This window comes from Arthrobacter cavernae (assembly GCF_017368795.1).
Classification (GTDB): Bacteria; Actinomycetota; Actinomycetes; order Actinomycetales; family Micrococcaceae; genus Arthrobacter; species Arthrobacter cavernae.
This window is the reverse complement of sequence record NZ_JAFNLL010000049.1, coordinates 1-41,400: the sequence shown is the minus strand read 5'-3', so window position 1 is coordinate 41,400 and position 41,400 is coordinate 1. Positions and strand designations below refer to the sequence as shown.

At 67.0% G+C, this 41,400-nt stretch carries 38 protein-coding genes and 2 pseudogenes; 17 read left to right on the top strand and 23 right to left on the bottom strand.

Going from position 1 to position 41,400, the window contains the following annotated elements; translation table 11 throughout:
• The 3 genes and pseudogenes from J1902_RS19475 to J1902_RS16660 all read right to left on the bottom strand — a co-directional run.
• Positions 1–104, bottom strand: a pseudogene (locus J1902_RS19475) (3-hydroxyacyl-CoA dehydrogenase); the annotation flags it as partial.
• Between the two features lie 167 nt (positions 105–271).
• A complete protein-coding gene (locus J1902_RS19730; RefSeq protein ID WP_207617435.1) occupies positions 272–406 on the bottom strand; it encodes a transposase in 135 nt (44 codons plus the stop codon).
• Positions 407–531: 125 nt separating this feature from the next.
• Positions 532–1,137, bottom strand: coding sequence for an NADPH-dependent FMN reductase (locus J1902_RS16660; protein WP_207617434.1), 606 nt, complete (start codon positions 1,135–1,137; stop codon positions 532–534).
• Between the two features lie 182 nt (positions 1,138–1,319).
• On the opposite strand from J1902_RS16660, the gene J1902_RS16655 reads away from it, so the two are divergent.
• Genes J1902_RS16655 through J1902_RS16645 form a run of 3 tightly spaced genes read left to right on the top strand, consistent with a single transcriptional unit; the run spans position 1,320 to position 4,206 of the window.
• A complete protein-coding gene (locus tag J1902_RS16655) occupies positions 1,320–2,492 on the top strand; it encodes a Re/Si-specific NAD(P)(+) transhydrogenase subunit alpha (RefSeq protein ID WP_207617433.1) in 1,173 nt (390 codons plus the stop codon).
• Complete coding sequence (locus J1902_RS16650) at positions 2,492–2,836, top strand: NAD(P) transhydrogenase subunit alpha part 2 (RefSeq protein ID WP_242702129.1); 345 nt, start codon at positions 2,492–2,494, stop codon at positions 2,834–2,836. Before J1902_RS16655 ends, J1902_RS16650 begins: the two co-directional genes overlap by 1 nt.
• A complete protein-coding gene (locus J1902_RS16645) occupies positions 2,833–4,206 on the top strand; it encodes an NAD(P)(+) transhydrogenase (Re/Si-specific) subunit beta (RefSeq protein WP_207617432.1) in 1,374 nt (457 codons plus the stop codon). The genes J1902_RS16650 and J1902_RS16645 overlap by 4 nt, the downstream gene beginning before the upstream one ends.
• 35 nt (positions 4,207–4,241) lie before the next feature.
• Here the strand turns inward: J1902_RS16645 and J1902_RS16640 are convergent, their stop codons facing one another.
• From J1902_RS16640 to J1902_RS16595, 10 genes and pseudogenes are all read right to left on the bottom strand, one after another.
• Positions 4,242–4,499 (bottom strand): DUF1876 domain-containing protein, encoded by a 258-nt coding sequence (locus tag J1902_RS16640; protein WP_207617431.1) that lies wholly within the window; start codon positions 4,497–4,499, stop codon positions 4,242–4,244.
• A gap of 149 nt (positions 4,500–4,648) precedes the next feature.
• The gene (locus J1902_RS16635) at positions 4,649–5,383 is read right to left on the bottom strand and encodes a maleate cis-trans isomerase family protein (RefSeq protein ID WP_207617430.1); all 735 of its coding nucleotides are present in this window, start codon (positions 5,381–5,383) and stop codon (positions 4,649–4,651) included.
• Between the two features lie 8 nt (positions 5,384–5,391).
• Positions 5,392–6,831 carry an amidohydrolase family protein gene (locus tag J1902_RS16630; protein WP_207617429.1) on the bottom strand — a complete coding sequence of 480 codons (1,440 nt, stop codon included), beginning with the start codon at positions 6,829–6,831 and terminating at the stop codon, positions 5,392–5,394.
• A gap of 27 nt (positions 6,832–6,858) precedes the next feature.
• On the bottom strand, positions 6,859–7,650 hold the full coding sequence (locus tag J1902_RS16625) for an aspartate/glutamate racemase family protein (RefSeq protein ID WP_207617428.1): 792 nt from the start codon (positions 7,648–7,650) through the stop codon (positions 6,859–6,861).
• The gene (locus J1902_RS16620; protein WP_207617427.1) at positions 7,647–8,330 is read right to left on the bottom strand and encodes a GntR family transcriptional regulator; all 684 of its coding nucleotides are present in this window, start codon (positions 8,328–8,330) and stop codon (positions 7,647–7,649) included. Before J1902_RS16620 ends, J1902_RS16625 begins: the two co-directional genes overlap by 4 nt.
• 102 nt (positions 8,331–8,432) lie before the next feature.
• On the bottom strand, positions 8,433–9,773 hold the full coding sequence (locus tag J1902_RS16615) for an MFS transporter (protein ID WP_207617426.1): 1,341 nt from the start codon (positions 9,771–9,773) through the stop codon (positions 8,433–8,435).
• Between the two features lie 345 nt (positions 9,774–10,118).
• Positions 10,119–10,980 (bottom strand): annotated as a pseudogene (locus J1902_RS16610) (amino acid-binding protein).
• Between the two features lie 134 nt (positions 10,981–11,114).
• Positions 11,115–11,558 (bottom strand): large conductance mechanosensitive channel protein MscL, encoded by a 444-nt coding sequence (mscL, locus tag J1902_RS16605; protein ID WP_207617425.1) that lies wholly within the window; start codon positions 11,556–11,558, stop codon positions 11,115–11,117.
• A 153-nt stretch (positions 11,559–11,711) separates the two neighbouring features.
• Positions 11,712–12,719, bottom strand: a complete 1,008-nt coding sequence (speB, locus tag J1902_RS16600) for an agmatinase (protein ID WP_207617424.1) — start codon at positions 12,717–12,719, stop codon at positions 11,712–11,714.
• Positions 12,716–14,098 carry an MFS transporter gene (locus tag J1902_RS16595; RefSeq protein ID WP_207617423.1) on the bottom strand — a complete coding sequence of 461 codons (1,383 nt, stop codon included), beginning with the start codon at positions 14,096–14,098 and terminating at the stop codon, positions 12,716–12,718. Before J1902_RS16595 ends, speB begins: the two co-directional genes overlap by 4 nt.
• A gap of 173 nt (positions 14,099–14,271) precedes the next feature.
• Here J1902_RS16595 and J1902_RS16590 point away from each other — a divergent pair, with 173 nt between their 5' ends.
• Complete coding sequence (locus J1902_RS16590) at positions 14,272–15,783, top strand: PucR family transcriptional regulator (protein ID WP_207617422.1); 1,512 nt, start codon at positions 14,272–14,274, stop codon at positions 15,781–15,783.
• A gap of 188 nt (positions 15,784–15,971) precedes the next feature.
• Here J1902_RS16590 and J1902_RS16585 read toward each other — a convergent pair whose 3' ends face one another.
• Positions 15,972–17,870: an FAD-binding monooxygenase gene (locus tag J1902_RS16585; protein WP_207617421.1), complete on the bottom strand. Its 1,899-nt coding sequence runs from the start codon at positions 17,868–17,870 to the stop codon at positions 15,972–15,974.
• Positions 17,871–18,174: 304 nt separating this feature from the next.
• Between J1902_RS16585 and J1902_RS16580 the strand changes: the two genes are divergently transcribed.
• Positions 18,175–18,681, top strand: a complete 507-nt coding sequence (locus tag J1902_RS16580; RefSeq protein ID WP_242702128.1) for a hypothetical protein — start codon at positions 18,175–18,177, stop codon at positions 18,679–18,681.
• A complete protein-coding gene (locus J1902_RS16575) occupies positions 18,678–19,574 on the top strand; it encodes an amidohydrolase family protein (protein ID WP_207617420.1) in 897 nt (298 codons plus the stop codon). Before J1902_RS16580 ends, J1902_RS16575 begins: the two co-directional genes overlap by 4 nt.
• A 32-nt stretch (positions 19,575–19,606) precedes the next feature.
• On the opposite strand, the gene J1902_RS16570 is transcribed toward J1902_RS16575, so the two are convergent.
• Positions 19,607–20,191, bottom strand: coding sequence for a histidine phosphatase family protein (locus J1902_RS16570; RefSeq protein ID WP_207617419.1), 585 nt, complete (start codon positions 20,189–20,191; stop codon positions 19,607–19,609).
• 81 nt (positions 20,192–20,272) lie between these two features.
• Positions 20,273–20,977 (bottom strand): alpha/beta fold hydrolase, encoded by a 705-nt coding sequence (locus J1902_RS16565; RefSeq protein WP_207617418.1) that lies wholly within the window; start codon positions 20,975–20,977, stop codon positions 20,273–20,275.
• A gap of 158 nt (positions 20,978–21,135) precedes the next feature.
• Here J1902_RS16565 and J1902_RS16560 point away from each other — a divergent pair, with 158 nt between their 5' ends.
• From J1902_RS16560 to J1902_RS16535, 6 genes are all read left to right on the top strand, one after another.
• Entirely contained in the window at positions 21,136–22,635 is a 1,500-nt protein-coding gene (locus J1902_RS16560) for a fumarylacetoacetate hydrolase family protein (RefSeq protein ID WP_207617417.1), read from the top strand.
• Entirely contained in the window at positions 22,628–23,326 is a 699-nt protein-coding gene (locus tag J1902_RS16555; RefSeq protein WP_207617416.1) for a GntR family transcriptional regulator, read from the top strand. Before J1902_RS16560 ends, J1902_RS16555 begins: the two co-directional genes overlap by 8 nt.
• 11 nt (positions 23,327–23,337) lie before the next feature.
• Entirely contained in the window at positions 23,338–24,852 is a 1,515-nt protein-coding gene (hpaE, locus tag J1902_RS16550) for a 5-carboxymethyl-2-hydroxymuconate semialdehyde dehydrogenase (protein ID WP_207617415.1), read from the top strand.
• Positions 24,853–24,954: 102 nt separating this feature from the next.
• A complete protein-coding gene (gene hpaD, locus J1902_RS16545; protein WP_207617414.1) occupies positions 24,955–26,046 on the top strand; it encodes a 3,4-dihydroxyphenylacetate 2,3-dioxygenase in 1,092 nt (363 codons plus the stop codon).
• A 3-nt stretch (positions 26,047–26,049) separates the two neighbouring features.
• Entirely contained in the window at positions 26,050–26,835 is a 786-nt protein-coding gene (hpaH, locus tag J1902_RS16540) for a 2-oxo-hept-4-ene-1,7-dioate hydratase (RefSeq protein WP_207617413.1), read from the top strand.
• Positions 26,820–27,638: an aldolase/citrate lyase family protein gene (locus J1902_RS16535; protein WP_207617412.1), complete on the top strand. Its 819-nt coding sequence runs from the start codon at positions 26,820–26,822 to the stop codon at positions 27,636–27,638. Before hpaH ends, J1902_RS16535 begins: the two co-directional genes overlap by 16 nt.
• Before the next feature lie 9 nt (positions 27,639–27,647).
• On the opposite strand, the gene J1902_RS16530 is transcribed toward J1902_RS16535, so the two are convergent.
• Positions 27,648–28,001, bottom strand: coding sequence for a YybH family protein (locus J1902_RS16530; protein ID WP_207617411.1), 354 nt, complete (start codon positions 27,999–28,001; stop codon positions 27,648–27,650).
• 103 nt (positions 28,002–28,104) lie between these two features.
• Here J1902_RS16530 and J1902_RS16525 point away from each other — a divergent pair, with 103 nt between their 5' ends.
• A complete protein-coding gene (locus tag J1902_RS16525) occupies positions 28,105–28,464 on the top strand; it encodes a hypothetical protein (protein WP_207617410.1) in 360 nt (119 codons plus the stop codon).
• Positions 28,465–28,520: 56 nt separating this feature from the next.
• Here J1902_RS16525 and J1902_RS16520 read toward each other — a convergent pair whose 3' ends face one another.
• Positions 28,521–28,955, bottom strand: coding sequence for an acyl-CoA thioesterase (locus J1902_RS16520; RefSeq protein ID WP_207617409.1), 435 nt, complete (start codon positions 28,953–28,955; stop codon positions 28,521–28,523).
• 114 nt (positions 28,956–29,069) lie between these two features.
• Here J1902_RS16520 and J1902_RS16515 point away from each other — a divergent pair, with 114 nt between their 5' ends.
• Positions 29,070–29,681, top strand: coding sequence for a hypothetical protein (locus J1902_RS16515; RefSeq protein WP_207617408.1), 612 nt, complete (start codon positions 29,070–29,072; stop codon positions 29,679–29,681).
• 26 nt (positions 29,682–29,707) lie between these two features.
• Here the strand turns inward: J1902_RS16515 and J1902_RS16510 are convergent, their stop codons facing one another.
• From J1902_RS16510 to purB, 4 genes are all read right to left on the bottom strand, one after another.
• The gene (locus J1902_RS16510; RefSeq protein ID WP_207617407.1) at positions 29,708–30,211 is read right to left on the bottom strand and encodes a GNAT family N-acetyltransferase; all 504 of its coding nucleotides are present in this window, start codon (positions 30,209–30,211) and stop codon (positions 29,708–29,710) included.
• 97 nt (positions 30,212–30,308) lie between these two features.
• A complete protein-coding gene (locus J1902_RS16505) occupies positions 30,309–35,198 on the bottom strand; it encodes an NAD-glutamate dehydrogenase (RefSeq protein WP_207617406.1) in 4,890 nt (1,629 codons plus the stop codon).
• A gap of 115 nt (positions 35,199–35,313) precedes the next feature.
• Positions 35,314–35,970: a histidine phosphatase family protein gene (locus J1902_RS16500; RefSeq protein ID WP_207617405.1), complete on the bottom strand. Its 657-nt coding sequence runs from the start codon at positions 35,968–35,970 to the stop codon at positions 35,314–35,316.
• A 217-nt stretch (positions 35,971–36,187) separates the two neighbouring features.
• A complete protein-coding gene (gene purB, locus J1902_RS16495) occupies positions 36,188–37,594 on the bottom strand; it encodes an adenylosuccinate lyase (protein ID WP_207617404.1) in 1,407 nt (468 codons plus the stop codon).
• A gap of 267 nt (positions 37,595–37,861) precedes the next feature.
• Here purB and J1902_RS16490 point away from each other — a divergent pair, with 267 nt between their 5' ends.
• On the top strand, positions 37,862–38,173 hold the full coding sequence (locus tag J1902_RS16490) for a hypothetical protein (RefSeq protein ID WP_207617403.1): 312 nt from the start codon (positions 37,862–37,864) through the stop codon (positions 38,171–38,173).
• Between the two features lie 44 nt (positions 38,174–38,217).
• Positions 38,218–39,597: a hypothetical protein gene (locus tag J1902_RS16485; RefSeq protein ID WP_242702127.1), complete on the top strand. Its 1,380-nt coding sequence runs from the start codon at positions 38,218–38,220 to the stop codon at positions 39,595–39,597.
• Positions 39,598–39,625: 28 nt separating this feature from the next.
• On the opposite strand, the gene J1902_RS16480 is transcribed toward J1902_RS16485, so the two are convergent.
• Positions 39,626–40,054, bottom strand: a complete 429-nt coding sequence (locus J1902_RS16480) for a phage holin family protein (protein ID WP_207617401.1) — start codon at positions 40,052–40,054, stop codon at positions 39,626–39,628.
• Between the two features lie 73 nt (positions 40,055–40,127).
• Here J1902_RS16480 and J1902_RS16475 point away from each other — a divergent pair, with 73 nt between their 5' ends.
• A complete protein-coding gene (locus J1902_RS16475) occupies positions 40,128–41,246 on the top strand; it encodes a histidinol-phosphate transaminase (RefSeq protein WP_207617400.1) in 1,119 nt (372 codons plus the stop codon).
• The last annotated feature ends 154 nt before the right edge of the window (positions 41,247–41,400 follow it).

Sequence of the window (41,400 nt, the reverse complement as noted above, 5' to 3'; positions counted from 1 at the left end):
GGCACCTGCTGGCCCAGGGAATCCTGGGCTTCCTGCGGCAGGCCGGCCATCATGGGCGTCTCGAAAATGCCCGGCGCAATGGTGGCCACCCGGATCAGCAGTCTTTGTTGCATCTACACAGGCGCCCTCCCCGCCGTTCGTGCATGCGATCCCGCAGGTACGTGTAAACCGCTCTCGCGCTGCGTTCTGACCGCCATTCTCGGGGTTCTGGCGCGAATTCGTGAATCGGGGGTCGGGCGCGGTTGCGGTCATGAGAGCAGGACTTCCTGCCTCAGGAGCTGAAGCCGGCCCGGCCGAATATCTGGCGTTTGATCATCCTGATCCAGTTGATGTGCCCTTCAACGACGCCGGTGCTGCAGGTCAGGGTCAGCTCGGCGATGACCGCGCCGATAGTCAGCAGCGGCACGCCGGGACAGCCGTGGGAGCGGGCGCAGGACCCCGAACTGGCAGCAGATGACCTCAAGAACCGAATCAAGGGGCATCTGCTGCCGGTTCGCGCGGAGGTAGAGCAGAGGGCTGCTGCTCAGCGCGTCAGTGTGGCCCGGCGTCGGGGGTTTCGTCGCCGATGTGGCCCGGCGCGTTGGCGGCCAGCACACGCTGCACGAAGGCACTGTATTCCTCCATGTAGTGGCGCAGCAGGGCCGCCGTGCCCTCGTCCGTGACGCTGCCGTCCGCCCCGAAGGCCTCCGGATCGAACTTGATGTAGGCCTCCGGGGCGTTCAGCTGCGGCGCATCGAGGAAGCTCAGCACGCTGCGCATGGAAGACTGCATCACGGCGGTGCCGATGCTGCCGGGCGAGGTGCCGATGATGCCCGTGGGCTTGCGGGCGAAGGAGTTGGTGCCCCACGGCCGGGAACCCCAGTCAATGGCGTTCTTCAGGGCGCCGGGGATGGATCGGTTGAATTCGGGCGAGACGAACAGGATGCCGTCCGCGTCCGCGATCGCGTCCTTCAGGGCCCGGCCGGCGGGCGGGAAGTCGGCGTCGTAGTCCTGGCTGTACAGCGGGAGGTCCTTGATGGGGATTTCGGTGAATTCAAGCTCCTCCGGCGCCACGCTGATCAGCGCTTTGGACAGGACCCGGTTGATGGAAGTGCTGGAAAGGCTCCCGACGAGGTAGCCGATCTTAAAGGTGGCCATTGCTGCATTCCTTCCCGACGGCGCGGCAGGACCGCCCATCGACGGCGGGAACTGGGGGCTCCCGGCTCATGGCGAGCATAGTCCAGCCTCCCGCAGTTGGGAACGGCCACCCTACTGCCGTGCCGGGGCCGCGGGCCATAGACTCTAGCCAACAATGACTCTGTCCGGGAGGTGAGCAGCCGGTGTTGCTGGGCGTAGCGAGGGAACGGATCGACGGCGAACGGCGGGTGGCCGCGACGCCCGAGACGGTGAAGCAGCTGGCCGGGCTGGGCCTGGACGTGGTGATCGAAAGCGGGGCCGGCCTGGCCGCCGGGCACAGCGACGACGACTACCGGAACGCGGGGGCCGCCGTCGTACCCTCCCTGGAAACCGGCAGCCTGGACGTTTACGCGCACGTCCGCCCGCTGGAACCCGCGACAGCGGCAGCCCTGTGCCGGGGTGCCGTCACCGTGGGCCTGGCCTCGCCGTCGTCGGAGCTGCCCACCGTCCGGGCGCTCGCCGCCGCCGGGGTGACCTCCTTCGCCCTGGAGCTGGTCCCGCGGATCTCCCGCGCCCAGTCCATGGACGCCCTCTCCTCGCAGGCCCTGGTGGCGGGGTACCGCTGCGTGCTGGAGGCAGCGATCCGGCTGCCGCGCTTCTTTCCGCTGTACATGACGGCCGCCGGGACCGTGCCGCCCGCCCGGGTGCTGGTGCTTGGCGCCGGCGTGGCCGGGCTGCAGGCCATCGGCACCGCCAAGCGGCTCGGCGCCCGCGTCTCCGCCAACGACATCCGGCCCGCCTCTGCCGACGAGGTGGCCTCGATGGGCGGCACCTTCATCAAGCTCGACCTCGAGACGGCGGAAGCCTCCGGCGGCTACGCGCGCGAGCTCAGCGCGGACCGCGGCGCCCTGCAGCGCCGGCTTCTTGCCCCGCATGTCGCCCTGGCGGACGTGCTGATCACGACGGCGGCCGTCCCCGGCAGACCGGCCCCGCTGCTGGTGAGCCGCGACATGGTGCAGGGCATGCGCCCCGGCTCGGTGGTGATCGACCTCGCCGCGGAATCCGGCGGCAACGTGGAGGGCTCCGTGCCCGGCGAGGACCTCCAGGTGCCCACGGCGGACGGGCAGGGCTACGTCACCCTCGTGGGGTTGAAGGATCCGGCCTCGGCCATGCCATCGGACGCCTCGCGGCTCTACGCCAAGAACGTGGCCAACTTGCTCGCGCTCATGGTCCGGGACGGGACCGTGGCCCCCGATTTCGGGGACGACGTGGTGGCCGGGGCGTGCCTGACGCACGGCGGCGAGGTGCGGCACGGCCCGACGGCGGAGGCGCTCGCGGCGCTCGACGAAGCGGTTGAAAACGAAGGAGTGAACTGATGGACGGCATCAGCCTGCTGACGATCACCGTGCTGGCGGTCTTCGTGGGCTTCGAAGTGGTTTCCAAGGTCTCCAGCACCCTGCACACGCCCCTCATGTCCGGGGCCAACGCCATCCACGGCATCATCCTGGTGGGCGCCATCATTGTGGCCGGCCAGGCCTCGGACCCCTGGGTGCTCGCGGTGGCGCTGCTCGCCGTCGTCCTCGCCACCGCCAACCTGGTGGGCGGCTTCGTGGTGACCGACCGCATGCTGGAGATGTTCGGCGGGCGCAAACGCCCGGTGGAGAAGCAGCCGCCGTCGCCGGCGGCACAGGCGTCCGGGGGCAAGGAAGGCGCACGATGACCCTCCTCGACCCGCTCTGGACCTCGCTGCTCTACCTGGCCGCGGCCGTGTGCTTCATCCTCGCCCTCAGGGGCCTGAGCTCGCCGCGCACCGCCCGGCGCGGCAACCTGCTGGGTGCCTTCGGTGCGCTGCTCGCCGTCGTCACGGTGTTCGTTTCGGTCAAGATGGACAACATTCCCTGGATCCTGGGCGCGATTGTCGTGGGCAGTGCGGTGGCCGCACCGGTGGCTCGGCGGGTGCAGATGACGCAGATGCCGCAGCTTGTGGCCTTGTTCAACGGCGTGGGCGGCGGCGCCGCGGCGCTCGTGGGGTTGCTCGAACTCGGCCACACCGGCGACGCCTGGGTACGCGTGGCCATCGTGTTCACGCTGCTGGTGGGGGCCGTGTCCTTCGCCGGCTCGGCCATCACCTTCGCCAAGCTGCAGGAACTGATGACTACCCGGCCCGTGCTCTTCCCGGGCCTGCCCGTGCTCATGGGGGCCGTGCTGCTCGCCGCGGTGGGGGTCGGCGTCGTGGTGGTGTTCAACGGTTCCTTCGCGCTCGCCCTGGTGCTCCTGGCGCTGGGGCTGGTGGCCGGCGTTCTGCTGGTGCTGCCGGTGGGCGGCGCCGACGTGCCGATCGTCATCTCGCTGTTGAACGCCTTCACCGGCCTGGCCGTGGCCGCGTCCGGCCTGGTGCTGGGCAATGTGCTGCTAGTGGTGGCCGGAACGCTGGTGGGCGCCTCCGGTACCATTCTCACCCGCGCCATGGCCGCGGCCATGGGCCGCAAGGTCACCGGCATCCTGTTCGGCGCCTTCCGGGGCGGCTCGACGGCGGGCTCGACGACGGCGAGCGATCGCCCAGTGCGCTCCTCTAGCGCGGAGGACGTCGCGGTGCTGCTGGGCTACGCGCAGCGCGTCATCATTGTGCCGGGCTATGGGCTGGCCGTGGCACAGGGTCAGCACACCGCGGCTGAACTCGCCCTGGCACTTCAGGCGCGCGGCATCAGAGTGGATTTCGCTATCCACCCCGTGGCCGGGCGTATGCCCGGGCACATGAACGTACTGCTGGCTGAGGCCGATGTGCCCTACGAGTCGCTGAGGGAGATGGGCGAGATCAACTCCGAATTTAGGACCGCCGACGTCGCGCTGGTGGTGGGCGCGAACGACGTCGTCAATCCCGCCGCGAAGACCAGCGCCGGCTCACCGATCTACGGCATGCCCATCCTGGAAGTGGCCGAGGCCCGGCAGGTGGTGTTCCTCAAACGCTCCATGCGGCCCGGCTTCGCGGGGATCGAGAACGAGCTGCTCTACGAACCGCAGACCACCCTGCTGTTCGGCGACGCCAAGGACTCCCTGACCAAGGTGCTGGGCGCGGTCAAGGCGCTGTAGCGTCAGCGCGCTTGACGCTACGTATGGATGAATCTCTAAGCGTAGAGATGCGGCGGTTGTTTGGTGATTTTCTCGATGTCGGCCGCGGTGGCCTCGATCAGCTGATGCGACAAGTCCGCCAGGGCCCGTGCCGTCGCCAGCTCATCACCGATCTCCGGGACGCCGGAGTCCGCGGGATTCAGCCTGGCCAGGCCGAGCCCCACCAGTTCATCCCGGCCTTCAGCACGTAGCCGCGCCGTGGCCCGCGTTTGGTTTTCGTGTTCGTCGATGTCGATATCTACCGACCAGTTCATGGTGGCCGCCTCCTCGAATGAGAATTCAACAGTGTCAGGCTGAAGGCAGCCAGTCAAGGGTTGACAAGGCAGCGGCGGCCCGTCCCCAGGGGACGGACCGCCGCTGTTGCCTTGCCCGGTGGTACGGACCGGGCGCTGCCAGGCCGGGATTAGGACCGGTCTGCCAGCAGCCGGCCCCACCTTGGGTGAAGCAAGGGGGCGCCGGCAAGCTTCAAACAGTGCCACAGGGTCACGGCCACGGAGTCCAGGACCGGAACTCCGGTCCTCTCCTCCACCTCGGCCGTGATGTTGGCGCCGTACAGGTTGGTGCACAGGTAGACCAGCGCGTCCGGGTTCGAGGCCGCGAGTTCCAGGGAGCCCGGCAGCATCTCGGCGTCGGTGACCCTGGCGAAGGATTCGTTGTCGCTCAGGTCCAGGTGCCGGTGGTCGATCGTCTTGATGCCGGCCCGCGCGTAGGAGGCGATCACGGCCTCGTTGACATCACCCGTGTAGGGCGTGAACAGCCCGATCCGCTCGGTTCCAAAGGCAGCAAACGCCTCCAGGTAGGCCAGGGTGGACGTGGTGGCGGGGATGCCGGTGGCCTCGGTGATTTCCCGGACCAGCTCTTCGTCGTGGGAGGCGCCCAGCCACGAGCCCGAGGTGCCGTTCCAGGCGATCACGTCCACGTCCGAGGTCGCGAGCAGCTCCGCGGCGGCCCGCATCCCGGCGGCATCGAACTGCTTGTCGGAGGAATCATCCAGTGCGATCCGGGTGACGTTGATGCGGGTGAAGTGCAGCGTGACGTCGCGGCGGTCGCCCAGGATGCGGTAGCTCTGCGGCTCCAGGCAGGTGTTGGAGGACGGCACGATCATGCCGATGCGGACGGGTCGGTTGGCGGAAGGCATGGGGGCTCCTAGGCGGAAACAGTGACGGGAACGGACAGTGCACCAGTGGACAGGGCATCGCGGTGTTCGGTGAAGCCGTTGCGGGCCACGAAGCGGCCCACCGGGCCGGGATCCTGGAACCCGGAGCCGTCCACCACCACGCGCCCGGCGGAGACGACGACGGCGGGCCAGCCGTTAAGCGTCTTCCCCTCGAACGGCGAGAAATCGGTCCCCATGTGCAGCGCACCGCCGTCGACGTTTAGTTGTGCGGCGGGATCGAAAACGACCAGGTCGGCGTCGAAGCCTTCCACGATGGCGCCCTTGCGCGGCAGCGCGTTGATCCGGGCCGGGCCCGCGGAGAAGACCTCCACGAAGTCCTCCACGGAGCCGCCGGACTCGGAGACCAGCGCCGTGAACGTCACCGGCATGCGGGTCTCGACGCCGGGCAGGCCGTGCGGCATGAAGCGGACGTCGTCCGTGCGCTCGCGTTTCTGCGAGAGGTCGTAGCAGGAGTGGTCCGAGGCCACGGTGTGGATGGCCCCGGCGGCGAGGCGTTCCTTGAGGGCGGCCACGGTTTCGGCGCTGCGCATGGGCGGGCAGCAGGCGTACCACTCGGGGAAGGTGCTGCCGTAGACGGTGTCATCCAGGGTCAGGTAGTGCGGGCAGGTCTCGGAGTAGGCCTCTTGGCCGCGCTCGCGGGCCTCGGTGACCAGGTCCACGGCGCCCGGGGTCGACTGGTGCACGAAGTACACGGGGGCTCCGGTGTATTCGGCCATGGCGAGGGTTTCCTTGACGGAGATTTCCTCGGCCAGCTCGGGCCGGGTCCAGTGAAGGTGGTTAATCCCGATGTGGCCGTCAGCCGCGTGCTGCTCGGTGCAGTCGGCAATGATGGGGTCGTGCTCGGCGTGGATGTAGGTGAGTCCGTCAAGGCGGACCATTTCGCGCATGACCTTGAGGATGGTGTCGCCGCTGGCCATGGTGGATCCGCGGTTGGTGGTGTACATCTTCACCGAACGCACGCCCTCGGCGGCGAGCTGTTCCAGCTGCCACGGCACGGTCTCGTCCCAGCTGACCACGGAGCCGTGCAGGGCCACGTCGCAGCGGGATTCGGCGGCGAGCCGCTTCTTGTTCAGCACGGCATCGAGCGGGGATTCCTGGGCGTCCCGCGGTATACCAAAGTCGATGATGGTGGTGGTGCCGCCCCACAATGCGGCGGTGGAGGTGGTGCGGTAGTCGTCCAGGGTGCGGAAGCGGCCGGTCACCTGGGCCACGTGGCAGTGGCCGTCCACGCCGCCCGGGATCACCAGGTGGCCCGTGGCGTCCACGGTGCGGACGGCCGCGGGCACGGGCTCGGCGGCGTCGAGCAGCTGCATGATGCGGCCGCCGTCGACCACCACGTGGGCAGCCTGTCGCCCAAAACTATTGACCACGGTGCCGTGGGCGATGACGAGATCGGGGAGTTGGGACATCGTCGTCCTCCTAATTCTTGAAGGTTTCTAGGTAGCCGGTGCGGCGGAAAGGTGCGCCGACTGCGCGGAGGCCAGGGCGGCGTCGAGGTTTTCGGTCAGTCCGCTGCGGCGCTTGACGGGCGGCGGGGCGAACGCGCCCTGGCGGTGGAAACCGGACTGCAGGGCCACCACGGCTTCGGTCATCCGGATGCCGGCCGAGATGCCGTCCACCACGGGAACGGGGATCTGTCCCTCAAGTTCGCGGGCCAGCCCGGCGAGCGGGGCACCTGCCAGGATCACGACGTCGGCCCCGTCCTCCGCGACGGCCTGCCGGCTGAGTGCCAGCAGGGTTTCCTTGAAGTCGGCCTGCACGGAGCCAATCGAGTTCAGGCTCTGGTTGATGGAACGGATCGAGGCCAGGCGGCCGCCAAGGCCGAAGTGCTCAACGCAGTCCCGGTACCAGGCGGTGATGCGGTCCGAGATGGCAATGATGGAAAAGCGCTGGCCCTGCAGGGCGGCGGCGCAGAGGGCGGCCTCGGTGATGCCGATGACCGGCACATCCACCAGTTCCTTCAGGGCCGGCATGCCGGGATCGCCGAAGGCGGCTACCACGATGCCGTCCACCTGGCCGGAAGCCGGACCGGCGGCGTGCTCGGCGATGATTTCGGCGACAGCGCCGGCGGCGATGAGGGACTCGAAGCGGGTTTCGATGTACTCGACGCCGTGCCCGGCGGTCCGCACGATCAGCTCGGTGTCCGGACCGGCCGAGCGCAGCGCCTCGGCCTCGATCAGCGCCGTGACGTCGGCACTGATGTTGGGGTTGATGACCAGGAGTTTCATGGTTTTTTCCGATACAGCTTGGGCTCGGCGGCGGTGGTGTCTTCGGGGAACTGTTCGCGGTACTTGCCGATGTGCGACGCCGATTGGGCGGCGGCGCGTTCCGGGTTGCCGCTGGCGATCGCCGCGTAGAGCTCGCGGTGTTCCTGGATCAGTTCCGGGAGGTCGCTGACGTGGCGGAAGAGCCAGTGCATGCGGCCCTGAAGGGGTTCCAGCGCCGAGCGGAGGAAGTCGTTGTTGGCGATGCGGGTGATCTCATCGTGGAATTCGCTGTTGGCGCGGTGGGCTTCCAGGATGGATCCCTTGGCGAGGCAGCGCTCGGCCTCGTCCAGCAGGCCCTGGAGCTGTTCCAGGTCCGCGGCCGTGGCGCGGGCCGCGGCCAGCCTGCAGGCGAGCACCTCGAGGGACTGGCGGACGTCGAAGAGATCTTCCACGTCTTTGGCGCTCAGTCCGCTGACCTCCATGCCACGGGAGGCGCGGTCCCGGATGAGGCCTTCCTGCCGGAGCATCCGGAGGGCCTCGCGGACGGGCAGGCGGGAAACATTGAATTCGGCGGCGAGGTCCCGCTCCACCAGCCGGGTGCCGGGCGCATAGTGGCCTTCGAAGATCCTCGTACGGAGCGTGTCACGCACGGTCTCCCGGAGGGGGCGGTCCGTGTTGTTCGTGTCTTCTGCGGTAAGCAATTCTGGCTCCATTCGTGGTTCTTTCAGGCGGTGCGCCCGGCGTTCCCGGCCGGCGTCTGGCCTTCCGGAGATGCAGTCCGTCCGGCCAGCCCGGTCGGGGGGTTAGACCGGGAGGCGCTTGTTGTAGTTCAGGGTCAGCACGGAAACGCCCATGATGATCGCGGACCCAACAAAGTAGAGCAGCGCCCAGGTGTAGGAGCCGGTGGCCCCGACAATCAGGCCTACCACAATCGGGGTGACGAAGCCCGCGATGTTGCCGCTGAAGTTCATGGCGCCGCCCAGGACGCCGGCATTGGTCCGGCCGCCCAGGATGGAAGGGATGCTCCAGAAGAGGCCCACCCAGCGGAGGAAGAACATGACCACGGACAGCAGCACAACCGCCGTCGTCGGATCCGCCACGATGGTGACGCCCACCAGGCCGCCCACCACTACAACGCTGGAGATGCCCAGCAGGGTGCGCATGACCAGGTTGGCGGAGGCGCCGGAGTTGCGCCACTTGTCGGCGATGTGGCCGCCCAGGATTTCACCGACGAAGCCGGCGCCGAAGATCACGAAGGTGGACCAGCCGATGGTCTTCAGGTCGAAGCCCTTGGCCTGGGCGAGGTAGAGCGGGCCCCAGGTGAGCAGGCCGTAGAACACGCCGTTGAAGCCCAGCCAGCCGAGGCACATGGCCCAGAAGGAGCGGAACTTCAGGTAGGGGAGCAGGGCGCGCTTGCCCTTGGCGCCTTCGGCTGCTGCTTCGGCGTCCTCGGCGGCGTGGGAAGCCTCGATGTATTCGGCCTCGGCGGCGTTGACGCCGCGGTGCTGGCGCGGGTTGTCGCGGATGTACCACCAGACGGCCAGGCCCATGAGGACCGTGGCGCCGCCGGCGATGATGAACGCGGTGCGCCAGCTGCCGGTGGAGGCGATGAGCCCGGCGATGAGGATGCCGCCCAGGCCGGCGCCGAGGGGAGCGCCGGCGTCCAGGATGGTGGCGCCGCGGCCGCGTTCGGACTTGTGCATCCAGATTGCGTTGAGCTTGCCGCCGGCGGGCATCACGCCGGCCTCGGTGACGCCGATGCCGAGGCGGGCAATGAACATGCTCAGGAAGCCGCCGGCCAGGCCCGAGGCAGCGGTCGCGGCGCCCCAGCCCACGCAGGAGGCCGTCATGACCTTGCGCGGGCCGAACTTGTCGATCAGCCAGCCGACCGGGATCTGCATGAGGGCGTAGGTCCAGAAGAAGGCCGAGAGCAGGAGCCCGACGAGCTCCGGAGCAAGGTTGAATTCCTTCTGGATGATGGGCAGGGCCACGGAGATGGAGCCGCGGTCGATGTAGTTGACGGCGACCAGGACCAGGAGCAGGAGGAAGAGTTTCCAGCGGACTTTGGTGCGTCGCTGCACGCCGTCCTTGCCGGATTTGCCTTCTGGCGCCGCGATTACTGTTTCAGTGTTGTGGAGAGACACAGCTTCTCCTTCGGGGAGTCATGGGGATGGGATGGGGGATGTCTGTGAGGGCGAACCGCGCGGGGATGCCGCTGCGGCCGGACTCGTCCCGGCGGCACGTGCTGCGGTTCCGGCCAGTCGATGAGGGAAGCGCATCCGGTGAATCCTTTGGGATCCCGTTTTGGGATCCCAAAATCAAAGGTAAGTGTGATGCGGGGCACTGTCAAGGGGTTTGGTATACAAAGCGAAAAAACGGATTGTGACCGGGCCGGGACCATCAAACATTCTGAGGACGCGCAAATGGCCTGACGACACGGGAATTCCGGTGTCGTCAGGCCATTTCCGCGTCGTGAGCGTATTGGAGTGTCAGGGTGCCTTCGGGCTGGGCGCGGGGCGGTGTGCCAGGATCTCCGCCAGCTCGGCCAGGCGGTGGGCGCGGGCGGATTCGGCGGGCGTGAACGGCTCGTCCGGGCGGGAGAACACCAGCGGTCCGCGCCAGGCCGTGGGGATCTTGAGCAGTGTGCCAGAGGGCCCGACGCCGGCGGCCGGCTCTTCGGCGGAGCCTTCCGGAACGCTGGGGACCACCCTGGCGGAGAGCAGCTCGGCCACGGCGAGGGGGAGCTCGTCCGGGTTGCCGGCAATGCGGGCCGCGATGCTCAGCGCCCTGGTCTGCCCGTCCGCCATGGCGAGCGTCGTGGTCGGCCACACGTGCGACTCACGGCCGCCGCCGTCGTCGAGCGCTTTCAGCAGCTCCGCCTCACCCAGACGTCCGGGCGCGGACAGCACGAACTCGTCCAGGACCGTGCCGTCCATCGGGTGCACGTGGATGCTGAGGATGTTGGTGTCGAGGCGCGCGAGGGACTGGGTGATCTTCTGCAGGGAACCGGGCTGGTCGCGCAGTACCGTGCGGGCGCGCCACAGGGCCGGCGCCGTGTGGAGCCTGCGCCGGTGGCGCAGCGCGGGGGCGTGGAGCCAGCTCCGCAGCACCCTGGCGGCGGAGGGCTCGGCCACCCAGATGACCAGCACCGTGGCGGTGACGGTCAGGAGGAGCACCTTGGCCAGGTACGGCAGGTGGGTTTCCACCACCGCGGCGTGCACCAGCAGCTCGATGGGGAGCATCACTGCGATCTGGGCCACCGTGAAGCGGGGCCTTGGGCGGTTCGGGCAACTGGCCGCACACTTCGCAGGAGAGCTCTGCGGCGGCGGGAGTCTTCTGCTTCGGCTTCATGCCTCCATGCTGCCCGGTGGGTGTTTCGGCACGGTTGCCTGTGCGTCACGATCGTGCGCCTTAAACGGCGGAACCGGCAGGCACACCCGTGGCGCCTGCCGGTTCACGGCCGGAATTCGTCTCCTAGACGGACCCTAGCGGACGGAGTCGGAGTCCCGCTCGGAGCCGCGGTTGGCTGCTGCCAGCTCGGACAGGAGGTCGCGGATTTCGGCGAGCAGCGCGGTGTCGGCCGGCAGCGGCTCTTCCTCGGGTTCCTCGGTGGCCAGGCGGGCCTTGACCATTGCGTTGATCTTGTTCATGGGCGCCACGAAGATGAAGTAGACCACGGCGGCGGTGATCAGGAAGGTCACGAAGGCCGTGATCACGGCGCCGAAGTTCACGAACGTTGCGGGGTTGTCCGGCCAGATCGCGAAGCCCAGGCCCCCGGCATTGACGCCGCCGGCGGCCGCGATGACCGGGTTGATGATGTTGGTGGTGAACGCTGCCACGAGGGCCGTGAATGCCGTGCCGACGACGACGGCAATCGCCAGTTCGATCACGTTGCCGCGAAGAATGAAATCCTTGAATCCCTTGAGCATGGAAAGACCTCCGGTTGTTTTCAGGGTGCAGGAGCAGAGATCAAACTACCACTTGAAGGTTTCCGGGAGGTCTTCTTTGGCTCACGGCGAGGCAGTTACCCCACGCAAAGGCGGGCCCTGCGGATGATCCGCAGGGCCCGCCGTCGTCCGATCCTAGGTGGTGGCCGCCTCCAGCTCCGCCTCCACGGAGAACGAAGCGCCTTTGCTGCGGTTCACCATCAGGGCGAGGAGGTCGAAGACGAGAGTTGCCGCTGCCACAGTGGTGATGTCTGCGTGGTCGTAGGCCGGAGCAACTTCCACGACATCGGCGCCGACGATGTTGATGCCGTTGAGGCCCCGCAGGAGGGCAAGCAGTTCGCGGGAGTGCAGGCCGCCCATTTCCGGGGTTCCCGTGCCGGGAGCGTAGGACGGGTCCAGGACGTCGATGTCGATGGAGACGTAGACCGGGGTGTCGCCCAGGCGGTCCTTGACGCGCTGGATGGCGGCCGGCACGCCGATGACATCCAGGTCCGAGCAGCGGATGATCTGGAAACCGAACTCGTGGTCGCGGAGGAAGTCGTCACGGTCGTAGACCGGTCCGCGGATGCCAACGTGCATCGACTTGTCCTCAACGAGGAGGCCTTCCTCGAATGCCCTGCGGAAGATGGTTCCGTGGGTGACCGGCTGGTCGAAGTAGGTGTCCCAGGTGTCCAGGTGCGCATCGAAGTGGAGCAGGGCCACCGGGCCGTGGACCTTGTTCAAGGCCCGCAGCATCGGGAGGGCGATGGTGTGGTCGCCGCCGATGGAGATGAGCCGCTTGCCGGAGTCTGCGTCGCCGAGGAGCGGGAGGGCCTGCTCTTCGATCTCGCGGACTGCGCGGGCGATGTCGTAGGGGGTGCAGGCGATGTCACCGGCATCCACAACCTGGGCTTCGTACACTGGCTCGACGTCGAGCTCCGGGTGGTAGCCGGGGCGGAGAAGCCGCGATGCTTCGCGGACAGCAGCCGGACCGAAGCGGGCGCCCGGACGGTAGGAGGTGCCGCCGTCGAACGGGACACCGACAATCGCGATGTCGTAGTCCGGGACACGGTCGATCTGGGGAAGCCGGGCGAAGGTGCCCAGGCCTGCGTAGCGGGGAACCTTCGTTGCGTCGACGGGGCCGATTGGTTTGTGCGTGGTCATGACATGGACCCTTCAGTTACTTGGCTGTGCGCCGGCAGCGCCGGCTTCTTTTCTGTGGTGAGTTCCGAGAGCGACTTGTTGGCGGTTTCCGGCGCAAGCAGGAGAGTGGCGGCCAGGCCCACCAAAGAGATCAGTGCGCCGATGAGCAGCGAACCCGCGGCGCCGAAGCTGACGATTGCTACCGGCATCAGGTAGGTACTGGCAGCCGAGCCAACGCGGCTGATGGCCGTGCCGAAACCGACCGCCGTGGCACGGACTTCCGTGGGAAACAGCTCGTTGGGGTAGACGACTTCGAGGAAGCTGGAGGCGCCCGACGCGAGGGCGAAGATGGCCAGCGCGATGAAGAGCGGGGCTGCCTGGACGTTTGGGATGAAGGCCGGGATGGCCAGGGCCACCACGATCACCGCGAAGCTCCAGAGGAGCAGCTTGCGGCGGCCGATCTTCTCGACGAGCCACAGACCCGGGATGCCACCGACGACGAACAGCATGGAGATCAGGAAGGAGCCGCCGTAGAGGTTGGCGTCACCTGTCATGCCCATTGATGCCAGCAGGTCAGGGGCGAAGGTGTAGACGGCGAAAAGCGGGATGACCTGGGCCGTCCAGAAGATGGAGACGAACAGGGTGCGCTTCAGGAACTGGCCCTTGAAAATGTCAGTGAACTTGCCCCGTTTGGCCGGACCGTCGCTGTCGGAGGCTATGTCGCCGAGATCGTACTGCTCGCCGTAGACCTTCTTGATGACAGCACGGGCTTCATCACGGCGGCCGCGGGACAGCAGCCAGCGCGGAGATTCCGGGGTTCCAAGCCGGCACAGCAGCGTGATGACCGCAAAGATCGCCGGGCTGGCGACCATGACGCGCCAGGCATCCGGTCCCATGTCACGCAGGAGGTAGCCGACGGCGTATGCAGCGGCCGCGCCGATCGCCCAGACCACGAACGTTGCACCGAGCAAACGGCCGCGGTGCTTCTTCGGGAGGAACTCGGCCAGCAGCGAAGTAGCGATCGGGTAGTCGGCGCCGATGGCCGCGCCGAGGAAGAACCTGCAGAGGACAACCTGCCAGACCTCGGTGGCGAATCCGTTCAGCAGGGAGAATAACGCCAAGGCGATGAGGTCGGCAATGTACATCTTGTGCCGGCCGATCTTGTCCGTCAGCCACCCGAAGATGGCTCCGCCGAAGAAGATGCCGACCAGGCTGGCTGCGCCGATAAGGCCGATTTCCACGGTGCTCAGCTGCAGGCTGGGTGTCATCGTGATCAGGGCTATGCCGATGATTGACAGCGCATAGCCATCGATGAACGGACCACCGGAAGCGAAGAAGGTCAGCTTCTTGTGGAATGTGGTCAGTGGGGCGTCATCAATGAGATTGCTCGTTGCGCTCATTGCAACCCTCTCTCGTGAATGCCCATCGCTGGGCAGGAAGTTCAGTATCTACATTGTTGGTGAGCTGGATCACCCGGTACATTCGCTGATTGACTACAAATAGCGAGTGGGCTTATACATTTGTATAAACGGCTGTGGGGCGGCCTACGGACTCACGAACAGGAACTCTCCGCATGGCGATCACCGTGGCCGAACTGCTGGCCGAACCGCAGCTTGGCCTGACCCTCCTGGCCGGCTCGGAAGGCTTGTCCAACCGCATCACCTGGGCCCATACCTCCGATCTGCCCCGGCTGTGGGAATGGGTCACGGGCGGCGAGCTGATGATGACCAACGGACTCTCCATCCCCGCGGACGCCCCTGGGCAAGTCGCGCTTGCCCAGGCACTGGTCGATGCGGGCGCCAGCGCACTGGCCATCGGGGCACAGATGCATGCTCCCGAGCTGCAGCAGGAGTTCGTCGATGCCTGCAACCGGCTGCCGCTGCCGGCGATCAGCATCCCCTATCCGCTGCCGTTCATCGCAATCGGGCGGTCCGTGGCGGAGGCTTCGCTTCTCGAGGAGTCACGCAGGCTGCGCCAGACCGCGCGCATCTACGAGCTGCTCCGGCTGGCCGGGCCCTCTGACGAACACTGGCGCAGCCTGACGGCGGGAGTCGAAGCCGAGCTCGACGCGAGCCTTTTCGTGGTTGACCGGAGCTGCCTACATCCCTGGCATCCCGGCGGCCAAACCCTGCCGGATTCGCTTCTCCAGGATCTTGAATCCCTGACCAGCAAAGCACCCGCGGCCGGCAAGAAGTTCCAATGGCACCGCATCAACAACCGCCACGTCCTGATGATGGATATCCCGACGCACTCCAACGCCTTGCTGGTGGTGCTGCCGAACTCCCAACCCCACCCGGACGCCGTCGTGCTGCTCCATGCGGCCACCGTGCTGGGACTCGAACTGTCCCGAACGGTTCTTTCCTTGGAGAGCCAGAACCGTTTGGGGGCCGAGTTCCTCCTGCAGGCTATCGACGGGCGCCTTGGAGCTGCGGAGATCGAAAACCGCCTGCCTGAATTCGGTGTCTTGTCGCCCGAATTCCTGATCGTCTCGATGTCCAGCGAGGACGGGGACCGTCTGGCGGATATCCACGTCGACCTTTGGAGGCACGGTTACCCGGTGGCGTGCCTGCGCCACTTCAACACCCTGCACTTGGCTGTGGCCGCAGATTGCAACGACGAGATGCTCCGGCACGCCGTGCCATCGGATGTGAGGATCGGGATCAGCCGGCCTGCGAAAGCGGCAGGAGTCCGGCGGGCCCTGCAGGAATCGCTGTGGGCGCTGGGGACGGCGGCCAATACCGGCACGGGACTGGTCCATTATGCAGGCGGTCCTTCGTGGATGGGGCTCACCAGTTTCGAGGAGGGGAATGCGCTTGTGCAGAGGTATCTCGGCCCGATTTTCGAGTATGAACAGGGAGGGCACGGAGACCTCATTGTCACTTTGAGGACCTTTTTGGACAATCAACGTTCGTGGCAGAAAACCGCGGCAGCCCTCTTTACGCACCGGCAGACAATCATCTACCGGATGCGCAAGATCGGCGAGCTGACCGGACTGGACATGAACGAGACCTCCACCGTGGCGCAGCTGTGGTTTGCCCTCCAGATCCACCACGCCATGGATCCCCAGGGCAGCCTCTCCACGTAACCCCGTCAACGGGCCGCGCGTCCCCGCCGGCACGCCCGGCCGTAGGATGCGAAACGGACGCCAGACGGTGACGTTCCTTCCCAGTTGCCATGGAAATGCCCGGCACGCCATGGCTGCGTGCCGGGCAATTCCGGGCTTCGTCCCACGTGGGGCAGGAGGCAACTGGGAAGGAGCGCAGTCCCCGGCGGCTACTGGGCGGGCAGCCGGGCCGGCAGGAGGGGCGCGAAGAATGCGGCGAGTTCCGCCGTCGCGGTCAAGGGCAGCACGTTGGCGACGTACTGGTCCGGCCGCACCACCACCACGACGCCGTTGCGGCTGAGGCCGCGCAGTTCGAAGATGTCCGCGGCCGGGTCGGTGCCGAAGACTTTCTCCAGGTAGTTGAGCCGGAACGGACCCACCTCCGGCTTGAACACCGCGGGGACGGCGTTGAGATCGATGTCCTCGTGTTTCTGCTGGTAGATCACCTTCACGTCGAACCACGCGTCGCAGTCGGCGCCCGACGGCGTCGCGGCCAGCGGCGAGTCCGGCGAGTTCGCGATCCACTCGGCGAAGTCCGCGACGGGCGACGGGGCGCCTGCGTTGGCTGCGTCGGCGAAGACGTAGATGCGCCAGCGGCCGTCAGCGGTGGCCTGATGACCCAGATGGAGCGGGTTGGTGTCGCAGACGCGGGAGACCATGGCTGACGTGAAGCGCTTCCCGATCGGGAAACCCGTGGCCAGCTCCTGGTGGGCGGCCTCGCCGATGATCAGCGACGGCGTGTACTCGGTCATGAAACCGGCCGGGAACTCCGCCGTGCGGACGTAGAAGTCCTCGAGCTCCGAGGGGTCCTCGAACTCCTCGGGCTTCTTGGCCATCATGGTGGACCACGTCTTGTCGAAGTCGATCAGGTTCTTCGCGACGACTTGGCGCTCGGCCGAGTACGTGGACAGCAGCGACTCGGGGCTGCGGCCCTCGAGGACGTGGCCTAGCTTCCAGGCGATGTTGAAGCCGTCCTGCATGGACACGTTCATGCCCTGGCCGGCCTTCGCCGAGTGGGTGTGGCAGGCGTCGCCCGTAATGAACACGCGCGGCGTGCGGGTCCCCAGCTGCTCCGGCAGGACGTCGTCGAAGCGGTCCGTGAGGCGGTGACCCACCTCGTACACGCTGTGCCAGGCGACGTTGCGTACTTCGACAGTGTAGGGGCGCATGATCTCGTTGGCCTTGGCGATGATCTGCTCGATGCTGGTGTTGCGGACATGGCCGTTGTCGTCCTCGGGGACCACTCCGAGGTCCACGTACATGCGGAAGAGGTGCCCGCCTTCGCGCGGGATCAGCAGGATGGAGCCGCCGTCGTGCGATTGGATGGCGCATTTGAGGCGGATGTCCGGGAAATCGGTGGAGGCCAGGACGTCCATGACTCCCCAAGCGTGGTTGGCCTTGTCGCCGGCCAGGGTGCAGCCGATCGAGGCGCGGACCTTGCTGCGTGCGCCGTCGGCGCCGACGACGTACTTTGCGTGCACTGTGCGTTCGGCGCCCTCGTCCGGGCCGGCGCTGCGCACGAGCGTGACCTTGACAGGGTACTCGCCTTCGTCGGCCACTTCGAGCGTCTGGAAGTCCCAGCCGTAGTCGGGGACCAGCCGGGTGGGGGAGTTGGCGGCGACCTCGGCGAAGTAGTCCAGCACGCGGGCCTGGTTGACGATCAGGTGCTTGAACTCGCTGATGCCCGTCTCGTCGTCCTTCGCGCGGCCGCCGCGGACGATCTTCGTGGGGTCCTCGGCGTCCGGGCGCCAGAACGCCATCTCGGTGATCCAGTAGGCCTCGGCCGTGATCCGCTCGGCGAAGCCGAAGGCCTGGAAGGTCTCCACGCTCCGGGCCTGGATGCCGTCGGCCTGGCCGATGGCTAGCCTGCCCGGGCGGCGCTCCACGATCCGGGTGGTGACGCCCGGGAACTGGGACAGCTGCGCCGCGGTGAGCATGCCCGCGGGTCCGCTGCCCACGATGAGTACGTCGACCTCGTCGGGAAGGTCATCGGGCCGGTTGATGCCGACGCCGGCTGCCGGCTGGACGCGCGGGTCGCCGGATACGTAGCCGTGGTGGTGGAACTGCACGGGATTTCCTCACTTCCTTGTGTGGTTGTTCGATTATGGAACTTGAGGTTCCATAGTTGAACTCTTGTCTTGATCTAGAACTGTACGGCAGCTGTGACGTGGCTGACAAGGGTGCGGATGGCGCATTCGCTGCGGACGCCGTCGGGAATGCCGCCCCCGCACGTCGGATTCTGCTCAATCATTCGCCGGCGGCGAGCAAAGATCCCCGGAATTCCGGGCCTTGGTGAGAGGGCAAGGCTGGATGATTGAGCACAATCGCACGCCAGCCTGAGCCTGCGCGGCGGCGTCTTGTACCCTGAGGGGCATGGGACGTGGGGGAGTATCCAGACGGTGGCGCGCCGTTGCTGCGGGGGCCGTGGGCTTGCTGCTTGTTGCGGGGTACGCGGTTGCCGGGGCATTCCAGATCCTCGTGTGGAATCCGCTGGCTGCGGTTCCTGGCGCCACCCTTGAGGAAATCCATGCCGAAATGGCCCGTGCCAACGAAACGCTTGCTGCGCCTGAGGTCCTGACGTGGGCCGCCGTCGGTGTGGTGCTGGCGGCATCCGTGGTGCTCGGCGCCATGGCGGGGTCAATCACCCGCATCAGGACCGCAGTGGTGTTGGAGCTGCTGATTCTGGTGCTCGGGGCGCCGTCGCACTGGTTCGCGGCATTTCCCGGCGGCATGGGGCTCGCCGACGCCTTCTTCATACGGGGAGGGGACCATTCTCCGTGGGGCGGGCTGCTCTACGCGGTCAGCCTGGCGGCGCTTGTCGCCGTGGTGGTGATTGCCATGGCGGGCAGGCGGCGCAAGGAGGATAGGATCCCCCAATGAGCGCAACCACCCCTGGGCCCCGCGATGACGCCGGCATTCCGGATTACCTGAGCGCATTGGGGATTCCCGGGCTGGCGGACATCCACGTGCACTTCCTTCCGGAGGAAATGATGCGGAAGGTGTGGGGTTACTTCGACCGCGCCGAGGAATCCTACGGCCGCGCCTGGCCGATCCACTACCGCACGAGTGAGCAATCGCGGTTGGAGCAGCTTCGACGCTTCGGGCTCAAGGCCATCCCGGCCCTGTCCTATCCCCACAAGGCCGGCATGGCGGAGTGGCTGAATGAATGGAGTGCCGGGTTTGCCCTGAGGACGCCGCGCGCACTTCACTGCGCCACGTTCTACCCTGAACCGGGCGCCGGGGACTATGTCCGCAAGGCCATCGCCGATGGGGCCCAACTGTTCAAAGTCCATGTGGAAGTCGGCGGTTTCGCGCCGGATGATCCTCTCCTTGACGAGGTGTGGGAGGCTCTCGAGACCTCGGGAACGCCCGTGGTCATCCATGCAGGCTCGGCGCCTCTCTCAGGTCCCTTCACCGGTCCGGACCGCATCCGCCGGCTCTTGGCCGCGCACCCGCGGCTCGTCCTTGTCATCGCACACATGGGCATGCCCGAGTACGACGCCTTCGCGGACATCGCCGAGGAATACCCCAACGTCCATCTGGACACCACCATGGTGGGAACCGACTTCACCAACGGCTTCGCTCCCATGCCGGACAGCTACCTTGCCCGGCTCCCCGCGCTGCGCGATCGGATCATCCTGGGCTCAGACTTCCCCAACATCCCCTACCCCTACGCCCACCAGCTCGATGCCCTCGCCCGGCTGGGCCTTGGCGACGACTGGATGCGTGCGGTGCTCTGGACCAACGGCGCAAGGCTGCTCGGCCTCGGCTGACATCGCCGCCTGCTTGCTGACCCCGACGCCGCTCAGCCCTGGGCTGCAGCCATGACCCGTTGGCCATTGAAGTATTCGAGCTCCCAGCCGCCAACGGGATGGTGGTGGGCCAGGTTGAGTACGGCGTTGTCGATGCCTTGCAGGGTGCGGCCAATGGCGCGGCTGAGGGTCACACGAAGGAGCGTGCCGTGGGCGACCACCAGGACGCGGCGGCCGCGGAACTCCTCGGCCAACGCGTCCAGTGTGGTCAAGCCGCGGCCGGCTGCCTCGTCTTCGCTTTCGGCGCCGCGGAAGCCGCCGGGGATGCGCAGCGCTTCCAGTTCGGGTCCGGCCTGCAGGCCCTCCGCACGCCCGAAGCTGCGCTCGATGAGCTCCGGCACGCGCCGGGTTACGCTGAGCCCCAGGCCGTGGGCAATCAGATCGGCGGTCTCTGCCGCACGGCTTAACGGCGAAGATACGATCGCGTCCCATTCATAGCCGGAAAGAACCTCGACGGCGTCGCGCGCCTGGCCGCGGCCGACGTCGTTCAGCGGAATATCGGTGGCTCCCTGCAGCCGGCGCTCCGCGTTCCAGTCAGTCTGGCCATGGCGGATGAGGGCGAATGTCGTAAGGGTCATGCCCTCCATTCTGCCTTGAGCGCCGCCGTGAGCTGTCGCCTGTGAACTGCATCCACGCCCGCCGGGCTTCCCGTGGCTACGTCACGCAGTCCTCTCAACGGCGGCAAGAATCGCGGCGCCAAGCTCGGCCGGCTTGGTGAACTGCGGCCAGTGGCCTGTGGGCAGGTCCACGAGCTCGACATCCCTGATGCGGGCCAGTTCAGCCACGAACGGGTGACCGGACTCCATCCACTCCGTCAGGAGGGACGACGGGAACTCACAGGCGATGACCGTGGCCGGGACGTCGTAGCGGCGGACGTCGTGGAGGTGCTGCTGCTCGACGGCGACGCCCTTCGGCTGGGGGATGGCGCGGGCCAGGAAGGCCGTGCGCAGTTCCTCATCGAGGTCCACCAGGTCAGCCTCCTCGAAGCCATCCCACGGCGGCAGCGGGATCTCGTCCCCTTCATCGGGCAGTTCGTCGTTGATGACGCCGCCCTCTCCCAGCGGGCCGCTGTCCACGTAGACGGCCCGGGCCACGCGGTCCGGGCGGGAATCGACCACGCCGTGGATGATGGCGCCGCCGCCGGAATGGCCCACCAGCACTACGTTGCCGTCAAGGGCGTCCACTTTCGAAACGACGGCGTCGATATGGGTGCGCAGTCCAATGCCGGCGCGTGGTGCCCCGGGCGATTCAAGCCCGGGGAGGGTCAGCGGGTGCACTTGGTGCCCCGCGGCAATCAACGGTGGAGTCACCTCCGACCAAGACGACGCGTCCAACCAGAATCCGGGAACCAGGATGATGTCCATGCCGGTACCCTACGACGGGCCACCGACAGAATGCACGCACTTCGCGGAAGCGCCCGAAAAAGGGGGTTGACGTCCAGTGATTCCCGCGCCATAGTATTTCGTATACGATTTCGTACTTGATGAAGTCAGACGACGACGCTCGATGAAGAGGAGGCGCTGTGACCGAGGGATCCACCACCCCGGAACTGACGCAGGACATGTTGGCCCGGACGCGCAAGGTCATTGCGGTCCACATCAACTACCCCAGCCGCGCCGCCCAGCGCGGACGCACCCCGGAACAGCCCTCCTACTTCCTGAAGCCATCCTCCTCGCTGGCTCTCGGGTCTGCCGAGAACCCCGGCACCGTGGAGCGCCCCGCCGGCTGCGAACTGCTCGGCTACGAGGGCGAAATTGCGCTCGTCATCGGCACCGCCGCCCGCCGCGTCAGCGTCGAGGAGGCCTGGAGCCGCGTGGAATGGGTCACCGCCAGCAACGACCTCGGCGTCTACGATCTGCGCTACGCGGACAAAGGCTCCAACGTCCGCTCCAAGGGCGGCGACGGCTTCACCCCGGTGGGCCCGGGACTGATCGCCGCTGACTCCGTGGACCCGACAAAACTGCGGATCCGCACCTGGCACAACGGCGAGCTCGTCCAGGACGACACCACCGAAGACCTTCTGTTCCCCTTCGCCCGACTCGTCGCGGACCTCTCCCAGCTCCTCACCCTGGAACCCGGCGACATCATCCTCACCGGCACCCCGGCCGGCGCCTCCGTCGCCAAGCCGGGCGACGTCGTCGAGGTTGAGGTCACCGCCGGTGACTTCAGCAGCGGCCGCCTGGCCACCGCCGTCGTGGAAGGCACGACGCCGTTCGCCGGCTTTGGTGCCCGGCCCAAGGCTGATGACGCGCAGCGGGAAGAGGCGTACGGTTCGCGCGAAGCAGCGGGACTCGCCCCATTGCAGACAGCCGCCGCCTTCGTGCTGACACCGGAACTGAAGAAAAAGCTCGAAAGCGTCTGCACCGCCACCCTCTCCAGCCAGCTGCGCAAGCGCGGCCTGGACAACGTCAGCATCGACGGCCTGCAGGCCACCCGCCCGGACCGGCGCGTCGTCGGGCTCGCCCGGACCCTGCGCTACGTACCCAACCGTGAAGACCTCTTCAAGACGCACGGCGGCGGCTTCAACGCACAGAAGCGCGCCATCGATTCCGTTAACGACGGCGAAATCCTGGTCATGGAGGCCCGCGGCGAGAAGGGCACGGGCACCGTGGGGGACATCCTCGCGCTGCGCGCCCAGGTCCGCGGCGCCGCCGCCATCATCACCGACGGCGGCGTCCGCGACTTCACCGCCGTGGCGGAGCTGGAGATGCCCACGTACTTCGCCAACGCCCACCCGGCGGTGCTGGGCCGGCGCCACATCCCCTGGGACACGGACATCACCATCGCCTGCGGCGGCACCACCGTGCAGCCCGGAGACATCATCGTGGCCGACGCCGACGGCATCCTGGTGATCCCGCCGGCCCTCGCCGAGGAACTCGCGGACGACTCGATCGCCCAGGAGCGCGAGGAAACGTTCATCGCGCAGATGGTCCAGGAGGGCCACAGCGTGGACGGGCTCTACCCGCTCAACGCCGTCTGGCGCGCCAAGTACGAGGAATGGGGAGGGGCGCACAGTGACTGACACCGCCGTCGGCGTTTCCGCCGGCAGCAAGCTGGGCAGCAAATCCGAGCAGGCGTATGCCGCCGTCAAGGCCCGGATCGTAGAGGGCGCCTACACGCCGGGCTACCGGCTGGTGCTCGCCAAGATTGCCGAGGACCTCGGCGTCAGCGTGGTCCCGGTCCGCGAGGCGATCCGGCGCCTCGAAGCCGAAGGGCTGGTGAAGTTCGAGCGGAACGTCGGCGCCACGGTGTCCGGCATCGATCCGACAGAGTACCTGTACACGATGCAGACCCTGAGCATCGTCGAAGGCGCCGCCACGGCACTGTCCGCCCCCCTGATCGGTGCCGCGGACATCGCCCGGGCGCGTGCCGTGAACGAGGAGATGCGCGAGTGCCTGGAGCATTTCGACCCCGTCCGTTTCACCGCGCTCAACCAGGACTTCCACAGCGTCCTCTTTGAACACTGCCCCAACCCGCACATCCTGGACCTGGTCCACCGCGGCTGGAACCGGCTCGCCTCGCTGAGGTCCTCGACGTTCCGCTTTGTCCCCGGCCGGGCGCACGACTCCGTGGACGAACACGAGGCGCTGCTGCAGCTCATCGAAAGCAACGCCGACGCCGACACGATCGAACACGCCGCCCGCCGCCACCGCGCCGCCACCCTGGATGCGTACCTCGCCCAGACAACCACCGCACCCACCGCCGCCAGTTAGGAAGAAAAACAATGACGTTCACTGCTCCTGAAACCACTACCCACTACGTCCCCCAGGACCTGCCCACCCACATCCAGCACTACATCAACGGCGAGTTCGTGGATTCCGTGTCCGGCAAGACCTTCGACGTCCTGGACCCGGTGTCCAACACCAACTACGCCACGGCCGCGGCTGGCCAGAAGGAAGACATCGATCTCGCCGTCGCCGCCGCCCGCGAAGCGTTCACCAACGGTCCGTGGCCGAGGATGAAGCCGCGCGAACGTGCCCGCGTGCTGAACAAGATCGCCGACGCGGTCGAGGCCCAGGAAGAGCGGCTCGCCGAGCTCGAAACCTTCGATACCGGCCTGCCGATCACGCAGGCCAAGGGCCAGGCCCTGCGCGCCGCGGAGAACTTCCGCTTCTTCGCCGACCTGATCGTCGCCCAGTTCGACGACGCCATGAAGGTCCCCGGCTCGCAGATCAACTACGTCAACCGCAAGCCGATCGGCGTCGCCGGACTCATCACGCCGTGGAACACCCCGTTCATGCTCGAGTCCTGGAAGCTGGCCCCGGCGCTGGCCACCGGCAACACCGTGGTCCTCAAGCCTGCCGAATTCACGCCGCTTTCGGCCTCACTGTGGGCGCAGATCTTCAAGGACGCCGGCCTGCCGGACGGAGTCTTCAACCTGGTCAACGGCCTCGGCGAGGAAGCCGGCGACGCACTGGTCAAGCACCCGGACGTCCCCCTGATTTCCTTCACGGGCGAGACCACCACCGGCCAGACGATCTTCCGCAACGCCGCCGCCAACCTCAAGGGCCTGTCCATGGAACTGGGCGGCAAATCGCCGTGCGTCGTGTTCGCCGACGCCGATCTCGACGCCGCGATCGACTCCGCCCTGTTCGGCGTCTTCTCGCTCAACGGCGAGCGCTGCACCGCCGGTTCCCGCATCCTGGTGGAACGCCCCATCTATGAGGAGTTCTGCGAAAAGTACGCCGCCCGGGCCAAGAACATCGTGGTGGGCGATCCGCACGACCCCAAGACCCAGGTGGGCGCCCTGGTCCACCCGGAGCACTTCGCCAAGGTGGCCTCGTACGTGGAGATCGGCAAGTCCGAAGGCCGGCTCCTGGCCGGCGGCGGCCGCCCGGAGCACCTCCCCGAAGGCAACTACATCGCGCCCACGGTGTTTGCCGACGTCGCGCCTGACGCGCGGATCTTCCAGGAGGAGATCTTCGGCCCGGTCGTCGCGATCACCCCGTTCGAGAACGACGACGAGGCGCTGGCTTTGGCGAACAACACGAAGTACGGCCTGGCGGCCTACATCTGGACCCAGAACCTGAGCCGGGCCCACAACTTCTCCCAGAACGTGGAGGCCGGCATGGTGTGGCTGAACAGCCACAACGTCCGGGATCTGCGCACCCCGTTCGGCGGCGTCAAGGCCTCCGGCCTGGGCCACGAGGGCGGCTACCGCTCCATCGACTTCTACACCGACCAGCAGGCCGTGCACATCACGCTCGGCTCCGTCCACACGCCCAAGTTCGGCGCGTAACCCCGAGTTTATGTACAGATAACGCCCTTAAATACCCCTCATAAGGGCCATATCTGTACACAAACTCCATCCCACTGACCCTTTCAAAGAAGAGAGACCATCATGACAAACTTCGTCCCCACCCCCTCCGTCCCGGCCCCGGACATCGTCCGCTGCGCCTACCTCGAGCTGGTGGTCACGGACCTCGCCAAGTCCCGCGAGTTCTACGTGGACCTGCTCGGCCTGCACGTCACCGAGGAGGACGAGAACACCATCTACCTGCGTTCCTTCGAGGAGTTCATCCACCACAACCTGGTGCTGCGCAAGGGCCCCGTTGCGGCCGCCGCGGCCTTCGCGTACCGCGTCCGCACGCCGGAAGACGTGGACGCTGCCGAGGCGTACTACAAGGAGCTCGGTTGCCGGGTTGAGCGCCGCAAGGAAGGCTTCACCAAGGGCGTGGGCGATTCGGTCCGCGTCGAGGATCCGCTGGGCTTCCCGTACGAGTTCTTCTACGAGGTGGAGCACGTGGAGCGCCTCACCCAGCGCTACGACCTCTACTCCGCGGGCGAGCTGGTCCGCCTGGACCACTTCAACCAGGTCACCCCGGACGTCCCGCGCGGCCGCAAGTACCTGGAGGACCTCGGCTTCCGCGTCTCGGAAGACATCAAGGACTCCGACGGCGTCACGTACGCCGCGTGGATGCACCGCAAGCAGACGGTGCACGATACCGCCCTGACCGGCGGCAACGGCCCGCGCCTGCACCACATCGCCTTCTCCACGCACGAGAAGCACAACATCATCCAGATCTGCGACAAGATGGGCGCCCTGCGCATCTCGGACAGGATCGAACGCGGTCCCGGCCGCCACGGCGTGTCCAACGCGTTCTACCTCTACATCCTGGACCCGGACGGCCACCGCATCGAGATCTACACCCAGGACTACTACACCGGCGACCCGGACAACCCCACCGTCACCTGGGACGTCCACGACAACCAGCGCCGCGACTGGTGGGGCAACCCCGTGGTCCCGTCCTGGTACACCGAGGCCTCCCTGGTCCTGGACCTCGACGGCAAGCCGCAGCCGGTCATCGTCCGGGAGGAAAAGAGCGAGATGGCCGTCACCGTGGGCGCCGACGGCTTCTCCTACACGCGCAAGGACGACGCCTCCGGTGAGCCGACCGCCGTCGAGGGCTTCAAGCTGGGAGCCCAGGTCTAAGCCATGCTGGACGCGAAGACGATCGAAGCCATCGCCGACGAACTGCTCGACGCCGGCCGCAACCGCAAGCCGGTTCCCCGCCTGACCGCCCGCTACCCGGACATGACGGTGGAGGATTCCTACGCCGTGCAGCAGTTGTGGCGGCGGCGGAACGAGGAGGCCGGGCGCACGTTGGTGGGGCGCAAGATCGGCCTCACGTCCAAGGCCATGCAGGCCGCCACCGGCATCACCGAGCCGGACTACGGTGCCATCTTCGATGACATGGTGCTGGAAACCGGCTGCGCGGTGCAGTGGGACAAGTACACGCACCCCCGGGTGGAGGTGGAGCTGGCGTTCGTGCTGAAGGACGCGCTCAAAGGCCCGGGCTGCACCATTTTCGACGTCCTCAATGCCACCGACTACGTGGTTCCGGCCCTCGAGATCCTGGACTCCCGGATCGAGATGGAGGGCCGGACCATCGTGGACACCATCGCGGACAACGCCGCGATGGGCGCCATGGTGGTGGGCGGCCGCCCGGTGAAGCCCGACGCCGTCGACCTCCGCTGGGTCTCGGCCATCCTCTACAAGAACCAGACCGTGGAGGAAACCGGAGTCGCCGCGGGCGTGCTGGACCACCCGGCCAACGGGGTGCACTGGCTCGCCAACAAGCTCGCGCCGCACGGCGACGGGATGAAGGCCGGCGACATCATCCTGGCCGGCTCCTTCACTAGGCCGCTTTGGGTGTACAAAGGGGATACCGTGCACGCGGACTACGGACCGTTGGGAGTCGTGACATGCCAGTTCGAGTAGGAGACACCTTCCGGGACGCACTGGCCGCCGTGGACCGGCCGCTCGCCGGCATGTGGGTGTGCTCCGGCAGCCCCCTGGTGGCCGAGATCTGCGCCGGGTCCGGCCTGGACTGGCTCCTGATCGACGCCGAGCACAGCCCCAACGGCCTCGAATCCATCCTCGCCCAGCTGCAGGCGGTCAAAGGCTACCCCGTGCAGGTCATGGTGCGGCCGCCGGTCAACGACACCGTGCTCATCAAGCAGTACCTTGACCTGGGCGTGCAGAACCTGCTCATCCCCATGGTGAACTCGGCGGCCGAGGCTGAGGCCGCCGTCGCCGCGGTCCGCTACCCGCCGCACGGCGTCCGCGGCGTCGGCTCGGCCTTGGCCCGTGCCTCCCGCTGGAACCGGATCCCGGACTACCTTGCCCGGGCCTCGGAGACCATCAGCCTCACGGTCCAGATCGAGACCGAAGCTGCAGCGGCGGCCGTGGAGGAGATCCTGGCCGTTGACGGCGTCGATGCCATTTTCCTGGGGCCCTCGGACCTCGCCGCTTCCATGGGCCTGCTGGGACAGCAGGAACACCCCCAGGTGCGCGCCGCCGTCGAGCACTGCCTTGCTGCTGCACAGGTGGCTGGGAAGCCTGCCGGCGTGAACGCCTTCAACGAGGCGACCGCGCGTGCGTACATGGAAGCCAGGGCATCGTTTGTGCTGGTCGGCGCGGACGTGGCGATGCTGGCGCGCGGCAGCGAGCAGCTGGCGGCGACGTTCGTCCCCGAGCATGAGGAAACGCCCGACGGCGGCGGGCCGCGCGCGAGCTACTGACCCTTCGGGCTATTCCCGCGCCATGAACCATTCAGTGAATTCGCGGGCGCGGCCGTCCGGGGCGAAGCGGATGACCCAGAGATTGTCGTAAGTGGGCTCGCCGTTGAGGTATGTGGTGAGGCCCTGCACGAAGGCAACATCGCCGTCCTGGCCCAGCAGGGTCCACTCGAAGGTCCAGTCATGCGGCTGGTCCCCGGCCTCGGTCCACCCCTCCACGATCTCCTGGTGGCCCCGCCACGGAGATTCGGAGTTCGGCCGGGTGGAGTACACCGCGTCCTCGGTGAACAGTGCCCGGATGTCGTCGGGTTCGTTGGAAGTCCACGCCCGTTCGTACTGGTCCATCCACGAGTTTACGTCGCTCATTCCTCCGTTGTACTCCCGTGAGCGGGCGGGTTCAACGGTGGGCGGCGCCTCGGTCTGGACCTTTCCGTTCCACGTTGGCTGTACGTTCTGTAAGGTCGGCACCATGAACAGGGTGTCTCCCGATGGCATGGGTAATGAGCCTTACCGCGTGGTTGTCGGATTCAACAATCAGCGGTTCAGCGCCACGGTGCCCTTGATCGAGCTGGTGGCCACACGGAGGCAGTTGGAATTCCGGGCGCGGTTTGGATTCGGCCGGTTTGTGGGTCCGTGGCGTGTCGATCGGGCCGAGGTGACGAAACTCTTCAGGGCCCCCGGGTTTGTCTCAGATCGCGTCGCCATCCAAGGGAGCAATCACCTCGACTGGACTATCTACACGTTCCATCCGGAGCCAATACTCCTCAATCTCGAGGACCTCGGGTACCCGGTGGATTGGTTCTACCGCGCCGGAGCTGACCTGTTATGACTTGGCGGTGATGATGGGGGCCTACGCCGGCCGCGCCAGGGCCCGACGCCGGGCGTTCAGTCCTCGTGCAGCGACTGGGTCAGGTGGTGCGTGGGGATGCGGTCGCGGTCGTAGGTGATTTCGGTGTAGCCGTGCGGCTCGGGTCGGCCGTCGGTGCCGAGGTTCACGAAGACGATTTCCTCGATGGTCAGGATGCTCTGGCGGGTGATCATGTTGCGGACCTCTGCCCGCATGGTCAGCGACGTCCGGCCGAAGCGCGTGGCCGTCAGGCCCATCTCGATGAGGTCGCCCTGCACGGCCGAGCTGACGAAGTTGATTTCGGAGATGTACTTGGTGACGGCGCGGCCGTTGCCCAGCTGGAGGATCGCGTAGATCGCGGCCTCCTCATCGATCCACTTCAGCAGGCTCCCGCCGAACAGCGTGCCGTTCGCGTTGAGATCTTCGGGGCGCACCCATTTGCGGGTGCGGAAAGTGATGTCTGCCGATTCCATAATGCGAGACTAGCCGAGGCCGCGGCAGCGCCTCCATTCCGTCACGTCTGCGACGGCGGTGTGGGGGCTTGCGGCGACCATGCGGGCCTTGACACCGGGTGCAAGGATGTTGGCATGTCCTTCTTTGATGACGTGCCCGTCCCGGACAGACCGCGCCAGCCCGAGAACGTGCCGCCGGCCTGGTCGGGGCCGCCGCCTGACGAGCTGCCCGAGGTGGTGTCGGTGGGACAGTTCCTCAAGCGCTCCGGGCAGATGGTGATGGCCGTGAAGAGCGTCGAAGTCTTTTCCACGGGCTGTTGGATCAACCTTGTCTGGAGCGTGCGCAGGGCGAAGGAAACGGACCGGGAATGGAGCCTGTTGACCGGCCGGTCCTTTGATCATCCCCACCGGGCGAATGCCTATCCCGACGACGGCGGCCTCCGGATCGGTGTCGCGTTCGCTGACGGGCGCAAGACAACCACCACGCAGCTGCACCCCGGCATGTTTGACGGCACCGAACCGGTGGCCGGGCCGGTGTTGCTGCGCTCGGGTGGTGGAGGCGGCTCAAGCAGCGACAGCCACGCAGTGTCCAACAGCACGCTCTGGCTGTGGCCGCTGCCGGCCGAAGGTGACATCCGCGTTGTGGTGCAGTGGGATGACCTCGGCATGGCGGAGCAGTCAGTGGTGATCGAGGGCGGGCTCCTGGCGGAGGCTGCGGGCAAGGTGCAGAAGTACTGGGTATCGTAGCGCGCCTGCTCGTCCGGATCGGCGCGCTACGCCATGGCCGTGTGCGAAGCGCTGTGCGAGTCGAGGTGCTTCGAGTAGCAGTGCGATCCGCTGATGCCCACATACGGTCCGAAGTTGGGCACCTCGGCAAAACCGGCGCTCTGATAGAAACTGCGCCCGTCCGACTGCGCCGAGCCGGCCTCTGCAGCGATCACCGTGAAGCCATGGGCGTGCGCCTGGGCTTCGAGGGCGGCCAGGATGGAGCTCGCTACTCCCGAACCCCGCGCATACGGCACCACGTAGAGGCGCTTGACTTCCGCCGTCGAAGCATCCAGCATCCGCAGCCCGCCGCAGCCGAGCGGCTGGCCCGAGCACTTTTCATAGGCCACCACGAAAACGGCGGTGTCCGCCTCCGAGGGCGCCGGTCCCGGCTCGTGCTCGGTGGTGCCGAAGCGGCCGTCCAGCTCTGCCTGCTGTGCAGCCCGGAGGTCGGCGCCCACAGGGTTGGCCCAGGTGACCTGCCTGATGTTGAGCCGTGGATTGGTCTGCATCGCGAGCCTCTTTCGCCGGAGGGGTTATGCACATCAAGCCTAGGAAGCCGTGGTTACCGTGGTGTTTCCTCGGCGTAAGCGTCCGGAGAACTACGGGCTACCGGCGGACGAGGGTTCGCAGCAGCTTCAATGCCACGGAGATTGAGGCGATGTCCACGTCCCCTGGTTTGGTCACTTCGGCAAACGTGTCCTTGATCCGTGCCAGCTGCTCCTGGTGTCCGCGCTCCCACGCCACAATGCGTTCCATACTGTCGGCGTCCGCGAAGTCACCGCCCTGGGTGGTCTGCAAGACGGACAACGTCATGTCCGCCACGGCGGAGTAGACGTCATCACGCAGGGCCGCCCGGGCCAGAGCCTCCCAGCGGCTGTGCCGGGGAAGGTCGGTGATGCGCAGCAGCAGGCTCACCGCACCGATCCGCTGAAGAACCGCCCAATAAAGATCGGCGATCGTGGTGATGGGTTCCTCTACCTGCTCCGACACCAGCGAAATGTCCAGGAGCGCGAAACTTTCGAGCAGGTCTGAGACGCGCCGCCCCAAATCCCGCGGCAGGCCGACGTCGTCCAAATGCGCCAGCCGGTCATGGACGATGTCGCGATCGGAGCCGCGCAGAAAGTCCACGGCCCTGGTCCGCAGCAGGTCCAAAGTGGGCATGACCCGGTCCAGGGCCTCGGCGACGGGCTGGTCCCGGTGGTCATGCGTCACGTACCACCGTGTCGCCCGGTCCAGGAGCCTGCGCATGTGCAGCGCCACCTGGGCGGCGTGTTCGCTGGGAAACCCGGGGGGAAGCCCGGCAATCCGGTCCACTATCCAACGCAGCTCGTATGCCTCCCGTACCACAACAAAGGCCCTCGCGACGGCCGCGGCAGTTGCGGTGGTTTCCTCGATGGCACGGAAGGCGAAGGTGATTCCGCCCTGATTGATCATGTCGTTGGCCACCACCGTGCACACGATCTGACGGCGCAGGGGGTGGGCGTCTAGCTCGGCGTCGAAGCGCTCGGACAGCTGGCGCGGGAAGTAGCCGCGGAGAACCCGCTTGAACCAGGGGTCATCGGCAAGATCGCTGGCGCTGAGCTCCCTGGCCAGTTCGATCTTCGCGTAGGCGGCGAGCACGGCGAGTTCGGGAGCCGTGAGTCCATGGCCGGACCGCAGCCGGTCCTGGAGCTCCTCCGTGCTCGGCAGGCCCTCCAGGCCGCGGTCCAGGTCCGTGGCTTTCTCCAGCCAGTCCATGATCCGCTCAAACCCGGGGCTCCACTCCAGCACCAGGTGCCGGTCGTTGAGCAGGAGGGCGTTCTGGTCCGCGTTGTTTGCCAGGACAAGGCGGGCTACCTCATCGGTCAGGGAGTGCAGGAAACCGGCGCGTTCCGACGCGGGCATCTTCCCCGCCGCGATCATCCTGTCAACGAAAATCTTGATGTTGACCTCGTGGTCCGAACAATCCACGCCGGCCGAGTTGTCGATCGCATCGGTGTTGAGCAGGACGCCGTTCAGGGCCGCTTCGATCCGTCCGCGCTGGGTAATGCCCAGGTTGCCGCCCTCGGCAACGATCCTGGCCCTCAGTTCGTTGCCGTTGACCCGGATGGCGTCGTTAGCCTTGTCGCCCACCTCTGGATGGCTCTCCGTGGAGGCCTTGACGTAGGTTCCGATGCCGCCGTTGTAGACCAGGTCCACGGGTGCCCGGAGGATGGCCTGAAGGAGGGCATGGGGCGGAAGCGTTGCCGTTCCCGGTTCCAGGCCGAGAGACATCCGGACCTGGTCCGTGATCGCGATGGTCTTGGCCCTGCGGGAATGGACGCCGCCGCCCTCGCTGATCAGCGAGGGATCATAGTCGGCCCACGACGAGCGGGGGAGGCCGAAGAGACGCTGGCGTTCCTCGAAGGATGCCGTGGCATCCGGGGCCGGGTCGAGAAAGATGTGCCGGTGGTCGAACGCCGCCACCAGCCGAATGTGGGGCGAGAGCAGCATCCCGTTCCCGAAGACATCGCCGCTCATGTCGCCGATACCCACCACAGTGAAGTCTTCGCGCTGCGGATCCATGCCCAGCGCGCGGAAATGGTGCTTCACGGATTCCCACGCCCCGCGGGCCGTGATTCCCATCTGCTTGTGGTCGTATCCCACGGATCCGCCGGAAGCGAAGGCGTCTCCCAGCCAGAAGCCGTACTCCTGCGCCACGGCGTTCGCGGCATCGGAAAAGGACGCTGTTCCCTTGTCGGCCGCCACCACCAGGTAGTAGTCGTCGCCGTCGTGGCGCACCACGCGTTCCGGCGGGATCACCTCTTCGCCGCGGACGGACGTGACCAGGTTGTCCGTCAGATCCAGCAGCCCGCTGATGAAAATCCGGTAGCACTCCAGGCCTTCGGCCAGCCACGTCTCCCGGTCCGCGGCCGGATCCGGCAGCTGCTTGGGATAGAACCCTCCCTTGGCCCCCGTCGGCACAATGACGGAGTTCTTCACGTTCTGCGCCTTGACCAGCCCCAGGACCTCGGTCCGGAAATCCTCGCTTCGCTCGGACCAGCGCAGCCCGCCGCGGGCCAGGGCGCCGAACCGGAGGTGGACGCCTTCAACGCGGGGGGAGTAGACCCAGATCTCGTACTTCGGTCGGGGAAACGGCGCATTGGCGATCGCCGCCGGATTCAGCTTGAAACTCAGGTGGGCCTTGTCCTGGAAGAAGTTGGTCCGCAGCGTGGCTTCCACGAGGTTCATGAACGTGCGCAGCAGCCGGTCGGCGTCGAGACTGGGGATTTCCTCGATTGCGGCGATCAGTTCCTTCCGGGCCGCAGTCGTGTTGCGGAGACGCCGGGTCCAGTCGATTTCGGGAACGAACTTGGCCTCGAACAGTGCCAGCAGCGCATGGGTCGCCCGGGTGTTGGAAAGCAGTGTGTCCGCCATGAAGCCATAGGAATTCAGGGTGCCCAGCTGCTGCAGGTATTTGGCGTAGCTGCGCAGGATGACGGCCTGCCGCCAGCTGACACCTTCCCTGATCACCAGGGCGTCGAAGCGGTCCGATTCAATGTCTCCCCGCATGGCCGCGCGGAACGATTCCGCCAGCAGCATGCTGGTTCCCATGGGGTCGATGCCGGCCGGATACTTCAGCCCGAGGTCGTACAGGAAGAGCTCGTGGCCGCTGCCGCGCCGCAGCTCAAAGGGGTGCTGGTCCAGCACCTCAAGCCCAAGATTGTGGAGGAAGGGCAGGAACTGGGTGAGGCTCTTGGCCCCGGTCAGGTAGAGCCGCATCCTGGCATCCTCTGCCGGCGGGTGCTGGGATTCCGGCCGGACGTAGACCGTCAACAGGGGGTCGTCAACGGGGCGCCCGCCGCTCCCGTCCAGGTCGAATTCCTCGAAGCGGACGATGTCCCGGACCGCGTCCTCGGCGTCGTGGTCGGCCCGGTAACCGGGCGGAAACGCCCCGAACCACATCGCCGAGAGCCTCGCCGCCTCGTCTGCGGGGAAGCGGTCCCGGAGGGACTCGTCCAGGCCCTCCGTCCACGAACGGCTCGCCGCCACCACGCGCCGCTCCAGTTCCACGGGGTCGACGTCGGGGGCCGGCTTCCCGGGGCCCAGCAGGATCCGGAAGAACACCCGGGCCATGGGGGAGTCGCCCAGCCGGACCTCGAACTCGATGGACGGGGATTTGAAGGCGTGCCTGAGTTCCTGCTCGATCCTGAGCCGGACCGCGGTGTTGTAGCGGCGCCGGGGGAGGAAAACCAGGGCGGACATGAAGCGGCCGATGCTGTCCGGCCGCAGGAAAAGCCGCGTCTGGCGGCGCTGCTGCAGGCGCAGGATCTCCGTGGCCAGCTGGGCCAGATCGGCCAGTTCCATATGGAACAGCTCGTCGAGCGGAAACGACTCCAGCACCGCCAGCAGTTCCTTGCCCTGGTGCGAGGCGGGCTTGAAGCCAAGGCGCTCCTGCACGGCCAGGACCTTGTCCCGGACCACCGGAATGCGGCGTACCGACTGGCCTGTGGCGCCCGGGGCGAGCAGGCCCACAAAGCGCCGCTCTCCGGCCACGGCTCCGCCATCGAAGATCCGAAGGCGGATCTCATCCAGGTAGGCGGGCCGGGGGACCGAAGAGCGCAGATCCGAGATGGCGAGCGTGAGTACCCGCGAGCCGTGGAGGCTTGCGTCCCCGGCCTCCTCCCTATGAGGTGCGCCGGAGGCCGGACCGGTCCCGCCTTCCGGCCGGTCCTCCCGGAGCAGCCCCAGCCCTGCGCCCGCCCGCACGCGCAGGGCATCCCGGCCGCCCGCCGTCGTGCGCTCATATTCGCTGTACCCGAGGAACACGAAGTTGCCGTTGTCCAGCCAGAGCAGCAGTTCCCGGAGCTGATCCGGGGCCGGGACCGAGCCGCTGGGGAATCCGTCAACGGAGCCGACGGCGGCCGTCACCTGGGCGTGGATAGCTGGGAGGTCTTCGGCGACTGCCTGCACATCGGCCAGCACCCCGTGGAGGTTCGCGATGACTTCCTTGGCGCCAGATTCCCCAGATAGCCTGCCGATTTCCACGGCCACCCAGGTCTCCGTGGTCCCCTCCTGGACGCCGTCCAGCTCGTCCGGGCGGACGTCCGGGATCTCCGCGTGGCCGGCGTTCCCGGCCAGCAAACCCGCCCGCGACGGCCCATGAGCGATGTCCAGCAAGGCATGCGTTTCCGGGTCGCGCTGCACCCGGAATGTCGGGTGCGCGAGCAGCCGGATCGACGCGTTTTCCCTGGTCAGCTCGGCCGTCACCGAGTGCACCAGATGGGGCATGTCATCGGCGACAACCATCACGATGCTCGCATCGGTTTCATTCAGAACCCCGACGGCGGCCTGTCCGGGAGCGCGGATGCCCGCCAGTTCCGCGTGGTACCGGGCCCGCCGGGCCAGGGTCTCCGGACTGTAGTCCTGGAGGTCCTCCGCCGCGACGTGCTCGTAGTAGTCCGCGAGGAAGGAATCGTTGGCCTCGAACAGACCGGCAGCCCGGTCCCGGGCAGCCGGCGCGGTTTCGCGTGACATTCCACTGCGCCTCCACGGCAAGGGCCGGCACCACGGGCCGTGGTTCCCTGGGGAAGCCTCATGCCTGACTTCATCATGGACGCCGCGCCACATGGCGTCCAGTGTTTCCCAGCGGCTACACGGCGTCGCCGGTGGGGTCCTCCGCCGTCGGCTCAGCCATCGCGAGCCCGCCCACCGGCACCTCGTCCCAGCGCAGCACCTTCCAGCCCGAGCCGGGATCGCCCTCCAGGACCACGATGCCCGTGTTGGGCAGCTGGTGAGTCTCGGCAAAGAGGGTGTCGATGTCCTCGGCCCGGCGCCCGGCCCAGCAGCGGATCGCCGCCCCGTGGCTCACGATGGCCGCCGTCGCATGCCCCGCAGCCGCGACCCTGGCCACCGAGGCATCGAAGCGTGCAAAGAACGCATGCCCGTCGAAGGCCCCCGGCATGCGGACGCCCAGATTTCCGTCGGCCCAGGCGAACACCGTGCTCATGTACCGGACGTGGGATTCGTGGTCCGTCTTCTTTTCGAGCGCACCGGCTTCGATCTCGTGGACGCCGTCCAGGACCACCGGGTCCAGGCCCTTCGCCTTCGCCAGCGGTGCGGCCGTCAGCTGGGTCCGGAGCAGCGTGGACGTGTAGATGGCCTCGATCGGCTCGTCGGCCATGGCGCCCGGAAGGGCTTCGGCCTGGCGCTGTCCGAGCTCGGTGAGGCCGGGGCCCGGGAAAGCCGTGTCCAATTGGCCCAGGACGTTGCCGGGGGTCTGGCCGTGGCGGATCAGCAAGAGCCTCATCGCTGCTCAGCTCCTCACTTGTCGCGGTCCGGGCGAACGGTGGAGGCGACTCTCCAGCCCGGTTGCTTTCAGCCAAGCAGCCGCGGCACCGGTGTGCCGGAGCGACACGCCGGGCGCGTCCCGGGGCAACTGGGCAGGAGCGCAGGGGACCGCGGGGTTAAACGCCGACGGCGGGCCGGGGCACCCAGCCCTGGCCCGCCGTCGTGCGGTGTTGGTCCTACTGCAGGTGGCTGACCAGCTTTTCGGCGATGCCGGTGTACTTGCCCGGGGTCAGCGCCAGCAGGCGTGCTTCGGCCTCGGCGGACAGGCCGAGGCCGGAGACGAACTCCTGCATGCGGGCGGCATCCACGCGCTGGCCGCGGGTGAGGTCCTTGAGGCGCTCGTACGGGTTTTCCATGCCTTCGACGCCGGCGATGGCCTCGGCGCGCATGACCATCTGGATGGCCTCGCCCAGGACTTCCCAGTTGGTGTCGAGGTCGCCCGCGAGGACTTCTTCGGCCACGTCCAGGGCTTTCAAGCCCTTGACGACGTTGGAGATCGCGAGCAGGGAGTGACCGAAGGCCACGCCGATGTTGCGCTGCGAGGAGGAGTCCGTGAGGTCGCGCTGCCAGCGGGAGGTGACCAGCGTGGCGCCCAAAGTGTCCAGGAGGCCGTTGGAGATCTCTAGGTTGGCTTCGGCGTTCTCGAAGCGGATGGGGTTGACCTTGTGCGGCATCGTGGAGGAGCCGGTGGCGCCGGCAACCGGGATCTGGCGGAAGTAGCCGATCGAGATGTAGCTCCAGATGTCCGTGCAGACGTTGTGCAGGATGCGGTTGAAGCGGGCAACGTCGGCGTACAGCTCGGCCTGCCAGTCGTGGCTTTCGATCTGCGTGGTCAGCGGGTTCCAGGTGAGGCCCAGGCCCTCAACGAAGGACTTGGCCACGGCCTCCCAGTCGGCGCCCGGGACGGAGGCAACGTGTGCCGCGTAGGTTCCGGTGGCGCCGTTGATCTTGCCGAGGTACTCGGTCTTGGCGATGCGGGCCAGCTGGCGGTTGAGGCGGTGGGCCACCACGGCCAGTTCCTTGCCCAGAGTGGTGGGGGTGGCCGGCTGGCCGTGCGTGCGGGAGAGCATCGGGACGGCGCGGTTTTCCTCGGCCATCGCTTCGATCTGCTTCACCAGGGCGGTGGCGGCGGGCAGCCAGACCTCTTCCACGGCGCCCTTGATGCCGACGGCGTAGGAGAGGTTGTTGATGTCCTCGGAGGTACAGCCGAAGTGCACCATGGCCGTGAGGTTCTCGATGCCGATCGCCGGGAGGCGGCGGCCGATGTAGTACTCCACGGCCTTGACGTCGTGGACGGTGACCGCTTCGATCTCGGCCAGCTCGTTGACCGACGCGGCGTCGAAATCGGTGACGATGGCGCGCAGCTTCGCGTTCTGCTCTTCGCTCAGCGGGCCGGCGCCCGGCAGCACGGACTGGCTGGTCAGGTGGATCAGCCACTCGACCTCGACGTGAACACGGTCGCGGTTCAGGGCGGCCTCGGACAAGTAGTCAACGAGGGGCGCGACGGCGGCGCGGTAGCGGCCGTCGAGGGCGCCGAGGGCGAGGGGTTCGGATGCGAGGGAAATGCGAGCGGAATCAGCCATGGGCCCTATTCTTTCACGATCTGCAAGGGCCCCGGGAGTTGGTGACGGGCCGGCCACCCCGCCCAGGCGCCGGAACGCCTTGCGGCGCCTGGGCGCAGACTTCTCCTCCACATGCCGTTGTCCGGCGGCCTGCCCGGGCCTGGACGGCGGCTTTTCCACATAGCCGACGACGGCGGTTCCGCACCGCCGAGCGGCTCCGTAGCGTCTGATTCAGCACCACACGGTCATCTTTTCACCACGCAACGGCACGATCCGGAGGAGCAGGACATGAGCGGCATCCTTACCCAGGCGGGCAGCCCGCCGGTTTTCGACCCCCAGCAATGCGCCTCGCGCGGCCATGAGGTCCAGCAGTTGGCCTGGCGCATGGCGGCCTGCGCGGACCGGGCGGACACCGTCCTAGCGGCCTTGAGCAGGCTGCAATTGGAACAGTGGCAGTCGCCGGCAGGCCGGGCGTACCGGACCACCATTGGCCTGCAGGCGGCGTCGTTGCGCCGTGCCCGGGAAACCTTGGAGGAAGCCTCGGCGCTGGTGCTCCGGCACTCCCGGAACGTGGTGGCTTCCGGGCGGGCGGGATTCTGATGGCCGAGGTGACGCCGCTGGGTTCCGGCAGCACACCCCATCCCATGGCACCGCCACCGGACGGCACCCTGCAGATCCGTGGCGGGGTGGGCGGAATCGCCTTCCAGTTCGAGGAACTCCTTGCCGGCGCGGCAGCCCTCGACGAGCTGCATGGCCAGCTCCAGGACATTGAACGGGAGGCGGAGACGGTCCGGCAGGCGTTGTTCCCGTACCAGGCGGATTCCTACACCACGGGCAGCAACGCCATCATCGCCGTGGGGGAGGGCGGCAGGGAGGTGGGCCGTGTCCGCGATCAGTTGTATCGCATCAGCCGGGACGTCAGGGCCAGCCATAGAGAGTACGGGTTCACGGAGGGGCTGAGCGCCCTCCAACTGCGCACAGGGCTGCGCAACACGGCGATTGAATCCGGTCTGCGCCCTGACAACTTCGGCAATTTCAGCCGCAGGGACATTGCGGAGAGCCTGGTCGCCCAGACGCCCGTCATGATTGGAACGCTGCTGGGGATCCCGGCCGCTGCGCTCGGGTTCGCAACGGCAATTGGCGGTCCCATGGACGTCCGGGCCACCCTCAAAACCATCACCGGAATGCCCGGGTTCGGGTTCCTCAAGCCGCGGCCCGTGACCGTGGCGCAGTCCGCTTCAAGCATTGAAACCGTGGATGCCACGATGGCGTCACAGCTGGGGCGCCTGGACAAGCTGGGCAACACTACCCGCGGCGAAATCGAGGTCCAGGAATTCGATACTGAAGGCACGAAACGCTGGGTGGTCCTCATCCCCGGCACGCAGCACGAGGACGAAATCGGCGGCAGCAACCCGCTGGATGAGGCCGGCATTGTGGACGGACTAGGCTACGACTCGGCCGAAACCAATGCCGCCATCAGGGAGGCCCTGCGCGCGGCCGGCGCCGAGGCCGGGGACCAGGTGCTTGCCATCGGGCACAGCCAGGGCGGCATCCATGCGATGAACCTGAGCCAGGACAAGGCGTTTCTTGCCGAGTTCGATCTGAAGTACGTGCTCACGGCCGGTTCGCCGGTCGGCGGCATTGAGGCGCAACAGGGAATCAGCAGCCTGCACCTGGAACACGAGCAGGACTGGGTCCCCGGCTTCGACGGACTGGCCAACCCCGACACCAAGGCCCGGGTCACGGTAACTTTGACCGAGCAGCTCACTGCGCCCGAAGGGGACGACTCGCTTTTCGGCCCGCCCCACAATCTGGAGAACTACGCGGACGGAGCCAGGCTCGTTTCCGCCAGCTCGGACCCCTCGCTCATGGCGTCCACCGCGGCGTTCGCAGGAGTGGCCGGGGCTGGTGGAGTGGCCACCGTGACACGGTTCAAACTCACCCGGGAACCGGAGCAGGTCAAAGCTGTTGCGCCGGCCCGGCCCACGCTTCCGGAGACGCGCTCCGAAGCCGGGCCCAGATAACGGCGCAGGCCTCTCGGCCACCATCGGCTCAGCGCTTGCCGGCTCCCGGGATCCTGCCGGCCACCAGGGAGATAATGCTGATGATGATTGCGGCGAGGATGGCGGTCCAGAAGAAGGTGTCGATGGTCAGGTGGACGGGTGTGTAACTGCTGAGCCAGGAGGTCAGGTACAGCATGGCCGCGTTGATGATGATCGTGAACAGGCCCAGCGTCAGGATGGTGACGGGCAGGGACAGCAGTTTGACGAGCGGCCGGACGAGGGCGTTGACCACGCCGAAGATCAGGCCGATGAAGAGATACGCGAGGATCACGCCGAGGGTGTCGCTGCCCTGGGTGATGCCGGCGTTGGCCACGGCGCCCGTGGTGGCCGAGGTGGAGATGTCCATCCCCGGCAGCAGCCAGCTCGCGATCCACAGGGCCAGACCGTTGATCAGGACACGCACGATGAATGAACCCATATGCCCATGCTGTCACATTCCCTGCCCCAAACGGGTCCGCCGAAGCCCACCACGGCGAAGTAGGCTTGAGGCCATGACTACTACCGACAACGCACCGGAGGGCGTACTTCCACGCCCAGTGGTGGACCGGCTTCCCAAGTACGCGGCGGGCAAACCGCCGGCCGCGGTTGAGGGCCTCACCAGCTACAAGCTCTCGTCCAATGAGAACCCGTTGCCGCCCATCCCTGCCGTGCTGCAGGCCATCGCCGATCAGTCCGACATCAACCGCTACCCGGATCCGATGTCCACCAAGCTGCGCAACGCGCTCGCGAAGTTCCTGGACATTCCCGCTGACGACGTCGTCACGGGTGCAGGCAGCCTGGGCGCGCTCAACCAGATCCTGGCCACCTTCGCCGGGCAGAACGACGACGGCAAATCCGATGAAGTGATCTACGCCTGGCGTTCCTTCGAGGCCTACCCCATCTGCGTGGGCCTGGCCGGCGCCGAAAGCGTGCAGATTCCGTTGCTTCCGGACGGCCGCCACAACCTCGAGGCCATGGCCGCCGCCGTCACTGTGCGGACCAAGGTGATCCTGCTCTGCACCCCGAACAACCCCACGGGCCCCATCCTCACCGCCGAGGAAACGGAACGGTTCATCCACTCGGTGCCGTCCGACGTCGTGGTGGTCATCGATGAGGCCTACCAGGAATTCGTCCGCGACGAGAACGCCGTGGACGGCATCAAGCTGTACCGCGACTACCCCAACGTGATTGTCCTGCGGACCTTCTCCAAGGCCCACGGACTCGCGGGCCTCCGCGTCGGCTACAGCGTCTCGGGTCCGCAGCTGACCCCGCACCTGCGCGTTGCCGCCACGCCGTTCGCCGTCTCCCAGATCGCCGAACGCGCCGCCGTCACCTCGATCGAGAACTTCGAGCAGGTTGTCGAAAGGGTACAAAGCCTGGTGGACGAACGGGACCGCGTCACGGCGGGCCTGCGCAGCCTTGGCTGGTTCGTTCCTGAGGCCCAGGGCAACTTCGTCTGGCTCAACCTGGGCGAGAACAGCGGCGAATTTGCGGCATTGGCAGGGGAGCAGGCGCTCTCGGTCCGGGCCTTCGGGAACGAGGGCGTCCGGGTCAGCATCGGCGAGATCGAGGCCAACACCCGTTTCCTCGAACTATGTGCGGGTTATACAAAGGCGCCACGTTCTTCCTAGCGGTTAACAAATCCCGCGCGGCGCTTACTGCAGATAAAGTAAGGACGAAAGCCAAAATATATGCCCAATCCGGAATGCATTCCGGATTGGGCATATATCCCAGTGACACACATTGCTCAGCATCCGGCTGCGGCAGGCAAGGAGACGGTATGGG

Coding starts and splice junctions, on each gene's coding strand:
- J1902_RS16525 (WP_207617410.1), top strand. CDS start 28,105: ATGAACAGGGTGTCTCCCGATGGCATGGGTAATGAGCCTTACCGCGTG.
- mscL (WP_207617425.1), bottom strand. CDS start 11,558: ATGCTCAAGGGATTCAAGGATTTCATTCTTCGCGGCAACGTGATCGAA.
- J1902_RS16475 (WP_207617400.1), top strand. CDS start 40,128: ATGACTACTACCGACAACGCACCGGAGGGCGTACTTCCACGCCCAGTG.
- J1902_RS16530 (WP_207617411.1), bottom strand. CDS start 28,001: ATGAGCGACGTAAACTCGTGGATGGACCAGTACGAACGGGCGTGGACT.
- J1902_RS16595 (WP_207617423.1), bottom strand. CDS start 14,098: ATGAGCGCAACGAGCAATCTCATTGATGACGCCCCACTGACCACATTC.
- J1902_RS16510 (WP_207617407.1), bottom strand. CDS start 30,211: ATGCAGACCAATCCACGGCTCAACATCAGGCAGGTCACCTGGGCCAAC.
- J1902_RS16535 (WP_207617412.1), top strand. CDS start 26,820: ATGCCAGTTCGAGTAGGAGACACCTTCCGGGACGCACTGGCCGCCGTG.
- J1902_RS16505 (WP_207617406.1), bottom strand. CDS start 35,198: ATGTCACGCGAAACCGCGCCGGCTGCCCGGGACCGGGCTGCCGGTCTG.
- J1902_RS16570 (WP_207617419.1), bottom strand. CDS start 20,191: ATGACCCTTACGACATTCGCCCTCATCCGCCATGGCCAGACTGACTGG.
- J1902_RS16650 (WP_242702129.1), top strand. CDS start 2,492: ATGGACGGCATCAGCCTGCTGACGATCACCGTGCTGGCGGTCTTCGTG.
- J1902_RS16640 (WP_207617431.1), bottom strand. CDS start 4,499: ATGAACTGGTCGGTAGATATCGACATCGACGAACACGAAAACCAAACG.
- J1902_RS16660 (WP_207617434.1), bottom strand. CDS start 1,137: ATGGCCACCTTTAAGATCGGCTACCTCGTCGGGAGCCTTTCCAGCACT.
- J1902_RS16635 (WP_207617430.1), bottom strand. CDS start 5,383: ATGCCTTCCGCCAACCGACCCGTCCGCATCGGCATGATCGTGCCGTCC.
- J1902_RS16490 (WP_207617403.1), top strand. CDS start 37,862: ATGAGCGGCATCCTTACCCAGGCGGGCAGCCCGCCGGTTTTCGACCCC.
- J1902_RS16485 (WP_242702127.1), top strand. CDS start 38,218: ATGGCACCGCCACCGGACGGCACCCTGCAGATCCGTGGCGGGGTGGGC.
- J1902_RS16625 (WP_207617428.1), bottom strand. CDS start 7,650: ATGAAACTCCTGGTCATCAACCCCAACATCAGTGCCGACGTCACGGCG.
- J1902_RS16645 (WP_207617432.1), top strand. CDS start 2,833: ATGACCCTCCTCGACCCGCTCTGGACCTCGCTGCTCTACCTGGCCGCG.
- purB (WP_207617404.1), bottom strand. CDS start 37,594: ATGGCTGATTCCGCTCGCATTTCCCTCGCATCCGAACCCCTCGCCCTC.
- hpaE (WP_207617415.1), top strand. CDS start 23,338: ATGACGTTCACTGCTCCTGAAACCACTACCCACTACGTCCCCCAGGAC.
- hpaH (WP_207617413.1), top strand. CDS start 26,050: ATGCTGGACGCGAAGACGATCGAAGCCATCGCCGACGAACTGCTCGAC.
- hpaD (WP_207617414.1), top strand. CDS start 24,955: ATGACAAACTTCGTCCCCACCCCCTCCGTCCCGGCCCCGGACATCGTC.
- J1902_RS16500 (WP_207617405.1), bottom strand. CDS start 35,970: ATGAGGCTCTTGCTGATCCGCCACGGCCAGACCCCCGGCAACGTCCTG.
- J1902_RS16520 (WP_207617409.1), bottom strand. CDS start 28,955: ATGGAATCGGCAGACATCACTTTCCGCACCCGCAAATGGGTGCGCCCC.
- speB (WP_207617424.1), bottom strand. CDS start 12,719: ATGACCACGCACAAACCAATCGGCCCCGTCGACGCAACGAAGGTTCCC.
- J1902_RS16480 (WP_207617401.1), bottom strand. CDS start 40,054: ATGGGTTCATTCATCGTGCGTGTCCTGATCAACGGTCTGGCCCTGTGG.
- J1902_RS16630 (WP_207617429.1), bottom strand. CDS start 6,831: ATGTCCCAACTCCCCGATCTCGTCATCGCCCACGGCACCGTGGTCAAT.
- J1902_RS16515 (WP_207617408.1), top strand. CDS start 29,070: ATGTCCTTCTTTGATGACGTGCCCGTCCCGGACAGACCGCGCCAGCCC.
- J1902_RS16565 (WP_207617418.1), bottom strand. CDS start 20,977: ATGGACATCATCCTGGTTCCCGGATTCTGGTTGGACGCGTCGTCTTGG.
- J1902_RS16575 (WP_207617420.1), top strand. CDS start 18,678: ATGAGCGCAACCACCCCTGGGCCCCGCGATGACGCCGGCATTCCGGAT.
- J1902_RS16590 (WP_207617422.1), top strand. CDS start 14,272: ATGGCGATCACCGTGGCCGAACTGCTGGCCGAACCGCAGCTTGGCCTG.
- J1902_RS16580 (WP_242702128.1), top strand. CDS start 18,175: ATGGGACGTGGGGGAGTATCCAGACGGTGGCGCGCCGTTGCTGCGGGG.